The organism is Rhodococcus sp. NPDC019647, assembly GCF_044389235.1.
GTDB classification, from domain to species: Bacteria; Actinomycetota; Actinomycetes; order Mycobacteriales; family Mycobacteriaceae; genus Rhodococcus_F; species Rhodococcus_F oxybenzonivorans.
On record NZ_JBIRXS010000022.1, the window covers coordinates 57672 to 114060 of the forward strand.

The window sequence follows — 56389 nt, forward strand, 5'->3', positions numbered from 1 at the left end:
CTGACCGACACACCTGCCGGACCCGGAATCGGAGCGAGGAAAATCCTTCCGCAGCGCACAATATGTATGTATTGGCGGCGGAAGGGTGTCGATGGCGAACACGGGAACCCGGCAGGTGACGGTCGACGGACATCGGCTGTCACTGACCAACCTGGACAAGGTCCTCTACCCCGAGTCGGGCACCACCAAGCGTGAGGTGATCGAGTACTACACGCGCATCGCGCCCGCGATGATTCCCCACATCCTCGATCGGGCCGCCACCCGTAAACGTTGGCCGAACGGCGTGGAGAGCGACCCGTTCTTCGAGAAGAACCTGGCCGCTTCGGCCCCTGCCTGGCTTGAACGACGGGCCTTGGAACACTCCGACCGTTCCGTGCACTATCCGATTCTCAACTCTGTGGCGGCGCTCGCCTGGGCGGGTCAGCAGGCCGCGCTCGAAATCCACGTGCCGCAGTGGCGATTCGACGGGTCGCGGCGTGGACCGGCCACCCGGATCGTGTTCGACCTCGACCCGGGACCGGGCGTGGGTCTGCCGGAATGCGCCGAGGTTGCCCGCGCCGTCCGGGACCTCGTAGCCGAGCTCGGCTGGACCGCCTTCCCGGTGACGAGCGGCAGCAAGGGCATTCACCTGTATGTGCCCCTCGACCGGAAGTTGGAGGGGTCGGGGGCGTCGACCGTCGCGAAGCAGGTGGCGACGGGCCTGGAGAAGCTGATGCCCGACCTGGTCACCGCCACGATGGCCAAAGCGGTTCGCGCCGGGAAGGTGTTCGTCGACTGGAGTCAGAACAATCCGTCGAAGACGACCATCGCGCCGTACTCGTTGCGGGGACGACCGCAGCCGTTGGTCGCGGCGCCCCGCAGCTGGGACGAACTCGACGATCCGGAGTTACGGCAGTTGAGCTTCACGGAAGTGCTCGCGCGGTGGGAGACCGACGGTGACCTGCTGGCCGATCTCGACCCGCCGTGGGAGAACGAGGCGACGCTGGCTGACTATCGCCGCAAACGCGACCCGAGCCGAACCCCGGAACCGATGCCGGACAAGGTCAACCCCGGTGCGGGCAACAGTTTCGTCATTCAGGAACATCATGCCCGGCGCCTGCACTACGACCTCCGGCTGGAGCGCGACGGAGTGCTGGTGTCGTGGGCGGTGCCGAAGAATGTGCCCACCTCGACTGGTGAGAACCGGTTGGCCGTCCACACCGAGGACCACCCGCTCGAATACCTGACCTTCTCGGGCACCATCCCGAAGGGGGAGTACGGCGGCGGAACAATGACGATCTGGGACACCGGCACATACGACGTCGAGAAGTGGCGCGACGACGAAGTGATCGTGCAGTTGCACGGCGAGCAGGTGGAGGGTCGTTTCGCGCTGATCCGCACGAAAGGTGACCAGTGGTTGATGCATTTGATGAAGGACCAGTCGACGGGTGAGTCGACATCCGCCGAACTGCCACGGGATCTTTCACCGATGCTGGCCACGCCGGGCACCCTCGACGGGCTCGATCCAGCGGAATGGGCTTTCGAGGGTAAATGGGACGGCATCAGAGTGATCGCCGAGATCGGTGGGGGAGACGTGCGTCTGCGCAGCCGGGCAGGTAACGACAAGACCCGCGACTACCCTGGATTGGGTTGGCTTGCAGACGCTCTCGCCGACCACGACGTCGTGCTCGACGGTGAGGTGGTCGCCTTCGATCGGCACGGAATCACCAGTTTCAGCCTGCTCCAACAAGGAAATGAACCCCACTTCCTGGCGTTCGACGTGCTGTACCTGGACGGTGTGTCGTTGCTGCGGAAGAAGTACACGGACCGCCGTCGGGTGCTCGAAGCCCTCGCCGCGAAAGTCGACGACCTCGTGGTGCCGCCGCAGCTGCACGGTACGGCGGAGGAGGCGCTGGAGGAGAGTGGCCGCCGCGGTTGGGAAGGTGTGGTGGCCAAACGTCGTGAGTCCGTGTACTTGCCGGGCAAGCGTGGGTCGAGCTGGATCAAGGTGAAGAACTGGCGGACCCAGGAAGCGGTGATAGGAGGTTGGCGGCGCGGGCAGGGCGGCCGTTCCCGGGGGATCGGTTCCATCCTTCTCGGAATCCCCCAGGACGGCGGACTGCGCTACGTGGGCCGGGTGGGTACCGGATTCACCCAGCGCGACCTGGACGAACTCGCATCCACCCTCGGTCCGCTCGAGACCGAAACCAGCCCCTTCGTCGACGTCCTCCCGACCGCGGACCGTAAAGGTGCGGTGTGGGTGAAACCCACCCTGGTGGGGGAGGTGCGATTCATGGAATGGACCGGCGCCGGACGACTACGGCACCCGAGCTGGCGTGGGTTGCGGGAAGACAAGCGGCCGGCGGATGTGGTGGACGAATCGTAGCGCTCCGATCCACTTACTCGCCGACAGTCGTTCCGCCGACGGACCCGCCCACTCCACCGGGGGCCTGGGGAACGCTCGGCGGCCGGGGCTTCGGTCCGCCACCGGCCGGGAAGGGATCGGTCGCGGGCGAGAGGACTTCGTCGTCGATCTTCCCGGGGAAGGGGAACGGGCGCTTCGGCGGCTTGACCGGATCCACCACGACCGGCGGTTCGACGACGGGCGGTTCGACGACGGGCGGTTCGACGACCGGCGGTTCGACGACGGGCGGTTTGGCGACGGGCGGCTGTGCGATCGGGGGAATCACGATCGGGGGCGCTGCGACCTGGGGTACCCCGACCGGCGGCGCTGCGACCCGTGGTGCCGGCGCGAAGACGATCGGTGGGACGACCTCCGGTCCGGGCGCCGCGACCTCGATATCGGCCGCCGCAGTACCCGGATCCACCGCGACGGCACCGGGCACAGCAGCGATGCCGGGAAGGACTCGCTGCTGCGAGTTGCTCCTGTCGGACGTCGGTGAGGGTGCGCCGTCGATGTGCCCGCCGGCGAGGAGGACGACTGCCGTCCCCACGAACGAGAAGGCAATGGCGGCGGTGGTGCCGAGTGCGATGCGGGTTGCGGTGGTGGTCACGGTGTAGGTCCTCCGGTGGGTAGGGGGTGTGCCGGGCTGATGACTCAAGCGTGCGCTGAAGACGAACGCCGCGACAGCGACCCCAGGGTGACGATCCACCACCCCGTGCGCGGGCAAACCTGCACAGAATCTTCACAGGCTCTGACGGGGATCCGCACGCGCGGGCAATACAGTCGGGGCATGAGCCAACGAAGAGTGCTCGTCGTCGACGACGAGGCGACGATCTGCGAGTCGGTAGCCGCCAGGTTGCGTGCCGAGGGCTTCGACGTCGTCACGGCGTCCGACGGTCCGGGTGCCGTGGCGGAATGCGAGGCCTCCGAACCGGACCTGCTCGTCCTGGATGTGATGCTGCCCGGATTCGACGGGCTCGAGGTCTGCAGGAGGGTGCAGGCCGCACGGCCGGTACCGGTGTTGATGCTCACCGCCCGAGCGGACGAAACAGACATGCTCATCGGACTCGGGGTGGGTGCCGACGACTACCTGAGCAAGCCATTCAGCATGCGGGTGCTCGTGGCCAGGGTGCACGCGCTCGTGCGCCGCGCCGAACGGGCCACCGAGGCCGCCTCCAGCGGACAGGCGGGGATGTCGGTGGGTGATCTCGAGGTGGATCTCGTCGAGCGACGGGTCCGGCGCGGTGACGACGAAATACACCTCACGAGGACGGAGTTCGACCTTCTCGCGCATTTCGCCTCTCGCCCACGGGCCGCCATCTCCCGGGAGTCGCTGCTCGCGGAGGTCTGGGGATGGGGTGACGTGGCCGGCAGCAGGACCGTCGACAGCCACGTCAAGGCCCTGCGCCGGAAACTCGGCGGCGACCTCATCCGCACGGTCCATGGTGTCGGTTACGCGCTGGACGTGCAGAAGTGAGCGCCGGTGACCGGGTCGGTGGCGGACGGATCGTCGACAGGTTGCCTCGACCGCTCGATCCTTTTCGGTCGTTCAAGGTCAAGACCGGGTTACTCGTGGTCGCGGCACTGTTCCTCGCCTCCCTGATGTTCTGGGTGACGGCGCGCTGGCCCTTCCGATACGCGCTCGCCCTGGCGATGCTGGTGTCGTTAGCAGTGACCCAGATCCTCGCGCACGGGATGACCTCGCCCCTGCGAGAGATGACGGCTGCGGCCCGCGCGATGGCGACGGGCGACTACTCCCGCCGGGTCCGGTCGACGTCGAGAGACGAAATCGGTGAACTGGCCCGCGCATTCAACTCCATGGCCGAGGATCTCGAGGCAGCCGACCGCTATCGCCGTGAATTGATCGGCAACGTCTCGCACGAGCTGCGCACACCGATTTCCGCACTGTCGGCACTGCTCGAGAACGTGGTCGACGGTGTAGAAGAACCCGATCCGGCTCGGATGCAGGTGGCACTCGATCAGACCGAGCGGCTTGGCCGGTTGGTCGCCGAACTTCTCGACCTGTCGCGCCTGGAAGAGGGTGCGGTGCAACTCGACCGCGAGCGGTTCCCGGTCCGGGACTTCCTCGGGGATGTGGTTCGTCAGGCGGTGGGACCGGCAGGACCACGGCGGGTGCAAGTGGACGTGCAGCCGTCCGGCCTCTGCGTCGATGCCGATGTCGCGCGACTCCACCAGGCGGTGACGAACCTCGTCGACAACGCTCTTCGGCACGGCTCCGCCCACACCCAGGTCGTAGTGCGCGGCCGCCCCGCTCCGGGTGGCGTGATCATCGAGGTGGAGGACGACGGCCCCGGGATCAGCCCCGGTGAGCGCTCCCGGGTATTCGAGCGTTTCACACGCGGGGGTTCCACGGATGGCGGGACCGGGCTCGGACTCGCGATCGCGCGCTGGGCGGTCGAATTGCACGACGGCCGCATCGAGGTCGTCGACACGGTGCGCGGCTGCTGCATCCGGGTGACCCTGCCCGCCGGTTGACACGAACACACCAGATACGGGACCCGCCGGTCCCGCGATGACGCCTGCCCGAATCCGGGTGATGCAACCAGGGAGGACACATGACAATCGCACCTGCCCAACCAGTTCGGCCACGGCGGACACGATGGTGGCCGGGGGGAGTGTGGCGACGCGACCGCACGTCGATCGCTCCCCGCGCGATCGTCCTCGCCGCCGTCGGAGCCGGCGTGGTCGCTGCTCTCACGCTCCACATCACGGTGGTCGGTCTGGGTTACCTGCTGACCGGTACCGCGATCGCACTGGCGGTCTTCGCGACGCGCAGGGTGAGACCCACAGCTGCGCAGGCAGTTGCAGTAGTCACTGCACTCGCCCTGCTCGCTGTGCTCAGTGTTCGGGGCGCCGGCTGGCTGGCCGCCGTGTGTGTAGCCCTCAGCTGGGTGGTCGGGTCCTTCGCCGTGGTCGGAGGTAGAACCTGGACGGGTCTGGCCGCCGGTTCGTTCGCGCTGTGGTTCACCCCACTGCGGGTGATTCGCTGGACACGACGCGGAGCCTCCCGCTGGAGTTCCGCCGAAAGAGTCTCGCTGCTCCGTGTTTTCGGCGTGGCCGCCGTCAGCGCGGTCCTCCTGCTGGTGTTCGGATCGCTGTTCGCCAGCGCCGATGCGAAGTTCGCCGAACTCCTCGAACAGGCGACACCCTCGGTGGAGGTGTCCAATCCGGTCGGCAGGCTCGTGCTCGGCACGCTCGTGTGCGGTGGGACGCTGGGTGCTGCCTATCTGCTGAGACGCACCCCACGGGTGGACGCACTCGCACCCGGTCCTGGTCGACCCGTTGCCCGCTGGGAGTGGGCTTTTCCACTCGCGCTGCTGAACTTGCTGTTCCTCGGTTTCGTCGCCGTGCAGTTGAGAGTGCTGTTCGGTGGGGACCGGCACGTGTTGACGACGGACGATCTCACGTACGCCGAGTACGCCCGGCAGGGCTTCTGGCAGTTGCTGGCCGTGACGGGGCTGACGCTGCTGGTGATGGCTGTTGCTCTCCGCAAGGCGGCGCGGAGGGAGGCGATCGACCGCACGCTGGTGCGAGTGCTGCTCGGCCTGCTCTGTGTTCTGACGCTCGTCATCGTGGCATCGGCGGTCGCCCGGATGTCGCTGTACGAGAGTCACTACGGGTACACGCAGCTGCGCCTGCTCGTTCTGGTGACCGAACTGTGGCTGGGATTGGTGTTCATACTCATGATCGTTGCGGGGCTGCGGTTGTCGGGGCGGTGGTTGCCTTGTGCGGTTCTGAGTTCGGCAGTGTGCGGGGTGCTCCTCCTCGCTGTGGTCGATCCGGACGCCTATATCGCGCAGAAGAACGTGGAACGCTTCGAGGAGACCGGACGCATCGATGTGAGCTACCTGAGGTCGTTGTCGGTCGATGCGGTTCCCGCTCTGGATCGACTGCCGGAGCCGGAACGCTCGTGTGCCCTGTATCGGCTCCAGCACGAGGTCGATGAAGGAGCCGAGTGGTACGAGTACAACGCAGCGCGGAACAGGGCCCGCGATCTGTTGGCCGCTCACCCTGTCGGGCGCTGTGATCGGGTCGCGTCGTAGATCGCTAGAACGGCGGATCGTCGCGTGCCGGACCTGACACGGGAATATGGGTGAGGTCGGGGACGGCTGGTGCGGATCGTCGTGTTCGGTGAAGTTCTATGAGGTAGTCGAGGTCATGCTCGGCGTGGGAGCGTCGGGTCATCAACGCCAGCGTCCGGTCGTGCCGCGATGTGCGAGCGGTACGGACGAGATGGACTGCGGCACCTTCGGGTTCGGTGCACATGGTTTCACCGTGTGGGGTGGTCCATTCGAGATGTCCGGCGCCGCTCTGTTTCACGGTCCACAGTCCTCGGGTTTTGAGGCGGTGGTGTCGTCGGCAGAGGCAGGCGAGATTCGAGTCGACGGTGAGACCACCATTTTCGGGATCGTCGTGGTCGAACGGAGTCGTATGGTCGAGGTCGCAGTGTCGGGCGGGCACCTGGCAGTTCGGGAAGCGGCACTGTCCGTCGCGGGTACGGATGCGGCGGGACTGCCCGGTGCCGGGTGAGTAAGTGGTGGCGCAGGTGTCGTTACGGATCAGGTCCTTCGGTACGCCCGGGTGTTTCACGATGGCACTGATGCCGAGGATGTGGCTGCCGTCGCCGGGTACGTCGTTCTCGGTGAGGACGTGGACGCGTTGGAAGACCCCGTCTGCGGCGAGAAGGCGGGCGGTGTCGGCGTCGATGGGCCCGTACCCGTCGAGGTAGGCAGGGGTTTCGTCCAACCCGAGCAGTGTTTCGGCGTTGATTACCACCTGGATCAGTGGTGCCCGACGGGTAGGAGAGGGCCTGGTTCGGGTGTGGCAGCCGACGTCCAGGCAGCGGCAGAGGAGTCTGCCGCTGCCGTCTGCGAGTGCGGTCAGGGCGTCGGCACGGCGTTGGGCGAGGGTTCGGGGGTCGCCGGTGCAGACGTCGTGAATGGCCATCTCACGTAGCCGCATCCCAATGGTGTGGGCGTCGGCCGCGGGGAGATGTCCGTCGACGAAGGATATGCCGTTCTCGGCGGGCCGCACCCGGACATCGCGGTCGGCGGCGGCAAGCTTCGTCCGGCGACGGAGACTGCCGGGATCGTGCTTGGCGATCAGCCGGCGGCAGCGGACTCGGAGCGTGGTGGGTGGCACGTTACGGCCCTCCAGCACTGCGGATTCGAGGATGTCGAGGGCGCTGTCGTTCACCCCGGTCAGCATGGCGGAGATGACGCGGGCCTGGGCGAGGTCGATCCGGCCGGTCGCGAACGCCTCGCGCGTACGGTGGAGACGGTGTCGTAATTCCAGTCCCAACTCGATCGACGCGGTGACCGTACCTTCATTCATGCCCAGTGCAGCGGACAGTTCGACTGCGGCGTGCATGCCGGAATGCGCGGGATTGATCCCACGTCGCTCGTCTTCGTTCGAGCACTAGTAGTAGTAGTCGGTGATGGCGTGGACCTGTGTGTACTGCGCCTGCGCGAGTTCGGCCTTCTGCTCTCGTAAGGCGTCGAGCGCCACGATGCCTGGTGGCGTCGCATCTAACTCGTTCTGTACCAACATCACTCACCCCCCGGTTGAATGTTCGTCGATACTACCTCCACCCTCCGACAAGTCCTGTAAGCCCGGGGCGAAGGACGCCAGCACTGTTTTGGTGATGTAGGACGCGGCGTCGCCCGGATCGACCCGTCCGGCACCGACTTCGGTTGCGGCGCAGTGCACGACACTGTGGAGAACGGCGGCCAACCACGACGTGGGCAGGTCGGTGCGGAACACGCCTTCGCTCCGACCGCGCTCGAGGAGCTCCCCCACGGGAACCAGCATCCCGTCGTGGGCGGCACGTATCTGTGCGGCGGGCAGGCTGCGTTCGGCGGCGGCCACCAGTGCACCGGCATCGGCAGTGAGTGACCAGGAACCGGCGACGAGCCGGTGTATGGCCTCCCGTGGATCACCGGTGAGGTCGATGACAGCAAGGGCGTGTTCGGCGGCGGTGAGTGCGCGCGTGACGACTGCGTCGACGAGGTCGGCGCGAGTCGGGAAGTGTCCGTAGAGCGTGACCCGCCCGACGCCGGCGGCTTTCGCGATGTCGCCGATGCTGGCGTCCGGGTCGGAGCTCAGACATGCGTGAGCTGCGTCGAGGATCGCTTCGATGTTGCGTTCCGCGTCCGCGCGGCGTCGGCCGGACTTCCTGGGTACCTCGCTGGTGCTCGTGGCTTCTCTTCCTCTTGTCGAACAGTTGTGTACAGGTTACGCTTCAAATAAGTTGAACATGCATGTTCAACTTGAGGACTTGATCGGCGACACGCGAGGGGAAGTCGATATGAGCACCACAGTCACACGGCACGCTCACCACCCGGACCGTTCCGTCCTGCAACGCTGGCCGACCCTGGCTGCCGTCGTATTCGCGATGTTCGTCATGTTCGATGGCAGCACCGATCTCGCGCCGGTCCTCGCCGCCGCCGCTCTCGTCTATCTAGGTGCCGCACTGCTGGGGCGCAGAAGCTCCGCGTGGCCGCTGTTCTTCGGGACGGTCGTAGTGATCACCGCGGGAAAACTGGCGGAGCGTGCCACGGACCTCGGCGTCGACGTCACGTGGGTGCTGTTGGGGTTCGGCGTCATCGGAATCGGCTACGCCGTGGGCCGAGCGGTCGTGGGGCACACGTTCCGGGTGCAGCCTGCGGTCCTGGCGATGGCCGCCTACGGTGCAGTGGCGGCCACGGCCGTCGTTGTCGCGCCCACGGTGGGGGCCTTCCTCGTCGGCTCCGGTCTGCTCGCTCATGCGGCGTGGGACCTTTACCACTACCGAGCGAATACGGTGGTCGACCGGTCCCTCGCGGAGTTCTGCGGTGTCCTCGACGCACTGCTCGGGCTGGCGGTCATCGGCATCGCATGCGCGGCACTCTGAGATGTGAGTAACTGTGCGTCACAACTAGTTTCGCTCACCGCTCGTTGGGGTCAAATTTCGCGCTCCGGTCCCCGGTGACCGCCGTCGCACTACACTCAGCGGATGAGAAATGCGATCGACGTTGCCCACGACTTGTCGCGGATCGCCGAGCCCTTCCTCGACGCCGGTGCCCGAAATCGGGTCGATGATTTCCTGGACATGGGTGAAGGACGCATCGCTGTCGAGACCATCCTGCGTGCTGCAGTTGCCGGCATGTTCACCATTCCGCGCCCGCTGCTGCACGAAGTGATGTCCTGCTTTCTGGTCGGCACCAACTCCGAGCAGGGCGGGGAGGACCTTCGCTCGCTGGTCGACGCCGCACTGCGACACAACCGAGGAGTCACAACAGATCGAGTCGCAACAGAGACGTCATCGCGCGTCCATTGCGAGCTGAGACTGGGCTGACAGTGCCCTCGGCAGGATTCGAACCTGCGACCTACCCTTTAGGAGAGGGTTGCTCTATCCCCTGAGCTACGAGGGCGCGTGTACACCCGTGGCGTACGCCGTGGTGAGTGTAGCGGGAATTGTGGTGAGCTCGCGATCCGGAGTGCAGAGTCGGCAACAAGATGTCCTGATGGAGCCATGCCCGGCAGTCAGGAGACGGCGTGCCGAGCGCGGGAGGTGGCGTTCCGGTAGTCGAGGCCGCAGACCCGCATGACCTGACCGAGCGTGAGGTACCCGTCCATGGTCGTGGCCTTCGCGAACTTGCCGTCGGCGCGCACGGCGACGGTCACGGTGGAGCGGTCGCAGTCGATGCGGGCGAGTTCGTACTCGTCCACACCGTTGCTCGCACGGGCGGCGGTCCGCACGGCGCCCTGTGCGTACGCGATCTCGATGAGGTCGTCGATCATGAACTCAGCTCCTGCCTCGGTAAGTTCTAGGAAGGTTAGCCTTAGCTGGGTGTGGCCTGTCAACCCCTGCGTCTGAAGACACTGCCCTCGAACGCGGGCCTCGAGGAAATCGCGCGTAACGTGACCCACGCTTTTGTGGGGTGCGTTTCTCGGGCGCCAGACCCCGAGGGCGCGGCACGTACGACGAAAGGGTTGCGGGTTTCCATGGCTGACCGAATCTCCTCGACGGGCGCGATCGGATCGGAATCGGGCGAAACTCCGTCCACCGGATCAGCGGAAGCACCGCATCTGTCGCGGCAGCTGGCCAACCGTCACATCCAGCTGATTGCGATCGGTGGAGCCATCGGCACGGGCCTCTTCATGGGCTCCGGCAAGACGATCTCGCTGGCAGGGCCGTCGGTGATCTTCGTGTACATGATCATCGGCTTCATGCTGTTCTTCGTCATGCGGGCGATGGGTGAACTTCTGCTCTCGAATCTGCAGTACAAGTCCTTCTCCGACTTCGCGGCAGACCTTCTCGGCCCGTGGGCCGGATTCTTCACCGGCTGGACGTACTGGTTCTGCTGGATCGTCACCGGAATCGCCGACATCATCGCCATCTCGGGTTACGTGCAGTACTGGTGGCCGGACCTGCAATTGTGGATTCCAGCGGTCGTCGCCATTGCAGCGTTGCTTCTGCTGAACCTCCCCACTGTGCGGGCGTTCGGCGAGACCGAGTTCTGGTTCGCTCTGATCAAGATCATCGCGATCGTCAGTCTCATCGTGGTCGGTCTCGTCATGGTGTTCGCCCACTTCACCGCCCCGAACGGTGCTCAGGCCGGCTTCGACAATCTGTGGAACGACGGTGGCATGTTCCCCACTGGCGCAATGGGTTTCGTCGCCGGATTCCAGATCGCGGTGTTCGCGTTCGTGGGCATAGAACTGGTCGGCACCACCGCGGCCGAAGCGAAAGATCCGGAGAAGAACCTTCCGAAGGCGATCAACTCCATCCCCATCCGCATTCTGTTGTTCTACGTGGTGTCGCTGATAGTGATCATCTCGGTCACGCCGTGGCGTGAGGTGGTTCCCGGTGAGAGTCCCTTCACGGCGATGTTCTCGCTCGCCGGTCTCGCGATCGCGGCGGGAGTGATCCAGTTCGTGGTGTTGACCTCGGCCGCGTCGTCGGCCAATTCGGGTATCTACTCGACGTCACGGATGGTTTACGGTCTCGCCCGCGAGGGTGACGCACCTGCCCGATTGGGCACGCTCAGCTCGCGCCGCGTGCCGGCCAACGCCTTGATGTTCTCGTGCACGTTCCTGCTGTCGGCCATCGCGCTTCTCTTCTCCGGCGATTCCGTGATCGAAGCTTTCACGACGGTGACGACCATCTCGTCCGTGCTCTTCATGTTCGTGTGGACAATGATTCTGGCCAGTTATCTGGTCTACCGGAAACGTCGGCCGGAACTGCACGAGGCGTCGGCGTTCAAGATGCCCGGCGGTGTGGTGATGTGCTGGGTGGTGCTGGGCTTCTTCGTGTTCCTGCTCTGGGCTCTGACGCAGGAAGAGGACACGCTCGAGGCCCTGCTCGTCACGCCCATCTGGTTCGTCGTGCTGGGTATCGCCTGGGCGGTGGTGCGGACGCGCGCCCCGCACAAGGCCCGCTATGCCGAATTCCGCGCCGAACTCGAACGGCGCAAAGCATAAAGATTCGGTCACGGTGGCGCTGACCTATATCGTTTTGTTACATTCGTCGCCAGACAGAGGAGCCCACCCCACACGGGGCGTGCTGCAATCCGACGACTGACGAGGTATCAACTGTGGGTTCCCACCACCGCTCGAACGGCAATTCGCTCCGATTCGAGATCGATCCGGACGCGGCGCGCGGGCGCCATCGCACTGCGCAGACCGGAGCGGGAGTGGGCGTGAAGGCAGCCACGGTTGCGGCGGCCACCGGCGCCCTCGTCGTCGGCGCAGCCCAGCTCGGAGCGGGCAGCGCGGCCGCTGCCCCGGCCGACTCGCACGCTGTCGAGCCGGCAGCCCCGCACACCGCTCCCGGCCTGCCCTTCGAGATTCCGGCGGGCGTCCTCCCTGCCGGCTTCGAATTGCCCACAGATTTGGGGGCCGCCGTCCAGAACTTCGGCGGACCCGACCTGGGGGCCCAGGCGCAGCAGTGGTTGAGCTCGGTCAACCCCGTCAAGCCGCACGCGGTGCAGCCGGTCTCGGGCACGCTGACCTCCAACTTCGGCTCGCGCTGGGGGGCGCACCACGGCGGCATCGACATCGCCGCTCCCATCGGTACACCCGTCCTTGCGGCCGCCGATGGTCAGGTCATCGACGCCGGCGCTGCGTCCGGTTTCGGCTTGTGGGTGCGGTTGCTTCATGACGACGGCACCGTGACGGTGTACGGGCACGTCAACGACTACACCGTCGCCGTCGGGCAGCGTGTCTCCGCCGGACAGCGGATCGCTCACGTGGGCAACCGTGGTCAGTCCACCGGCCCGCACCTGCATTTCGAGGTCCATGACGCCGCCGGCAACAAGGTCGATCCCGGCCGCTGGTTGAAGGAAAACGGCGTGGCTGTCACGTGGGGCGACGCCGGCGCCAACGCCTGAGTCTCATTCCGGCTCGAGATCCGGGTCGTTACGGAAGACGAGGGGCCCACCGTCGAGGGCTATCGCCCATCGGCGCGACACGGCCCAGTTGCGGCCGTAGGACTCGTCGGTGATGTCCTGGACACCGCCGAACTCGTCGACGATGACGCCCGTCTCGAGTGGCCACTCCTTCTCGGGTAGCTCGGGATCGACCGAATGGCGGGTCTTCACCCGCGTTCCCACGCTGAACTCTGGTTTCTTCCTCGAGTCGGTGTGAGGTGTCATCTCGGATCCTTCCGCTCACCAGCGTCTGGTTCGAGGTTATCCCGCCACCCCGGTCTCGTGCCGACCGAACGGATATGCTCGCGGAACCGAAGTCGCAGAGCAGAGGAGTGGCATGGGCCGCGAGGTCACCTCTCGGACATTCAGCCGAGCGGATCGACGTTTGTTCCGCCAGAAGGTACTGATGTGCGCCGACGCGCTCGAACGCATGCTGAAGGAAGGCGCTTTCCGGGACGACATCGATCCACCACGACCGATGCTGGGCATGGAGATCGAGTTCAATCTCGTGCACGCAGACATGACGCCGGCGATGTCCAACAATGCCGTGCTCGAGTCGATCGGCGACGACGCGGTGTTCCAGACCGAGCTGGGTCAGTTCAACGTGGAGATGAACGTCAAACCGGGGCCCCTTGTCGGTGACGGGACGTTCGAACTCGAGCGCACGCTGCGGGCATCACTGTCCGTCGTCGATGCCCGGATCCACCGCCACGACGCACAACTGGTCATGATCGGGATGCTGCCGACCCTCGAGCTCGAGCACCTGGATCGTGAGTGGATCTCGGCCAACCCTCGGTACGAACTGCTCAACGAGCAGATCTTCGCGGCACGTGGGGAGGACATCGAACTCGACCTCGAGGGTGTCGCTCTCGAAGGCCGTCCGCAGGAGCAACTTCGTGCCGACAGCAACTCTGTGGTTCCCGAGGCAGCGTGCACGTCACTGCAGCTGCATCTGCGAGTCGCACCCGAAGAGTTCGCTGCACACTGGAATGCTGCGCAGTGCCTCGCAGGTGCACAGGTCGCGCTGGCAGCCAACTCGCCGTTTCTCGCGGGGAAGGCGCTGTGGCACGAATCGCGCATACCGATCTTCGAGCAGGCCACCGATACCCGACCCCTCGAGCTCAAGAATCAGGGCGTCCGGCCACGGGTGTGGTTCGGGGAACGGTGGATCTCGTCGGTCTTCGACCTGTTCGAGGAGAACTCCCGGTACTTTCCGGCACTTCTTCCGGAGGTGACGGATGTCGACCCCGCGGCCGAACTGGACGCCGGCCGCATTCCCGACCTGAGTGAACTGCAAATGCACAACGGCACCATCTATCGCTGGAATCGTCCCGTCTACGACTGTGCCGACGGCAAACCGCACCTGCGGATCGAGAACCGGGTGTTGCCTGCCGGCCCCACCGTGCTGGACATCATGGCCAACGCGGCCTTCTACTACGGCGCATTGCGAGGACTGGTCGAAGCCGATCAGCCCGTATGGACGCGGATGTCGTTCGACGCGGCGGAGGAAAACCTACGTGCCGGTGCCCAGCACGGCATGGATGCCCAGATGTACTGGCCGGGCGTCGGCACGCTGGGCGCGGACGAGTTGGTACTGCGGAGGCTGCTGCCGATCGCCGACCAGGGACTGGCAGCCTTCGGCCTGTCACAGAAAGCGCGGGACCGCTACCTCAGCGTCATCGAGGGCCGATGCCTCACCCGGCAGACAGGGGCGGCGTGGCAGCGCGCGCAGGTAGTTCGTCACGAGGACGCCGGGATGAACCGGCGGGACGCCCTCGCCGCCATGATGCGTCAGTACGTCGAGAACATGCGTGACGGGAGCCCTGTCCACACGTGGCGGGTGTGAACCGCGGACGGTGACGGATCTGTCCGTCGACGGCCGTCGCTCGGTGCTTCGGTGCGCTAACCATGGGTGACACCGGCGTGGCGCGGGAGGACGATGAAAACGGACCGGTCTTATTTCATCGGGTCCATTCATCTGCCATCCGTACAAGGAATGATTGCCATGCCGGTTACCGAGCAGTCCGTCGTTATCGCCCGCCCTCCCTCGGAAGTCTGGAACTATCTGACCGTCGCGGAGAATTGGCCCTCGTGGGAAGCGTCGATCGTCGAATGCGAGCAGCTCACCGATGGGGACCCTGGGGTAGGCACCCGCTGGCGCGGAGCAACGCGGATCCTGGGTAAGCGATTCGACTGGGTCAGCGAGTTCGTCGAATATCAGCCGGCGAAAGCCGGTGTGACCAAGTCGGTGGAGGGCCAGATCGGGTTCACAGCATCAACGAGACTCGAAGAGGTCGACGGCGGCACCCTGTTCACCTATCGCGTCGACAGCGAAAGTGGTCTCGGAGGCATCTTCGGCAAGTTGGCAGACCCCATCGTCAACAAGGCGTACTCCCGCACGGTGCGGGCGAGTCTGGACAACCTCGCCGACCTGCTCACCACCGACAGCTGATCTCGGGAACGCGCCCCCAGACGTCGACAAAACATGTTTGCCACCAACCCCTTTGGGGGCGCTGGGGTACCTGGTAATAGTCTGGAGGCATGAGCGCACGGGACCGCAACAGTGTCGTCGTCGGGGTCGACGGGTCGAACAGCTCCAAGGCTGCGGTGCGAATGGCGGCTGAACTGGCCACCGAACGCGGATTGAATCTGAAGATCATCCACGCGCTCGATTTCGCCCCGTACGGTTTCGGTGGGCCCTACATGGACTCGGGGGGCGTGTACGAGTGGGTCGAGGCGAGCGGGAAAACGATCCTCGCCGAAGCGCAGGAACAGGCGTACGTGGTCAACCCCATCATTGACGTCTGCACCGAGCTGTCCATCGGCAGCAGTGCGCAGTGGCTCGTCGAGCTCTCCGAAAGCGCGCGGATGGTGGTGGTCGGCGCGTCGGGGTCGGGGGCTGCGGCCACGGCCCTGCTCGGCAATACCGCGATCAACGTCACCAGTCACGCGCATTGCCCGGTCGTGGTGGTACGCGGTGACGCGCACTCCGGCGGCCCGGTCGTGGTCGGGGTCGACGGGAGTCGCACCAGTGAACGCGCCATCGCCGTGGGCTTTCACGAGGCCTCGTTGCGGAACGCGGCGCTGGTGGCCGTCCACGTCTGGAGCGACCTCGGCCCGATGACCTTCGACGACCCCCGCAACGCCGCGCTGGTGCCCGCCGGCCTCGAGGAGGACGAGCGGGCAGTGCTCGCCGAGCGACTCGCCGGCTGGCAGGAAAAGTACCCTGACGTGCAGGTCTCCCGGAAGGTCTACGTCGACAACCCGCGAGCCCGTCTGCTCGGATGGTCGAAGAAGGCGCAGCTCGTGGTGGTCGGCAGCCGCGGCCGGGGCGGGTTCACCGGGATGCTGCTCGGCTCCACCAGTAACAGCCTGGTGTGCGGCGCCCATTGTCCCGTCGTCGTCGTGAGGCCTGAACGCCCCTGACGCCATCGGCGGCAGTAGTGTGCTGAGTTAGAGAAGAACGCCAGGATTGGGGAGCGACGTGCGCATCGGTATGGGCTTGAACTACAGCGGCGGATTCGCCGAAACGGTCGAAGAGGTCGCAGACCTGGAGAGGGCGGGCCTCGACATCGCGTTCGTGCCCGAGGCCTACTCGTTCGACGCGGTGAGCCAGCTCGGCTACCTGGCCGCCAAGACGTCCACGCTCGAACTGGCCTCGGGGATCTTCCAGATCTACACCCGTACGCCGAGCCTGACCGCCATGACGGCCGCCGGTCTCGACTTTGTATCCAACGGACGCTTCGTGATGGGTCTGGGCGCGTCGGGCCCACAGGTGATCGAGGGTTTCCACGGCGTCAAGTACGACGCACCGCTCGGCCGCACTCGTGAGGTCGTCGAAATCTGTCGTCAGGTGTGGCGTCGTGAGAAGGTTCAGTTCCAGGGCAAGTACTACCAGGTGCCGCTTCCTGCGGATAAGGGCACAGGCCTCGGCAAGCCGCTCAAGATCATCAATCATCCTGTGCGTGAGCGCATTCCGATCATCATCGCCTCGCTCGGCCCCAAGAACGTCGAGCTGACGGCCGAGATCGCGGAGGGCTGGGAGCCGATCTTCTACTACCCGGAGAAGGCGGCGAGTGTATGGGGCGAGCCACTGGCCAAGGGTAAGGCGAAGCGCGACCCCAGCCTGGGTGAACTGCAGGTTTATGCGTCGCCGGCGCTCGCTATCGGTGAAGACGTGGAGCACATGCTCGACTGGGTTCGCCCGAGTCTCGCGCTGTACATCGGCGGCATGGGTGCCAAGGGCAAGAACTTCTACAACGACCTCGCGGTCCGGTACGGCTACGAGAAAGAAGCCGAGACGATCCAGGATCTCTATCTTGCAGGCAAGAAGGACGAGGCCACCGCGGCGGTGCCCGACGAACTCGTCCGGGCCGTCTCGCTGATCGGACCGGAGAGTTACGTGGCGGAGCGCGTCGCGGCGTTCGCCGAGTCCGGCGTCACCACCCTCACCGTGTCGCCGCTGGCCGCCGACCGAGCCGGCCGCGTCGAGTTGGTCGAGAAGCTGCGCAAGATCTGCGGGTAACCGAACCACCGAATTGCCGTGCCTGGTAGCAGGTGTGAAGGAGGGGAAGGCAATCATGACCGGACATAAGCCGATCATCGTGGGTGTCGACGGATCCGAGTCGGCGTCCGCTGCCGTCGTGTGGGCGGCCAGGACTGCAGCTGCGCTGTCCCTGCCACTGCACATCGTGACGGTGGTGCATATCCCCGCCTTCTACTACACCGAGCCCTATCTGGCCGAGAGCTTCAAGGAAGAGCTGGCCGACACTGCCAAGGCCCGCCTCGGCAGTGCCCGCGTGCTGGCCAAGCAGACCGTGGACGGCACCCTCGACATCACCACCGAGCAGCACGAGGGCAAGGTGAGTCAGACGCTGATCGCCCTGTCTGCCGACGCGCACATGGTGGTGCTCGGCTCGCGCGGGCACGGTGAGTTCACCGGGTTGCTGGTCGGTTCCACCACATCCTCGGTGGCGGCCCACGCGCAGTGCCCGCTGGTGGTGGTGCGTGGCCGCACACTCGACGGGCGGCCGCCCACCGAAGGTCCGATCGTTGTCGGCGTCGACGGTTCGGAAAGCAGCAAGGCGGCAGTGGACGTCGCCTTCGCGCAGGCGTCGGCGATGTCGTCGACGTTGGTCGCGGTCAACGTGTGGAGTGACGTCAGCGTTCAGCCTTCGCTCGGTGCAAGCCCGGACGACCCTTTGTGGGGGGGTATTCAAACCGGGGAAGAGGTAGTACTTTCCGAGCGGCTCGCCGGCTTCCAGGAGCGGTATCCCGACGTCACGGTCGAACGCGTCGTCGCGCGGGATCGTCCAGTGCGTGTCCTCAGCGAATTCGCCGAGAAGGCGCAGCTCGTCGTGGTCGGCAGCCGTGGGCGCGGCGGCTTCACGGGTATGCTGCTCGGTTCCACCAGCAATGCCCTGATGCATACCGCCGACTGTCCGGTGATGATCGTGCGGGAACAGTAGCAAGCATGACCACGCGAGTGTTTCTCGTCGACGACCACGAGATCGTTCGCCGGGGCCTTCTCGACCTATTCGGCAGCGTGCCGGATCTGGAAGTGGTCGGGGAGGCGGGTTCGGTAGCGGAGGCTTTGTCCCGGTTGCCCACCAGCGGTGCGGATGTCGCCGTCCTGGACGTCCGGCTGCCGGACGGCAATGGTGTGGAGCTGTGCCGGGACCTTCGAGCCGCCCTGCCCGCGCTCCGCTGCCTCATGCTCACGTCGTACTCGGACGACGAGGCGTTGTTCGACGCGATCATGGGGGGTGCGTCCGGTTTCGTCCTGAAGCAGATTCTCGGCACCGACCTGGTCTCCGCGGTCCGGACGGTGGGACAGGGGGGTTCGCTACTCGACAGCCGTGCCACGTCGGCGCTGATGCAGCGCATACGGTCCGAGCGGAGGGAAGATCCGCTCGCGCAACTGTCGGAACAGGAACGGGCGGTATTCGAGCTGATCGGGGAGGGTCTCACCAACCGGGAGATCGCCGAGCGGCTGTTCCTCGCCGAGAAGACGATCAAGAACTACGTCTCGCGGCTGTTGGCCAAGCTGGGAATGCAAAGGCGAACTCAGGCAGCGGTATTGGCGACCGAGCTGCGGCGCCGGACCTAGGAGATGGGTACTCGCCATGTGACGAGTGTCCCCGAGGGGCCCGTCTCGACGGTGCAGGTGCCGCCGCACAACTCGGCCCGGTGATCGAGATTGGCCAGGCCGCTACGGTCTCCTGGCGTGATGCCGATCCCGTCGTCCTCCACGGTGATGGTGAGTTCGTCTTCGGCCGCGATGCAGATGTCGATCGTGGTCGCGCGAGCATGCCGCAGCGCATTACTCAGGGCTTCACGCAGGACTGCCTCGGCGTGTTGATGGATCCGGTTCGGTACGAGTGTGTCGATGGCACCGGCGAATTGAACGTTGGGGGCGATCGGTGACTGCGCCGTGAGATCACTGACAACGTCGAGGAGACGTCTGCGCAGGCTCGTCGCGGACGCGGCATCGGTGGCCTGAAGATCGAAAATCGTGGTACGGATTTCGCGCACCGTCCGATCGAGTTGCTCGACTGCGGTGGCCACGATGGAACGCACCGCCTCCGGCACATCCCCGTCGGCGTCGGTGCTCTGCAGGCTCATACCCGTGGCGAAGAGACGCTGAATCACGTTGTCGTGCAAGTCCCGGGCTATCCGGTCGCGATCGGCGAGTACCGACAACAGTCGCTGTTTGCGTTGCTGGTCCGCGAACTCGACGGCCACAGCGGCGAGGTCGGCCACCGACTCGAGCCGAGCAACCTCGTCCGGGTCCCACGGCACGTTCCCGCGGGCGGTGACCACCAGGACGCCGCCGACCCCGGATGCCGTCGACAACGGAAGAACGGCGGCGCGACCGGCATCCGGCGAGAACGGTGCCAGACCGGTCAATCCCGTCAGCAGAGCGGGAGTCCGGGAATGCTGGACCTCGGCCAGTGGCTCGGCTTGCGCAGCGATCCGATAGGCGTCGGGGAGGGGACGTGCGGCGGTATCCGCTCCCACCACGGCGCCGTCGCCCTGCGTGACGACGATGAACACCTCGTCGCCGCTCGACAATTCGCGTACCTGCCCGGCGAGGGTGCGTAGGGTCTCGTCGAGTGAGCCACCGACCATCAAGCGCGACGTGATGGAGGCGACCGCCGTCAGCCACCGCTCGCGCGTCCGCGACTCCTCGAACAACCGGGCGTTGTCCACGGCCACCCCGGCCGACGTGGCGAGAGCGAGCAGGATCACCTCGTCCTCTTCCGTGAACTCGGGACCGCTGCGTTTCTCGGTGAGGTAAATGCTGCCGAAAACGGTCCCGCGCATCATGATGGGCGCGCCCAGGAAGCTACTCATCGGTGGGTGGCCGGGCGGAAGGCCTACAGATGCGGGATGGCGGGAGAGGTTCGGCAGACGGACCGGGCGCGGGTCGTTGATCAGTAGGCCGAGCAACCCGCGACCTTCCGGGAAATGGCCCATCCCGGCGCGCTCGTCCGGGGTGATGCCCCGAAACACGAACTCGGCCAGACCGCCATCGGGGGCACGCACACCCAATGCGCCGTAGCGGGCGTCGAGCAGCGACGTGGCCGAATCGACGATGCGCTGCAGGGTCGAATCGAGTTCGAGACCCGACCCCACCACGAGGACCGCCTCGAACAGACGCTGCAAACTCTGACGGGTGGGTACGACCTCGCTGAGGCCTCCGCGAGGCAGTCTGATCCTCATCCCGTGCTGGTCCCGTCCCATGTCAGCAGCATAGGTGTGAGAGGGGGGTAACGCCGGGAACTGGGGTCTCGATAGAGGCGCGAGAGTGTTTACTCATTCGAAGTAACGCTTATCCATGAAGGACGAGGAGAAGAAGAATGAATCGACGGCACTTCGGACGACGGATCGCGGCAGGCCTGACCGCTGCAATGGCAGCGACGATGATGTTTACCGGGGCGGCTTCGGCGCAGCCCACAGATTCAGTTCCGGCTGTCGACCCCACCACGGCGATCGCCAAGCTACGGACCGCTGCAGCGGGTAATCCGGGCGCCGAGGCCGCCATCGAACGGCTGGCACTCTCACCGACCGATGCGGCCGCGATGGACATCGCCCTGCCGGGTCAGATCTTCCAGGTTCCCGCGTACTCCGACACCGGTCAGGGCGGACCCGTCCTCGGCCAGCTGTACGGCGCCGGAGTGGCAACCAACATGAGCAATCAGTTCCGCTTCGGGTTCTTCGGGGGACCGGGAACCATCGCTGCCGACCAGGCGGGTGCCCAGCTCGAGGTCGTATATTACAGCTTCGCCACCGGTGCCAGTGGCGTCGTCAAGCTGGACCAGAACAACGTGGCGGTTCCCACCGTCATCTCCACCCCGCCGGTCGCGGGTCTCGGTGGTGGCCTGGTCGTGGCGGCCGTGTACGGGTCGCTGAATCATCAGGTCGGTCCGAACATCGTCAAGAGCACGATCTGGTGGCCCAGTCTGGGGACCGTGCTCGCCTGACAGTCGAGCCACTAGGTGGCGGGTCCGGCCGGCGGCCGGGCCTGCCACCACTCCGTCCAGCGCTCCTCCAGCTCGCGGAACTCTTCCTCGTCCAGGCCGTACACGGCCAGCAGTATCTGAGCACCACCGTGCGGGCGCGCAGAGTTGACCGGCTGCTCGCCGAACTGCAGCAGTCCAGGGCCGAGATCGTCGACACTGACCGCCGTCTGATGCTCGCCGACGAAGCACACCACGCCGGACAGCAGGTCGCCCGCCGCAGAGACGGCGCTGAAGTGATCGCCCGGCCTCGAGCCGGTGATCTTGTCGAGGCCCAGCAGATGCTGCGCCGAATCTCCCTGCGCGACCGGGCCTTCGAGAAACAGCGTGCGCCGCTCCGCCAATCCGTGCCGCTCGATGCCGAATTTCAGGAACTGCAGAAACGTGGTCCAGCCCTCGGTGACGTCGTCATACCAGTCGGTCGCGTCCGGGCTGCTGTCGCGGGGCGGCCGGGTGATCCGCACGAGGGTAGTGCCCTCGTGTTCGTGGAGTGTGAAGCGGTCACCCCCGGCCAAGGCCAAGCTGTACTCGGCGGGGTCCTCGATCACGTCGCGGAAATAGATTTCCTCGATCTCGGCGTCGAGGCCGTCATAATCCCATCCATGCCAGCGCCGGATCAGCTCCGGATCCCGCAGCGCGGGCCACACCACGGGCGGCGCCGCAGCCACGGACACCTCGATCACCGGTTGCGTGTCGGTCATGTCACATGGCGACGGTGAGCAGGAAAGCCACGTCCTCCAGTGCTTCGACGCTGTGCCGATCACTGGGGAGAACCAGGAAATCGCCCGAGGAGCCTTTCCATGAATCCTCGCCCGACACCAGGGTCAGCTTGCCGCTGAGAATGAACAGAGTGCCTTCGCCCGGGCTCTCGTGCTCCGCCATCTTCTGACCTGCGGTGAGCGCGACAACGGTCTGACGGAGACTGCGCCGGTGGCCGCCGTACACGGTCTGCGAACTGCGACCGCTGGACGTCCCGCCTGCCAACTTCAGTTGCTGACGGGCAAGGGCGGTCAGTGACTTCTTGTCCATGAGTCGAGTATGACCCAACGCGCGCACCGTCACCCGGTGAATGGGGTAACGGTGCGGTCGTGGTGCTGTGGTCAGCGACGGGCGAGTGTCCACCCCTGCAGCGCCGCGAAGGCCCCGACCACAGCGGCCTGCAGTACAGCCCAGGCAGCGCCGGCAGTGGTGAGATGCTGCCATCCCGCGAGTACGAGTGCCAGGCTGGCGACCACCCACGCGGCATTGGCGACGATGACGGCCTCGACGGTCGCGGTTCGCGGGCGGTCGGGCGCACTCACCAACCACACGCCGACGGCGAAGGCGAGGAGAAACACCCCGATGACTCGCAGAAAACCAGTCGTCGGACCGAGAAGGCCGTCGAGGAGTCCGGCGGCAACGAGATAGGCAAGCCCGTTGACGCCCGTGACCACGGCGTCGAGGCGCAATACGAGGCGCAGCGGGGAGAGGGCGGTTCGGGCTTCGAGTGCGGCGATCATGTCGGCGATCCTCACGTGAGACGAGTGAACGGGTATGTCACTCAGACTCGCGCCGGAACCGAATGCTCTCAATTACCTCGCAGGTAATGCCCGGGTGTAGGTAATCCACCGGTACCGGGTGCCGTTCTTCGCCGACGTGAGCCACTCACCGGTGTCCTCGGCGTACCAGGAGTCGTCGATCGGCGGCGCCCAGGCATCGCCGTCGACCGTGACGTCGACTTCGGTGACGAACAACCGTGTGGCGAAAGGCATTGCCACGTTGTAGATTTCGCCGCCGCCGATGATGCAGACGTCCTCGCTCGCCAGTGCCAGCGCCGATGCGAGCCCGGACGCGGTCTCCGCGCCCTCCGCCATCCAGTCCGGCTGCCTGGTGACCACGATGTTGCGCCGCCCCGGTAGTGGCCGGAATTTTGCCGGCAACGAGTCCCAGGTCTTACGGCCCATCACCACGGGGTGTCCCTGCGTGACCTTCTTGAAGTACGCCATGTCCTCGGGCACGTGCCACGGAATGGTGTTGTCGCGGCCGATGACGCCACCGTTCGCCTGCGCCCAGACCAGGCTGACCTGCCGTGCGGCCACTAGACGGCCACCGGGGCCTTGATGGCCGGGTGATGCCGGTAGTCGACGATCTCCACGTCCTCGAAGGTGTAGTCGAAGATCGAATCCCGCTTGTTCAGCTTCAACGTCGGATACGGGAACGCTTCCCGGCTCAGCTGCTCCGTGACCTGGTCAACGTGATTGTCGTAGATGTGGCAGTCGCCGCCCGTCCAGATGAAGTCACCCGGTTGGAGTCCGGCCTGCTGCGCCACCATATGGGTGAGCAGCGCGTAGCTGGCGATGTTGAACGGAACACCCAGGAACATGTCCGCGCTGCGCTGATACAGCTGGCACGACAACCGGCCGTCCGCCACGTAGAACTGGAAGAACGCATGGCACGGCGCCAACGCCATCTGCGGGATGTCGCCGACGTTCCACGCCGACACGATGATGCGCCGCGAGTCCGGATTGGACTTCAGCGTCTCGATGGTCTGGGTGATCTGATCAATGTTCTCACCCGAGGGGGTGGGCCAGCTGCGCCACTGCACGCCGTAGACCGGGCCGAGTTCACCGTCCGCGTCGGCCCACTCGTCCCATATGGTCACGCCGTTGTCCTGAAGCCATTTCACGTTCGAGTCGCCGCGCAGGAACCACAGCAGCTCGTAGACGATCGACTTGAGGTGCACCTTTTTGGTCGTGACCAGAGGAAACCCTTCCGCCAGATTCCACCGCATCTGATGACCGAAGACACTCCTCGTGCCGGTTCCGGTGCGGTCGGCCTTCGGCGTGCCGGTGTCCAGCACGAGTCGGAGGAGGTCTTCGTACGGGGTCGGCACAGTCACGGCGTTCAGTTTAGGCGCTCCGCGCCCGTGCGCCTTTCTGGTAGCTGGAGCAACCAGAAAGGCGCACGGGCGATAGCCTTCGCCCATGCGTGAACTTCTCGTGATCGGCATCGGCGCCGGCGACCCCGACCAGGTGACCGTCCAGGCGATCAAGGCGATGAACAAGGCTGATGTGTTCTTCGTCATCGGCAAGGGTGACGAGAAGCAGGACCTCGTCGATCTCCGCACCACCATTCTCGAGGAACACGTCACCGGTCCGTATCGGGTGGTCGACATCGTCGACCCACCGCGGAACCGCACGCCCGACGACTACGAGGGCGTGGTCGACGACTGGCACGAGCGCCGGGCGGCACTGTTCGAGGAGAAGTTTGCGGCCGAACCGGGAGTCGGGGCGATCCTCGTGTGGGGTGACCCGTCGCTCTACGACAGCACGTTGCGGATCGTCGAGCGAGTACTCGCCCGCGGGAATGTGTCGTTCGACTACTCGGTGATCCCCGGTGTGACCAGTGTGCAGTCGTTGGCGGCGGGACACCGGATGGTGCTCAACCGCATCGGTGAACCCATTCACATCACCACCGGTCGCCGGCTTGCCGAGGGACTCCCCGAGGGCGTCGACAACGCGGTGGTGATGCTCGACGCGAACACGACGTTCACCCATGTACCCGGCGAGGACGTGCAGATCTGGTGGGGCGCCTACCTCGGCACCCCCGACGAGGTCCTCATCTCCGGTCGCCTCCGCGACGTCGAAAGCGAGATCCAGCGGGTGCGGGCCGAACTTCGCGAGCGCAAGGGCTGGATCATGGACACGTACCTGCTGCGGCGGTAGGTCGGTTAGCCTGGTGCCATGCCCGAGCTGCCGGAGGTGGAGGCGTTAGCCGAGTTCCTGCGGAAACACGCCGTGGGGGCGGTGGTCGGACGGGTGGACGTGGCCGCGCTGAGTGTCCTGAAGACGTTCGACCCACCGATCACGGCGTTGCAGGGCCGGGATGTGACGGGTGCTGCGCGTTTCGGTAAGCACCTGGCCCTCGACTGCGACGGGGTGTGGTTGGTCACGCATCTTTCCCGCGGAGGATGGTTGCGCTGGACCGACAACCCGTCGGCCGCCCCGCCGAAGCCGGGGAAGGGTCCGCTCGCGTTGCGGCTCCACTTCTTCACTCCGGAGGGTGCGACACCGGCGTTCGACCTCACCGAGGCGGGAACGAAGAAGCGGCTCGCGGTGTGGGTGGTGCACGACCCGCAGGAAGTGGAGGGGATCGCGCGACTCGGCCCCGACGCCCTGGAGGTCACCGAACCGGAGTTCGCCGCGCTGCTCGAGACCTCCTCGGCGCGGATCAAGAACGCCCTGGTCGATCAGTCTCTGCTGGCCGGCGTGGGCAATGCGTACTCGGACGAAATACTCCACACGGCGAAGATTTCACCGTTCGCGACGGCGAAGACACTGCCGGAGGATTCCGTCCACATTCTGTACGACGCGATGCGCACGGTGCTGATCGACGCCGTCGAACGGTCACTCGGCCAGGATGCCGCGCGGCTCAAGGGGGAGAAGAGATCCGGTATGCGGGTGCACGCGCGCACAGGTCTACCCTGCCCGGTGTGCGGCGACACCGTCCGGGAAGTGTCCTTCGCGGAGAAGTCTTTTCAGTACTGTGCCACCTGTCAGACCGGCGGCAAGGTGCTCGCGGATCGGCGGATGTCCAGGCTGCTGAAGTAGCTCTACGCACGCATATAGTTGTCGCCATGCGGAAACAGGCACCCGAGCGGTTCGGTACACCTCTGACGGCGGGCGCGATACGCGTGATGCTGCTCGGGTCGGGTGAGCTGGGCAAAGAAGTCATCATCGCCCTGCAGAGACTCGGCGTCGAGGTGATCGCGGTCGACCGGTACGACAATGCGCCCGGGCATCAGGTGGCGCACCGCGCGCACACCGTCGACATGAGCGACCCGGAAGCGCTGTTGCGTCTCATCGACGCCGAAAAGCCGCACTTCGTTGTTCCCGAAATCGAGGCCATTGCCACCGACGCGCTGGCCACCGTAGAGGAGTCCGGTGCCGCCGTGGTGATCCCGACGGCGCGCGCGACCGCGCTCACCATGAATCGGGAGGGGATACGCCGTCTCGCGGCCGAGGAACTGGGACTCCCGACGTCGCCGTACGAATTCGCCGACTCGCTGGACGCAGTGCGTTCCGCTGTCGAACGCATCGGTGTGCCGTGTGTGATCAAGCCGGTGATGTCCTCGTCAGGGAAGGGGCAGTCGACCGTCCGCGATCTCGAGGACGTTGACAAGGCCTGGGAATACGCACTTTCCGGGGGCCGGATCAATCACGGACGCGTCATCGTCGAGGGGTTCGTCGACTTCGACTACGAGATCACGCAACTCACCGTCCGGGCCGTCGGAATGGACGGTGAAGTGCACACCGCCTACTGCGAGCCCATCGGTCACCTGCAGGACGCCGGTGACTACGTGGAGTCGTGGCAGCCGCAGGCGATGAGCCCGGTAGCGCTCGCCCGTGCGCGGGAGATAGCGGGGACGGTGACCGCGGCGCTGGGCGGCAGGGGAGTGTTCGGTGTCGAACTGTTCGTCAAGGGTGACGACGTCTATTTCTCGGAGGTCAGCCCCCGTCCACACGACACCGGCTTGGTAACTCTACGCACTCAACGCTTCTCGGAGTTCGAGCTCCACGCGCGCGCCGTACTCGGGCTTCCCGTCGACACCACGCTCACCGCGCCCGGCGCGTCCGCGGTGATCTACGGCGGCAGGGACGCAGTCGGCATCGGTTTCGAGGGCGTTGCCGAAGCGATGGCCGTACCGGAAACCGACCTACGGCTGTTCGGGAAACCCGAAAGTTACGTCCGACGGCGCATGGGAGTGGCCGTGTCCACGGGACCCGACGTCGAGACGGCGCGCAGCAGGGCGCGCGAGGCCGCGTCCCGCGTTCGTCCGGTCGCATGAGCACGGGAGCAGAGGCGCTCGTCGGCCTCGTTATCGTGATCGGGTTGATCGGTGTGGTCATTCCGGTACTTCCCGGAACGATACTGATCTTCGCCGCAATTCTGGTGTGGGCCATCATGTCCGGCACCGCTACCGCGTGGGCCGTGTTCGCCGCTGCCACGCTGTTTCTCGTGGTGAGTGGCGTGGTGAAATACACTTGGCCAGGTAAGCGGATGCGCAGTGCCGGCGTGCCCAACATGTCACTCGTCGCCGGTGGACTGACGGGGATCGTCGGATTCTTCGTCATCCCGGTAGTGGGTTTGTTTCTCGGCTTCATCGCGGGAACGTATGTGGCCGAGCTCTACCGGCTGCGGGCGCACAACCGTGCGTGGGCGTCGACCTGGCACGCGTGCAAGGCGGTCGGGCTGTCGATGCTGATCGAACTGCTCGGCGCCCTGATCGCCTCCGGTGTCTGGCTGGCCGCCGTGGTCGCGACTTAGGGGTATCCAGACGCCGTCGACACCTGCAAGTATGGAATGCGGAACGAGATCTCCCACCTAGCGGAGGAACGCCCGTGCATACCAAGACGACCTGGATACTCGGTCCCCTCACTGTCATCGTCCTGGCCATGAGCGGCTGTGGGGACGACTCGTCAGGCTCGTCGGCGGCGAGCGACACCAGCGCCGCAGCCTCGGCGACCACCACCGCGGCAGCGGCCGCCCTGATGGAGCAGATTCCCTCCCCGTTCGAAGAAGAACCCCAGCTCGAGAGAACCTTCCTCGGCGCGGTGAACGATTCGGACGCCTATGTTGCTGTCGTTACGTCGGGTAGCGACGCCGTCGCATTCCTGTGCGATGGCGACGACATGTGGATGTGGATGTCCGGAACGATGGACGGTGACCGGCTGGCACTGACCGCGCCGGACGGGTCGACGCTCACCGGCACGATGAGCGACGGAAAGGTGTCGGGGACGGTCACCGGTGCGGGCATGACCGACAAGGCGTTCGAGGCCGCACCCGCGGCGGTCGATGAAGGCCTCTACCGCGCCACCACCAACCGCGACGGTGCCGACTACACCCTCGGTTGGATCATGCGCACTGACGGGGTTCGGGGGCTCGAACGGCAGGCCAACGGATCGACCATGGGTGGTATCGCCGTCGACCGGAACGACGACGACATGGACGAACGCAACCGGGAGCGGCGGCAGGAGCGCAGGGACAACGATCAGGCCGCATGCGAGCAGATGGGCGGATACAACGACTGGCTCGCCTCACAACCGCAGACGCCGCCGGTCAGCGAGATGATGTCGATGAACAGCATGCAGATGGAAGGCTGCTAGCAGGGGCCCTGTTCGGAATTGCAGCGGTACCACTCTCGTGCGTTGTCGCCCATGACGGCATCGAAATCGTCTCCGACCGCCTCCGCGACGATGTCGATGTCGCTGTCCTGGAACACTCTTCGTGAACGGCTGCCGGGGAGATCGGTGCCGAACATCAGTGCCCGGGGATTGACGGCATGAATTTGGCGGAGCACTTCGCACACGTCGTCGATGGTCGTTCTACCGAACCCGGTTGCTTTCACGCGTGCGCCGCGGTCGACGAGATCCAGTAGGTAGGGCAGCCCGCGGGTCGACATGCCGAGGTGATCGATACTGACGGCAGGCAGCTTGGCGAACACCGGCTCCAGCGACAACAGGAGGGTGGCGTCGACGTAGAACTCGGCGTGCCAGCCGGCGAGTTCGTACGCGCGCAGTGCCTGCTTGGTGAGGAGCTTCAGGTCGGTCGCGCTGCGGCGGAGGTTGAACCGGACTGCCCGCACGCCGGCAGAATCGAGTCGCAGAATGTCTTCGTCGGTGGCGTCGGGCTCGAGGTGTGTGACGCCGACCCAGCTGGGGCCGAGTTCTTCCAGCGCGGCAATCAGATAGCTCTGGTCGGTGCCCTGGTACGACGCCGTGACCACGGCGCCACCGTCCACGCCGAAACCTTCGGTCCGTGCACGGTAATCGGCAATGGTGAAGGGGTCAGGCAGGTAGCCGTGATTCTCGAACACCGGGAACCGGGGATCGATGATGTGCACGTGGGCATCAAACACGGTTCACATTTTGCCTTGTCGCCGGCGTACCACGCGGGGAGGGACTGCGAAGGGAGCCTCCCGTGGGAGGCTCCCTTCGCGGATGCTCGACGATCAGGCCTTGTCGGGCTCGCTGGCCTTGAGCATGTCTTCGCGTTCGACGACCTTGATGCGCTCGCGGCCCTCGGGCTCACCGAGGCTGCGCTCGTGCGCGTCGAGGCGGTACCAGCCCTGCCAGGTGGTGTACGGAATCTGCTTGCCCTCGAGGTACTCGATGATCGCGTCCTCGGACGGGTTGGCCGGTTCGGCGAAGGTGGGCCGGTCCTCGAGCAGGTTTGCCACGGTCTCGTTGGCGTCGCCCTTGGTGTGCCCGATCAGGCCGACGGGGCCGCGCTTGATCCAGCCGGTGACGTAGGTGGCCGGCATGAACCGGGCGGCACCCTCCGCCGAGTCGTCGGCGATGACGCGTCCGGCCTCGTTGGGGACGGTGCCGGCCTGCTCGTCGAACGGCAGCTTCGCAATGTTCTGCGACAGGTAGCCCACCGCGCGGTACACGGCTTGGACGTCCCAGTCGTTGAACTTGCCGGTGCCCTTGACGTTGCCGGTGCCGTCGAGCTGGGTGCGCTCGGTGCGCAGACCGACGACCTTGCCGTCCTCGCCGAGGACCTCGGTGGGTGATTCGAAGAAGTGCAGGTACAGCCGGTGCGGCCGGTTGCCGACGTCGCGGATGGCCCAGTCCTGCAGGGTGTTGGCCACCATGTCGACCTGCTTGGAGTTGCGGCGTGCCTGCTCCGAGCCCTCGTCGTAGTCGATGTCCTCGGGGTCGACGATGACCTCGATGGTCGGGGAGTGATCGAGTTCGCGCAGCTCGAGAGGCGTGAACTTGGCCTGCGCCGGTCCGCGGCGGCCGAAGACGTGGACCTCGACGGCCTTGTTGGCCTTGAGCCCCTCGTAGACGTTGGCGGGGATCTCGGTCGGCAGCAGCTCGTCGCCGGTCTTCGCGAGGACGCGGGCGATGTCGAGGGCGACGTTGCCGACACCGAGGACGGCGACCTTCTCCGCGTCGAGCGGCCAGGTGCGCGGCACATCGGGGTGACCGTCGTACCAGGAGACGAAGTCGGCGGCGCCGTAGCTGCCGTCGAGGTCGATGCCCGGGATGTTCAGGTCGCGGTCGGCGTTGGCGCCGGTGGAGAAGATCACCGCGTCGTAGAAGTTGTGCAGGTCTTCGAGGGTGATGTCGGTGCCGTAGTCGATGTTGCCGAGCAGGCGCACCGACGGCTTGTCGAGCACCTTGTGCAGGGCGGTGATGATGCCCTTGATGCGCGGGTGGTCGGGGGCGACGCCGTAGCGGATCAGACCGAACGGTGCCGGCATCCGCTCGAACAGGTCGATGCTGATCCCGCCGTCCGAGGCGGCATCAGATTTCATGAGTGCATCGGCAGCGTAGATACCGGCGGGGCCGGCACCGACGATCGCTACGCGCAACGGACGTGTCTGATCAGTCATCTGGAGCGAACTACCTTCTGATGGGCGGACAACGAATTTTCAGCTTAAGTTAAGCCCAGCCTAATCGGGTGGCCGAGGTGTGGCGTCACGCCCCTGCCCGGCCGGGCCCGCACTCGGTGGCGCCGGTGAGAGCTGGGCGGCTCCCATTGTCTGGGCTTGCGAATGTCGAGGGTAGTCGTCTCCCGGTTGGGGGGTCACAAATCAGATTTGTACCAGCTGCTCTATACACTGCTGACCACGCCGAAAATGAAGGGAAGTCATGTCCGATCCGAGCGAATCGCCGCACAACGCCGCGGGGGACGACCCGGAGGATCCCCGGCGTACCACTGCCACACCGTTCATCGCCGCCGTCGCCCTCGTCGTGATCATCCTGGTCGCGATCGTCGTCGGCAGTATTCTCTCGCCCGCCGACGAGAACGTCACCGAGGCGGACCGCATCAACCGCTCGGTGGCCGATTACATCCAGGCCCGCAATCATGACGACGCCGACCTGCAGAAGTCGTTGGTGTGTTCTACCTGGTCGGACGACCGTTCACCGCTCGCGGGGCGCGAAGGGGAGGTCACCCTGCAGGGTGTCGACTCCTCCGAGGTGAACGGCGACCGCGCCCGGGCAGAGGTGCGGATCACGGCCGAGGACGGTCGTGGTGAGACGACGGACACCTGGCAGCTGGCCCGCTCCGGCGACACGTGGGTCGTGTGCAATTGATGCGTGCCCAGAAGAGGCCGCTTGCCCGGGAGGGCATCGAAAAGAGGGTTGTGAAAAGCTGACATGGTGAGTTACGCAGGCGACATAACGCCGGAGCATGCCTGGGAGCTGCTTCGCGACAATCCCGACGCTGTGCTGGTCGACGTACGAACAGATGCCGAATGGAAATATGTCGGTGTTCCCGATACGTCCTCACTGGGCAAGCAGCCGGTGCTGATCGAGTGGGTGAGCTATCCCCACGGTGCGCGCAACGACAATTTCGTGGATCAGTTGAAGGAAGCCGGGATCACCGGGGGCGAGGACGCACCCGTCATCTTCCTGTGTCGATCCGGTCAGCGTTCCATCGGTGCGGCGGAGGCCGCGACAGCGGTGGGCATCGGCCCGTCGTACAACGTGCTCGACGGTTTCGAAGGCGCCTTGGACGCCGACGGTCATCGTGGGGCGGTCGGCTGGCGGGCGCTGGGCCTGCCGTGGAGGCAGTGGTGAGTGCAATTCCTCAGGGCGGCGCGTTTCAGAAGGCGCTGCCGGACGGCATCGGTCAGGGCACGATCAGTGTGCGCGGCGGAACCCTTCGATCAGGCTTCGAGGAAACGTCCGAAGCGATCTTCCTGAATTCGGGCTTCGTGTTCGAGAGCGCGGGAGCGGCCGAGGCGTCGTTCACCGGCGATATCGACCACTTCGTCTATTCGCGTTACGGCAACCCGACCGTGAAGATGTTCGAGGAGCGGCTCCGTCTCATCGAGGGTGCGGAAGCGTGCTTCGCCACCGCGAGCGGGATGTCGGCGGTGTTCACCGCCCTGGGCGCCCTGCTGAAGGCCGGAGACCGCCTGGTGGCGGCGCGCAGCCTGTTCGGGTCCTGCTTCGTGGTGTGCAACGAGATCCTGCCGCGCTGGGGTGTCGAGACCGTGTTCGTCGACGGCGAAGACCTCGACCAGTGGGAGGAGGCCCTCTCGACGCCCACCACGGCAGTGTTCTTCGAGACGCCTTCCAATCCGATGCAAACGCTCGTGGACGTGCCGCGCGTGGTGGAGCTGGCGCATGCGGCAGGTGCCAAGGTGGTGCTGGACAACGTGTTTGCTACACCGCTGCTGCAACGCAGCCTCGATCTGGGAGCTGACGTCGTCGTCTACTCCGGGACGAAGCACATCGACGGTCAGGGGCGCGTGCTCGGTGGTGCGATCCTCGGATCACAGGAGTACATCGACGGTCCGGTCCAGAACTTGATGCGTCACACAGGTCCGGCACTCAGTCCGTTCAACGCCTGGACGCTACTCAAGGGCCTGGAGACGATGCCGATTCGCGTGCGGCACTCGGTCGGTTCCGCTTTGCAGATCGCGCGGTTCCTCGAATCGAATGCCTCGGTCGAATGGGTCAAGTACCCGTACCTCGAGTCCCATCCCCAGCACGAGCTCGCCAAGCGCCAGATGAGCGGCGGCGGCACGGTGGTCACCTTCGCGCTCGCTGCCGCCGAGAACGAGGCCAAGAAGCGTGCGTTCGAAGTACTCGACGCGCTGCGGCTGGTCAACATTTCGAACAATCTCGGTGACTCCAAGTCGCTCATCACCCACCCCGCCACCACGACCCACCGGGCAATGGGACCCGAAGGGCGTGCGGCAGTGGGAATTACGGACGGCGTCGTCCGGCTCTCCGTCGGACTCGAAGACACCGAGGACCTACTGTCCGATCTCGAGCACGCGCTGAGCTGACTACACCTCGGACCGTCCGAAGTCAGACCGAGGTTTCGGCCCGATCGAACGGATCCGAGGTGCGCCCGACGAGATCGGCCACGGACTTGAGGACTGCCGTGGGGCGGTACGGGAAGAGCTCGACCGAATCGCGCGTCGAGATACCGGTCAGCACCAGAATGGTCTGCAGCCCGGCTTCGAGCCCGCACACGATGTCGGTGTCCATGCGATCGCCGATCATCAGGGTGTTCGCGGAGTGCGCCCCGATGGCCCGGAGGGCCGAGCGCATCATCAGGGCGTTCGGCTTGCCCACGTAGTAGGGGTCGCGGCCGGTGGCCTTGCTGATCAATGCGGCAACGGACCCGGTGGCGGGTAACGATCCCTCCCGGGACGGTCCGGTGGGATCGGGGTTGGTGGCGATGAAGCGAGCACCTCTCTCCACCAGGCGGATTGCGGTGGTGATCGCCTCGAAGGAGTACGTGCGGGTCTCGCCGAGCACCACATAGTCGGGATCGTTCTCGGTGAGGACGTAACCGATGTCGTGCAATGCGGTGGTGAGACCGGACTCACCCACCACATAGGCGCTGCCGTTCGGGCGCTGGCTCGCCAGGAACGTTGCGGTCGCCAACGCGGACGTCCAGATGGATTCCTCGGGAATGTCGAGTCCCGTGCGGAGAAGCCGGGCGCGGAGGTCGCGGGGTGTCCTGATGGAGTTGTTGGTGAGCACGATGAATGGGATCTCGGCTTCGCGGAGCTCGGCCAGGAAGAGGTCTGCCCCCGGGACCAGGTGTTCTTCGTGAACGAGAACTCCGTCCATGTCCATCAGGTACGTCCAGCCGGGGTTCTCTACATCTGTTGTGCTCACCGACCCAGTATGAGGCAGCACCAGGCGGCATGCGCGACTACGCCAGGAGCCGGCCCAGCCCGATCAGGCCGACCACCACGATGGTCACCCGGAGTGCGGTGGGGGACAGGCGACGGCCGTAGCGGGCCCCGAGCACTCCGCCGAGGAGCGAACCGACCGCGATGAGGCCCGCGGCGGCCCAGCTGATCCGGTCGAAGGCGACGAGCGTGTACGCGAGCGCGGCGACGATGTTGACGAGCAGGGAGAGCAGGTTCTTCGCGCCGTTCATCCGCTGCAGACTCTCGGGGAGGATCGCCCCCATCACACCCATCAGAAGGATGCCCTGCGCTGCGGTGAAATACCCGCCGTACACCCCGACCGCGAACGTGCCGGCCGTCAGCAACAGCAGACGCGGCCGGCTGAGGCCGGCTTCGTGGCTACCGCGCTCCTTCGCCCACGCCTGGATCCGCGGCTGCAACACCACGAGCACGAGCGCCAGGACCAACAACACAGGGACGATGAACTCGAACACCGATTCGGGCAGGTGCAGCAACAACCAAGCGCCGAGAATTGCACCGCACAGTGACGCCGGGATCTGCCAGCGCAGCCGGGACCCCTGCCCGGCCAACTCTCGCCGGTAACCCCAGGTGCCGGAGACGCCGCCGGCGACCAACCCCACCGCATTCGACATCGTGGCGGTCACGGGTGGAAACCCGAACGCCACCAGGGTCGGGAAGGTGATGAGCGTGCCGCTGCCGACGACCGCGTTGATCGCACCTGCGCCGATGCCGGCAACGAGGATCGCAATGGCTTCGAGTGGAGTCACCGGGGCGACGTTACAAGGGACGTCTGGCACCCCGCGCCCGGGTTCCGGAGACGCGGCCCCGTAGAGAGGTGCCCACCCCATCCAACCTCATGGCGCGGCCGGTGTCAGCAATTGCACGCAGCCTGATCCGATTGCGTGGGTTCTTCGGGTTTCCCCTGTGTGGCAGGGGAATTCACGTGTTGACGAGGTGGCGTGATGCGGATAGTGTTCGCGTCAACCATCCAGAGCGACCGAGAGACCTGGCTCGTCGACGTCGCAGCAACCCTTCCGACATTGTTTCGGGTGTGGGTGCTACCGCCAGGATCGATGGAAGGCATCACATGACTCACCCCGCACGCAGCACCTGGCGCAGACGGCACATCGATCTGTGCCGCACCAAGTCTTGCGGTTGTTGACGTAGGCCCACCTCTCAGCTCACCGGGCGCAGCGCTCGGTGAGTCTCTCGCGCGTGTCCACGGGGAGCGTGGAAGTGCGCTTCCCTCTCGATCCTCGCCTCGATGAAAGGCCGTGTAGTGATGTCTGTCATAAGTGCGCCCCGACCCGTGGAGGACAGCCTCGACGACGGTGCACTCGGGGTGCACGCCTTCGAGAAGGCTGTGCCCGCTCCCTCGTCGGCGTCGAGGAAGTTCCAGTCGGCATGAAGTTTCTCCTGATGACTCTCGTCACGCATCAGCCCGACCCGGTAACCGGCGAGAAAGTCGACACTGCGACGCGATTGCGGGAAGTAGTCGATTCGGCGGTCCTCGCCGAACAACTCGGGTACGACGGGTTCGCTGTCGGTGAGCGGCACGAACATCCGTTCCTGTCTTCGGCACCGCCCGTCGTGCTCAGCGCGATCGCGGCGCGTACCACCACATTGCAGTTGTGGACAGCCGTGACCACGCTCAGCCTGCTCGACCCGGTCCGGGCCTTCGAGGACTATTCGACGCTGGACAACCTGTCGGGCGGCCGCCTGCAGCTGATCATCGGCAAGGGAAACGGCACGGCCCAGGCCGAACTGTTCTCCGTGACCCCCGACGACCAGTGGGATCGCAATCGCGAGGGGTACGAACTGTTCCGGCAACTGTGGGAGAGCGAGGACGTGACGTGGGAAGGCAGCTTCCGTCCGCGTCTCGAACACGCTGTCGCGCTTCCGCGACCACTCCAGCCCCGGATCCGGATCTGGCACGGCAGTGCCACGAGTGAGGAGTCGGTCGACTTGGCCGCTCGCTACGGTGATCCACTCTTTTCCGCCAACGTCACCAACCCTGTCGAGCCGTATGCCGAACTCATTCGCCACTATCGCGAGCGGTGGATCGACTACGGCCGCGACCCCGCTGACGCTCTGGTCGGCGCCGGGACTGCGGGCTTCTATGTGACGCCGAAGTCGCAGGACGCCGTCGACACCTGGCGGCCGATCCATGCCGCAAGGATCGAGTTCGCGCGCAGGACCGGACTGCCCGTGGTGTTCGACACGGTCGAAGACTTCGTGGAGCGAAGCTCGGCGCTCATCGGCAGTCCGGAGCAGGTGATCGACAAGGTCGCGCGGTACCACGAGCAGTTCGGCCACGAAGTGATCCACCTCGGGGCCGATCGAGTGGGGACAAGCGACAAGCAGCACCGCGAAAGTCTCGAGCTCTTCCAGGCAGACGTGGCGCCCGCGTTGCGCGCGACCATTCCGAGCCGATCCCTCGCAACCCTTCCGTGCACGTGAGCGTCCCCGAATCCCGGGTGTCATTCGTGCCTGTCGTCGAAATTACGGAGCTATCGGTGTCCTCAGTGCTTGTGTCCTTGTCCCCGACCTTCCGCGGAAAAGCCCGCATCGCAGCAGGTATCGGCGTCGCCGCCGTGCTGGCCACGGCGCTCACCGCCTGCGGTGGCGGTTCCAGCAGTTCCTCCGCGGATGCGGGTCCCGCGCAACCGGGCGGCACACTCCGCTACGGCCTGTCCCAGGCGCCCACATGCGCCGACCCCGCACAGTCCGGCACGAACCAGACGATCTACGTGACTCGCCAGGTGGTCGATTCGCTCACTGATCAGGATCCCCGAACAGGTGAACTGACGCCGTGGCTCGCGGAGACCTGGGAACTGAACGCCGACGCCTCCGCCTTCACCTTTCGCCTGAAGGAGGGCGTCACCTTCAGCGACGGAACGCCCCTCACTGCTGAGTCGGTGAAGAAGAATTTCGACGCGCTCGTCAACACCCTCACCGGGGCCAAGGCGCCACTGGCCGCCAGCTACCTGACCGGATACATCGGGACCACCGTGATCGATGCGCGCACCGCGCAGGTCAACTTCTCGGCACCCAACGCCCAGTTCCTGCAGGCATCGTCCACCCCGCAGCTGGGCATTCTGTCGGATGCGTCCGTCGCCAAGCCGGCGGAGGAGCGCTGCACCGGCAACATCTCGGGAACCGGGCCGTTCACGTACGCCGACTACCAGCAGGACAAGTCGGTGACCCTCGCCAAGCGGGCCGGATACAGCTGGGGCTCAGACGTGTTCGGTCACGCCGGCGAGGCCTACCTCGACACCATCGAGTTCAGCGTGGTGCCCGAATCCGGTGTCCGTACGGGCAGCCTGTCCTCGGGACAGCTGGACGCGATCAGCGATGCGCTGCCGCAGGATGCCCCGCAGATCGAAGGCGCCGGTGGGCAGGTGCTCACCACATCGAACCCGGGTACGCCATTCGGATTCCAGCCCAACGTGACTCGCGGACCGCTCGTGGATCCCGTCGTGCGCAGTGCGCTGGTCTCGGCGATCAACCGGCAGGAACTGGTCGACACCGTGCTCGGCCCCAACTTCACGCCCGCCACCAGCACGCTGGCCAGCCGCACCCCCGGCTACGTGGCGCTGCCGGACGTGACGTACGACCCGGAGAAGGCCAAGTCCATCCTGGATCAGGCGGGTTGGGTTCCCGGTGCCGACGGCATCCGGGAGAAGAGCGGTCAGAGGCTGAGCTTCCCCGTTCTGTTCAGCTCCGTGTTTGCCGGCAACCAGGCAATCCTCGAACTGGTGCAGCAGCAGCTCACAGCGGTGGGAGTAGATCTGCAGCTGAATCTCGTGGCCACTCCGGAGGCCACCGCTCGCCAGAATGCCAAGGACTTCGACGCCACCTATTACAACAGCACCCGCGCCGACGGTGACATTCTGCGTACCCAGTTCGGACTCGACGGCCGCAACCTCAACAGCCGTGGCCCGATTCCCGCGCTCGACGACGTGCTTGCAAAGCAACTCGCCACCACCGACACCACCGAGCGGAACGCACTTCTCGCCGACGCCCAGCAGCAGGTGCTCGACAACGGCCTGTGGATTCCCACCGTGGAGCTGTCGCAGGCGATCGGCGCAGGACCGGACGTGCAGGATCTGAAGTTCGAGGCCTCGGCCAGGCTCCAGTTCTTCGATACCTGGATCAGTGGACGCTAGAAGATGACTCGATACCTCGGATCCCGTGTCCTGCAGGCGTTGGGCGTGCTGTGGGCAACATTCACCGTGTCGTTCGCAGTCCTGTTCCTACTGCCTTCGGACCCCGTGAGCATCGCGGTCGATTCCGCAACAGCGGGGACGACGGTCGATGCGGCGGCCGTTGCGGAGTTGCAGGCGCGGTACGGCCTGGACCAGCCGGTATGGGTGCAGTACTGGAACTCCCTGAGCCACTCCGTTCGCGGTGACTTCGGATACTCGATCGCCACCGGGCAGTCGGTGACCGAGGCCATCGGGAACGCGGTGCCCAGCACCCTCGCGCTCGCGTCCGTGGCGCTCGTTCTCGCCGTGGTGTTCGGGACCGCGGTAGCGTTCGTCGCCACGTACACCAGGGTGCGCGGGGTACGGAATCTGTTGTTCTCGCTGCCCCCGCTCGGTGTCGCGGTGCCGACGTTCTGGGTAGGTCTTATTCTGCTGCAGCTGTTCTCGTTTCGATTGAAAGCCTTTCCGGCGTTCGGCGACCAGGGAATCGCGACCCTGGTGCTTCCCGCGGTCACTCTCGCGCTGCCGACCGGCGCCGTGATCGCCCAGGTGCTCGCCGCGAGTCTGCAGACCACGTGGCGGCAGCCGTTCATCGACACCGCCCGGGCGAAAGGAGCCTCCCGGTGGAGGATCCAGACCCGGCACGCGCTGCGGTTGTCGAGCATCCCCGCCTTCACCATCGCCGGAGTATTGGTGGGCACGCTGCTGGCCGGGTCCGTGGTCGTCGAAACGGTGTTTTCACGAGCCGGAGTCGGGCGGCTCACGCAGACTTCCGTGATGGCGCAGGATATTCCGGTGGTCCAGGGAATCGTGGTACTGAGCTCGCTTGCCTACGTCCTCGTCAACCTCGCCGTGGATCTGCTCTACCCGCTGATCGATCCGCGAATCGTCGAGGGCAGGAAGCGGGCGAGCACGGAGCACACGAAAAAGGAGGAGATCGTTCATGTCTGACATCCTCACCAGGGAGGTGACGGGCGAGGTCGTCGATGTCGGCGCGTCTCCGCGCATAGTCACACCCGTGGCCGGGTTCTTCCCTGTTACCCGCCGGCGCAGTGTCACGGCCTGGTTGCGTCGCAATCTCGTGCTCGTGACTTCCGCCGTCGTGCTCCTGCTTGCTGTCGGGTGTGCGGTGGCGCCCTCCGTATTCGCGGGCGGCAACCCACTCACCGGCGTGCCCGCGCAGAAGCTGCAGGCCCCGAGCGCCGCGCACTGGTTCGGGACCGACAACATCGGCCGGGACGTGTACACCCGAGTCGTTCACGGTGCCGGACTCTCGCTCACCGCAACCCTACTGGCGGTGGGTATCGCCCTGGTTGTCGGTTCGCTGATCGGTCTGCTGTCCGGTGCGGCCGGGGGAGCGGTCGATGCGGTGTTGATGAGACTCGTCGATGTGTTGCTGTCCATTCCGGCATTGCTGCTCTCCCTCGCACTGGTCACGGCCCTGGGATTCGGCACCGTCAACGTCGCTGTGGCCGTGGGTGTTTCCCTGATCGCGAACTTCGCCCGTGTGATGCGGTCAGAGGTGCTGCGAGTGCGCCGGTCACTCTACGTCGAGGCCGCGTTCGCGTCGGGAGTCCGGTGGCACACGGTGCTCCACCGGCACATCCTGCGGAACTCCTACGCACCCGTCGTCGCCCTCGCCGCCGTGGAGTTCGGCATGGCGGTCCTCGCGGTGTCGTCGTTGAGCTTCCTCGGATTCGGGGCGGTACCACCGACACCCGAGTGGGGTTCGCTGATCTCCGAGGGCCGCAACTACCTCGCGACGGCGTGGTGGATGACCACCTTGCCCGGCCTGGTGATCGTGGCCGTCGTGCTGTCGGCACACCGCCTCGGGCATGCACTCGAACAGAGAGAGTCGCGATGAGCACGAACGACACCCCGCTGCTGCAGGTCTCCGGACTGCGGGTGGCGTACGGGAGCGTGAGCGATCCAGTTCTGGCCGTGACGGGCGTCGACCTTACGGTCTCGCGCGGGGAAGTGGTGGCCGTGGTGGGCGAGTCCGGCTCCGGTAAGTCGACCACCGCGCACGCGATTCTCGGGCTACTGGCGGGGAGCGGACGCGCGATCGGCGGCACCGTCACCTTCGACGGCGAGCGCCTCGACACCCTGCCCGAGCGCGCACTGGGGCGCATCCGCGGCGCCAGGATCGGGGTGGTGCCACAGGACCCGACGACCTCGCTCAACCCGGTGATCAGGGTGGGGGTTCAGGTCGCCGAGGTGCTGCGGGTGCACGGTCTCGCCGACCGGCGGACGGCCGGAATCGAGGCGGTGCGCATTCTCGCCGAGGCCGGGATCGACAAGCCCGAGGTGCGTGCCCGGCAGTATCCGCAGGACCTGTCGGGCGGCCAGCGGCAGCGCGTCCTGATCGGAATCGCGTTGGCCTGCAACCCCGAACTGGTGATCGCGGACGAGCCCACCAGCGCACTCGACGTCACGGTTCAACGCCGGATCCTCGATCACCTGGCTGCGCGTACCGCCGAGTCGGGGACCGCAGTCCTGTTGATCACGCACGACCTGGGTGTCGCGGCCGACCGCGCCGACCGGATCATCGTGATGAACCGCGGCGAGGTGGTGGAGTCGGGGCCCACCCGGGAGATCCTGACGCAGCCGCAGCATGCGTACACGCGCGCACTACTGGCAGCCGCGCCCAGCCTGTCCGCGGCACCCCGGCGCACAGACCACTCGTCCACCGTGGCCGACCCGCTCCTGCGCGTCTCGGGGGTGTCGAAAACATTCCGGATCGACCGGAAGACAGCGATCGAGGCCGTCGAGGACGTGTCCTTCGAGGTTCCGCGCGGTCGCACGCTGTCCCTGGTCGGCGAGTCGGGATCCGGCAAGTCGACGGTGGCCCGCATCGCGATCCGACTGGAGACGCCGTCTCGTGGCAGCATCGAGTTCGACGGAGCGGACATCACGACGCTGCGGGGTGGCGCCCTGCGTGCCCTCCGCCGGCGAGTTCAACTCGTCTACCAGAATCCGTACGCCTCGCTCGATCCCAAACTCGCCGTCGCCGACATCGTGGCCGAACCGCTCGGCGCCTTCGGGATCGGGAGCAAGGCCGAACGAGCGGAGCGGGTCGCCGAACTCCTCGAACAGGTGGCGCTGCCGCGCAGCTACCTCGCACGGAAACCCGCAGAACTGTCCGGCGGCCAGCGTCAACGGGTCGCCATTGCCCGGGCGCTGTCACTGCACCCGGAACTTCTCGTGCTCGACGAGCCGGTGTCCGCTCTGGACGTTTCGGTGCAGGCGCAGATACTCGATCTACTGGAGACCCTCCAGCGCGAACTCGGCCTCAGCTACCTGTTCATCTCGCACGATCTCGCGGTGGTCCGGCAGATCAGTGACACGGTCGCCGTGATGCGGTCCGGTCGCATCCTCGAATTCGGCACCACCGCCGAGATATTCGAAACACCACGTCACGACTACACCCGGGAGCTGCTCGACGCGATCCCCGGGCGGTCCATCGCTCGCCCACCGTCAGCACAGCTGGAGGAAGCCATTCATGCCTGAACTTCGTCACCACCCCCTCATCGCCGTCGACCTGCACGGCGCCGGTCTGCACCCGCAGGCGTGGCGTCGCCCCGACTCGCGCGCAGAAGATCTCTTCACGGCCGGTTACTGGACCGGGCTCCTGGGAGTTGCCGACAGGGCCGGCATCGACCTCGCCTTCCTCGGTGACTCCTTCGCCCTCGCCTCGACGGGTCACGCCGAACAGCGGGGGCAACTCGACGCTGTCGCGATCGCGTCACGGGCTGTGACGAGCACCCGGACCATAGGTCTGGTCCCGACGGTGACCGTGACCCACACCGAGCCGTTCCACGTCTCGAAAGCCATCGCGAGTCTCGACCATGCCTCACTGGGTCGCGCGGGGTGGCAGGTCGACGTGTCGGCCGGTCGAGCCCAGGCCCAGCTGTTCGGCCGTAAGGAACCCCAGGACGACGAAGATTTGTGGTCGGAGGCGAGCGAGGCCATCGAAGCCGTGCGTCTGTTGTGGGACAGCTGGGAGGACGACGCCGAGATCCGCGACGTCGCCACCGGCCGATTCGTCGACCGGGACAAACTGCACTACATCGACTTCGAGGGAACCCACTTCTCCGTGAAGGGGCCGTCGATTACACCGCGCTCACCACAAGGCCAGTCGCTGGTCGTGCTCGGTGTGCACGACGAACATTCCCGCCGGGTGGCCGTATCGCACGCCGACGTGATCCGCATCAGCGGCCTCACCGTCGACGCGGCCGGGCGGGCTGCGGCGGACATTTCCCGCGACGTGGTCGAGGCGGGCCGCGACAGGAGCGCGGTCCGCATACTTCTCGACGTGGAGGTGCTGCTCGCCGCCGACCACAGTGGCGCCGCCCGGGACCTCGCCCAGCTCGAGAACTGGGCCGGGACCGGGTACGAACCACGATCGCTCCTCTACCGGGGGGATGCGGCGGGACTGGCCGATCTCGTCGCGAACGTGGCGCGGGCGGGCGAGGTGGACGGCGTGACTTTCCGCCCGCTCGCGCTTCCCTCCGGACTGGACACCCTCGCCGAGGCGGTACTGCCGCTACTGCGACCTGACGGAGGCGACGTGCGTTTACTGCGGGAACGCCTCGGCTTCGACCGTCCCACCAATCACTTCACCCGAACAGGACTTTCGGCATGACGACATCGCGACCGGTGCCCCGCAAGCAGATACACCTCGCAGCGCACTTCCCGGGGGTGAACAACACCACGGTGTGGAGCGACCCCGAGTCGAAGAGCCAGATAGATTTCGACTCGTTCGTGCACCTGGCGAAAACAGCGGAACGCGGGTTGTTCGACTTCTTCTTCCTCGCCGAGGGCCTGCGGTTGCGTGAGCACCGCGGACGGATCCACGACCTGGACGTCGTCGGCCGGCCAGACACCCTGACCGTGCTCGGTGCGCTGGCCGGGGCGACGACCCACCTCGGCCTGGCCGGAACGATCAACACCACCTTCAACGAACCGTACGAATTGGCGCGGCAATTCGCGTCACTCGATCATTTGTCGGACGGCCGGGCTGCGTGGAACATGGTCACCTCCTCGGACGCTTTCACCGGCGAAAACTTCCGGCGCGGGGGATATCTCGACCGCAGAGACCGCTACGTCCGCGCAAGTGAAGTGATCGAGGGCGCGCGGAAGTTCTGGGACAGCTGGGATCAGGACGCGCTCGTGATCGACCGGGAGCACGGGGTTTTCGCGCACGAGTCGTCGATCCGTGAGGTCGCCTTTTCGGGTTCGCAGTTCGATGTGCGGGGACGGTTCACGGTACCCCGCAGCCCCCAGGGTCATCCGGTGCTGCTGCAGGCGGGGGATTCTGAGGAGGGCCGCGAGTTCGGGGCGGCTCAGGCCGACGCCATCTTCACCGTGCACGGCACACTCGAGGACGGCCGCACGTTCTATTCCGACGTCAAGGGCAGACTGGCGAAGTACGGGCGCAGAGCCGAGGACCTCAAGGTGCTCCCCGCGGCCACCTTCGTTCTGGGTGATACGGCGGCGGATGCCGCCGAACGGGCCGATCACATCCGGCACCAGCAGGTAGGTCCCCAGACAGCCATCGCATTCCTCGAGCAGGTGTGGGGACGTGACCTTTCCGGATACGACCCGGACGGTCCCCTTCCGGACGTCGAACCCGCCGACAATCCGGACATCACCCGCGGCCGTGTCCGGCACGTGAAGGATCCGCGGGAGATCGCCTCGGCATGGCGGGCGAAAGCCGAGGCGGAGAAGCTCAGCATCCGTGAGCTGATCATCGCGGTCACCGCCCGGCAGCAGTTCGTGGGCACCCCGGCCCAGGTGGCCGAGGACATCGACCACTATGTGCAGTCGGACGCCTGCGACGGTTTCATCCTCGTGCCGCACCTCACACCGGCCGGGCTCGACGAGTTCGTCGAGAAGGTGGTGCCGCTCCTGCAGGACCGTGGCAGTTTCCGCACCGAATACTCGGGCACCACCCTGCGCAGCCATCTCGGGCTGAGCCATCCGCACCACCAGAACGAAGGAGTACGAGCATCATGACCGCAGCGTCGGAAGCCACTGGATTCGAACAGGACCGGCAGTAGATGGTCACCCCGTTGTCCGTCCTCGACCTGTCGCCCGTCAGCGAGGGATCCACCGCCCGAGCCGCGCTGCGCAACACCGTGGACCTCGCCCAGCACGCAGAGCTGTGGGGCTACAAGCGGTACTGGGTTGCCGAGCATCACTTCGTCGGCGTCGCAAGTTCGTCACCCGCCGTGCTGGTCGGCATTCTCGCTGCGGCGACGAGCACATTGCGTGTCGGCGCCGCTGCCGTCCAGCTGGGGCACACCACGGCAGCAGCAGTGGTGGAAGCGTTCGGAACTGTTGATGCCCTGTACCCGGGGCGCGTGGACCTCGGCCTGGGGCGGTCGGGTCAACGCAGGGCGCAGGCACTGCAGGCGGTCGGCGAACGCCGACACCAGTCTTCGTTGCCGCGGCGTCCGACCGAGATTCGGGACGGCGTCGTGATTCCGGCGCCGTTCGACCCGTCCGAACTGCTGTTGTCACCGCGGCTCACGGCGTCGATGTCGGTGCTACAGCAGCCGGGGGCACGGTCACCCGAGTTCGAAGACCAGGTGGACGACATCCTCGCGTTACTCGAGGGCGCGTACCGCACCGAGGACGGCATCGACCTCCACGCGAGTCCGGGGGAGGGCGCCGACGTCGAGCTGTGGGTGTTCGGGAGCAGCGCGGGCCCGAGCGCAGAACTCGCCGGGCGGCTCGGGCTGCCCTTCGGGGCCAACTACCACGTGAGTCCGGCGACGACGATCGACGCCGTCGAGGCATACAGGGCCGCCTTCCGGCCGTCACGGGTACTGCGGGAACCGTACGTCGTCGTCTCCGCGGACGCCGTGGTGGCGGAGGACGACGCGGCAGCCCGGGAGTTGGCATCGACCTTCGGACATTGGACCCACAGCATCCGAAGCGGGCACGGTGCGATCCCGTATCCGGATCCCCGCCGTACCCCGCCGCTGGGTGAGACCGAACGCGCAGCGGTGGAGGACCGGCTGATCACGCAGTTCGTCGGGGCACCCGCCACCGTTGCCGACCGGCTCGACAGCCTGCGGAAAGTCACCGCCGCCGACGAACTGGTGGTCACCAGCGTCACCCACGACCACGCGGACCGATTGCGTTCCTACGAGCTGCTTGCGCGGGAATGGGGGCTGCCCCGACTACTCGCTGCCTGACACCGCGATGGTTGAACGCTGGTCCAAGTGGGCATCCCCCGCTCATGGACACAGCACACGCCCCTGTGCCCGAGCCTTCTGACGGGTTGGTCGAGCAGCTACGGCAGTACCTCAGTTCGATCACGTCGACGGATCTCGGACCCGACGACGACTACTTCACGCTGGGCCTGGTGAGTTCTCTGCGGGCCCTGGAGATCGTCACCTACATCGAGGGCTCCCACGACGTCGTGGTCGAGGTTGAGGACCTCGACCTCGACAACTTTCGCACCGCTGCCCGTGTCGCCGAGTTCATCCGGAGGAAGCGGGGCGAGCAGGTTCGGGCCACGGACGGGGCGTCGCCGTGATCGGGATCGACACTCTCGTCGCGGCAGCGGAGACGGATGCGGTTTCATGGGACGAGTCGGGGCTTCCTACCGAGGTGATCGACGCCGCCGCCCGGGCAGGTGTCCTGGGTCTGGACCGGACCCCCGCCTGCAAAGGCCTCGGCCTGAGCGCAGCCGAACTGGGCTCGGTGGCAGAACGACTCGGAGCTGTCTGCACGTCGCTGCGGTCGCTCCTCACGGTGCAGGGAATGGTGAATGCCGCCCTCGACCGGTGGGGAAGTGCCGAACAACGGGAGCAGTGGCTGCCGGTGCTGACCACCGGGGAGCTCCTCGCCGGGTTCGCGGCGACCGAGGCCGGTGCCGGAACCGAACTCTCCTGCGTGGCCACCACCTTCGACCCCGCCGGTTCCGATTACCGGGTGTCGGGCAGGAAGCTGTGGGTCACCTACGGCCAGGTCGCGGACGTACTCCTGGTCCTCGGACAGACGTCCGGCGGCCTCACGACCGCACTCGTCGAAACGAGTTCGCCGGGGGTCACCGTGGAACCGGTACAGGGGCAGCTCGGCATGCGAGGTACACGGGTGGCGCACATCGAACTCGACAACGTGTCCATACCCGCGACCCACGTCATAGCGCCGCCCGGTTTCGGTCTGTCCCACGTCACCGGCACAGCCCTCGACCACGGCCGGTACACCATCGCGTGGGGGTGCGCGGGGATGGCCCGGGCCTGCCTCGCCGATGCGGTGGCTCATGCCTCGACCCGGGTGCAGGGCACGGCCGTGTTGTCCGAGCAGGACGCGGTGCGGTCGATGATCGGCCGCGGTTGGGTCGAGGTCGCCGGTGCGCGGGCCCTCTGTGAACGCGCCGCACAGGAACGCGACGCACGCGAGCACACCGCCCTCTTCACCACCGTTGCCGCCAAGTACGCCGCTGCGCGCGCAGCCGTGACGCTGAGCCAGCAGGGAGTCCAGATCCTCGGCGCCACCGGATGCGCCGGAGACAGCAGGGTCGGCCGATTCTTCCGGGACGCGAAGGTCATGCAGATCATCGAGGGCGCCACCGAGGTCGCCGAATTGCAGATCGGTGAGTACGTGCTGGCCGGCGGTGTTCGATGACCGCCCCCGTCGCCCTGCACTCGATCGCGCTGTGGTTCCCGGACGACGAGGTCACCGTGGCGGGTCTGCCGGAACTCGATCAGCTTCCTGTGGCGCAGCGCGAGCATGCCCTGTCCCTCGGCATCGACACCGTTCGGATCGGCATCGGCCAGTCCGAGTCGGACATGGCTCACGCCGCCGCCACCGCGTTGCTGGGCGCAGCGGACATCGACCCGACCCAGCTCGATGCCCTCCTGCTCGTGCAAGGGAGGGTTCCGCAATATCTGCTCGCCTCCGAGGCCACCCGGCTGCAACACCGGCTCGGCGCGACTCAGGCCTTCACTACCGGCGTCGGTGACCTGGGCTGCGTTTCCATCTCCGCGGGATTCGCACTGGCGTCAGCATTACTTCGGGGAGACCCCCACTGCCACAACGTTCTGGTCGTCGCTGCGGCGAAGACGCCCACGCGAGCCCGCTACCGCTCACCGATGACACTGCTCGGGGACGGTGCGGCCGCGGTGCTGCTGACGACGTCGGGGACTGGGCGATACGAACTCGTCGACCAGATCGTCCGCAGCGACGGGAAGTACTCCGACCTGTTCCGCATCGACTACCGGAACGTGCGCGAGGCCGACTGGACCGAGGAATGCACGGACGAGCCGACGTACTCGTTCCGGCTGGCCGTCGAGAGCCGGAAACGCTTCACCGACATCAATGGTGCGCTTCTCGGACGCAACGGTGTGGAACACGACAGGGTAGGGACTTATCTGATGCAGAACCTTTCGGCCGGTGCGTTCGCGTTCTGGCAGGAAGCCCTCGATGTGCCCATCGACCCGGTGTGCCGCGCGAACCTGGCCCGGTTCGGCCACCTCGGATCCGTCGACGTCGCACTCAACCTGGAAACCGCGGCTACGTCGCAGCGGCCGGGGGACTATGCCGTACTCATGAACAGCAGTCCTGTCGCGGCGTGGAGTAGCGCACTCCTGCGGCGACTGCCGGATCCGACCGGGAACGGGAAGTAAGCGCAATGGAGCAGGCCGTCAAATGCGTGGTCTGGGACCTCGACGACACCATCTGGGACGGGGTGGTGCTCGAGCAGGATGTCCCGGTGCCGAAGGCCGAAGTGCTGCGCACGATCGACGTGCTCGACCGCCGCGGCATTCTGCACGCCATCGCGAGCCGCGGAGAGTTCGAACCCGCTGTCGCTCATCTGCGCGCCCATGGCCTCGAGGAACTGTTCTGCGCAGTCGACGTCAGCTGGGGGCCGAAATCCGGTGCAGTCCGGCGGATAGCGGACACGCTGAATATCGGCCTCGACACGGTGGCCTTCGTCGACAACGATCCGGTCGAGCGCGCCGAAGTCGCCGGGGCGTTGCCGTCGGTGCGGTGTTATCCGGCCGAGAGTATCGCTTCCTTCCCCGATCTGCCCGAGCTGACTCCGGAGTCGATCACGGCCGAGGCAGCGGGGCGCCGCGCGCTGTACCGCGCCGAGCGGATCCGGCAGAGCAGTGAGGAGGTTTTCGCGGGGTCGAGCGCCGAGTTCCTCGCCTCGCTGGGTTTGGTGATGACCGTGCACACGGCAGAGGACGAGGACCTGGCACGGGCACACGAACTGACCGTGCGTTCACATCAACTCAACACCACCGGTCGCACCTTCGGCATCGACGAACTCCGCCGACTGTGCCGTTCGGATCGCCACGAGGTGCTCGTGGCTGCCCTGGCGGACCGTTTCGGTGAATACGGAACCATCGGACTCGCGGTGTCGGAGTTTCGTGGAGACGACTCGGTGCTCCAGTTGCTGTTGATGTCGTGCCGCGTGATGTCCCGCGGAGTGGGCGCGGCCCTGATTCAGCATGTCGTCGACCGGGCGCGGGCGCGCGGACAGCAGCCCTGTGCGGAATTCGTGGCCACCGAGGTCAACCGCGTGATGCTTGTGACCCTGCGTTTCGGTGGGTTCGAGGTCGCCGCGACGGACCACGATCGGTTGCTGTTGCGGCACAACGGCATTGCTCACGGTGGACCGCACACCGATCACGTCCGCATCGTGAGCGCGGTGCCATGAGCGCTTGGTGTCCGGGTGACGAGGTGATCGCGGGGATCCTCGAGCAATGCTCACGGGTTCCCGGGCGGATCGCGATAGCGGTGGGGGAGCGAGCCCTGACCTATGCCGAGCTCGATTCGGCGAGTGCGGAACTCGCCGCCGAGCTGGTGTCGACCGGCGTGCGGCCGGGCCGGGTGGTTCTGATCTACCGGAAACAGAGCACCGACACGATGGTGGCGATGATCGCCGCCCTGCGGGCGGGCGCCGCCTGGTGCGTCATAGAACCTGGCCACCCGGCGATGCAACTTCGCGCCTTGCTGTCGGACGTCGACTGCGGGGCCATCGTGTTCGACTCCTCGGACCCGGCCACCTCCACGGAGGGTGTCGGTGCCCTCGCCCGTGAAGCCGGTGCCGGCGTGCCTGCATTGATCGACCGGCACGGGGAATTACCGCCGCGGTCACGTGCGATCGGCCTTCCCGAACGCGTCCCCGCAGGCGCACCCGCCTATGTGATCACTACCTCGGGAACGACCGGTGTTCCCAAAGCCGTCGTGGTCACCCGTGCCAATCTGGCGAGCATGGTCGCGGGGCGGAACTACGACTACGACGAGTCCGATCTGGTCACGTTCTCCGCGTTTCGTCTGACGTGGGACGGCGCCCTGCTGAAGACCATCTGGGCGCTCTGCACCGGCGGCACCAGCGTGCTCCCCGACGCGGGCGGTATGCGCAATGCCGAGGCCGTCGCAGCGCTCGCAGGGAAGTGGCGGGCCACCCATCTGGCCGCGACACCGTCGTTCTACCGCCTGTTGCTGCCGCACCTCGCTCCGCTGCGCTCGCACCTGCAGTGGGTGACCCTGGCCGGCGAGGCGCTTCCCACGACACTCGTCGAACGGCACCGCGCCGTGCTGCCTGGCGTGCCGCTGGGCAACGAGTACGGGCCCACCGAGACCACCGTCAGCTGCATCGCGCACCGGGTGCGTGAGCTGCCCGCGTCGATCGCCCCGATCGGCAGGCCGCTGGGTGCGACGACGGCGCACATCCTCGACGCGAAGCTCGTTCCTGTGCCGCCGGGAACGGTGGGGGATCTCTACCTCGGTGGTCCCCAGATCGCGGCGGGATACGCGCATCGCCCGGCGGGCACCGCAGCCAGATTCGTGGCCGACCCGTTCGCCACAAATCCAGGTTCCCGGATGTACCACGCGGGTGACCTCGCACGCGTCGATGTCCACGGCGACATCGAATTCTGCGGACGGGTCGACGGTCAGGTGAAGGTGCGGGGAGCGAGGGTCGAGCGGCACGCGGTGGAGTCGGTGCTCGAGAGTCACCCGGCGATCCGTCAGGCGGTGGTGCTCGCGACCGTGGACGAGTACGGCGACACCGCCCTCACCGCCTTCTGGGTTCCTGCCCCGGCGGCGACGATCCTGCCCACCACCCGCGACCTGATCGCGCATTGCACCGAGCGTCTCGTCGCGCAGGCGGTGCCCGCCCATTTCGTGGCGCTCGGCGCCCTTCCCCTCGCGGCGAGCAGCAAGGTCGACGAAGCGGCGCTGCGGACATTGCTGGAAAGCCCGAGATGAACGGCGGTGGCGGCGGTTGACAGTGTGCTGGATTGGAGGCAGTCTCGATCTTCTCGGGGATTTCGTTGCGTGGTCAGGGTGAGGGCAGGTAGTCCGTCACCGTGGTTGGTTGCTCCCGGATGCGAAGGCGATGGGAGCCTTGGCTGGGATGCGATTGCGATGGAGCGACGAGCAGCGAGGGGGTCGGCCGGCGAACCCGCTTGTGTCGCCGACACTCCCGCCCGTTTCCCCGCTTCACCAGCCTCACCGTTTCCACTGTCCGCCGCGCAGTACGAGGCCTGGCTGGCGCAGCAGCTCGCACCGGACGTGCCGTTGTGCATCGCGCAGTATGTGGAGTTGCACGGAACGCTGGACGTCGATCTTCTCATGTCTGCCACGGTGGCCGCCGCCGACGAGTTCGGGTCGCCGTTCCTGCGTCTGATCGAAGTCGAGGGCCGCCCGTTCCAGCTGGTCGACCCTTCGACGGACCGATCCATCGGGCTGGTCGACTTCCGCGGAGAGGTCGACCCGGAAGACGCGGCTCGCCGGTGGATGCGGGCGGACTGCGCCACGCCGATCGACCTGACCCACGACCGCCTCGTCGAATCCTCGATTCTGCGGGTCGGCGACGAGCACTACCTGTGGTACAGCAAGATTCATCACGTGGCGCTGGACGGCTACGGCGCAATGACGATGCTCAACCGGATCGCGGTCCGATACAGTGCCGCGACTGCGAACCGGGAGCCGCCACCGAATGAGGCTGTCGATCCCCGGTACCTCCTCGACGTGGACGAGCAGTACCGATCATCGAGCCGCTTCGCCGCGGACCGCCAGTTCTGGGCCGAGCGGATCGCCGGGCTCGGTCCTGCACCGAGCCTGGCTCGCAGGGCCGCACCCGCGGTGGTCGACAGCACCGACATCGCGGGACCGCTGCCCGAGGCGGCCGAGCGTGCGCTGCGCGAGACCGGGCAGCACGGCACGGCGAAAATCATCGCCGGGTTCGCCTGCTACCTCGCACGCATGACAGGACGCCGGAACGTGCTGGTCACTATCCCGGTGTCGGCGCGAACGACAGCGGTTCTGCGACGTTCGGGCGGCATGGTGGCCGGTATCGTGCCGCTGCCGGTGGAGATCCGGCCCGAAGACACGGTGGGCGAGCTGGTCGAACGAGTCCGGCTCGACTTGCTCGGTGCCCTGCGACACCAGCGTTTCGGGCTCGGGGACATTCGCCGCGACGCCGGGGCGGGCGCCGCCGACACGCTGTCCGGGCCGATGGTCAACGTGATGCTCTTCCACCAGGAGCTGAGGCTCGGCTCCCTCGTGGGCGGATACCACATCGTCACGTCCGGGCCGGTGGATGATCTGCTCGTCGACGTATACCAGAGCGGTGCGCCGGTGAAGACCTTCGTCCACTTCCTGGCGAACCCGAACCGGTACGACGCCGAGGAGGTCGGTGCCCACCACCGCCGGTTCGTGGAACTGCTCGACGAGTTCCTCCGGGCGGACGCGGACGCCGCGATCAGCACCGTCCACGAAGACACAGCCAGATTGGATTTCTGGACGCGGACGCTGGCGGATGCGCCGCCGCTGATCGAGCTGCCTGCCGACCGGCCCCGGCCACCCCGGACGTCCGGGCGCAGCGCCGCCGTGGAGGTGGCGATCGGCGCAGCTCTGCAGCATCGGCTGACGACGTTCGCGGCCGAGTACCGCACCGACGTGTTCACGGTGGTCCACGCTGCGCTCGCACTGCTGCTGTCGCGGGTAGCGCGGACCGCGGACGTGGTCGTCGGAACGGCGGTGGACGCGGAGGTACTGGTGTCGCGGACCCGGCTGCGCGGCAGCGAACCGTTCACGGAGGTGGTCGAGAGGGTGCGGGACGCGGCACGAGAGGCGGCCGCTCACCGCGGCGTGTCGTGGGAGCAGATCGTGGACGCGCTCGACCCGCCGCGGTCCCGAGCGCATGCGCCACTGTTCCAAGTGCTGCTCGACTACGGAGACCGAGGCCGGGACCTCGGCGATCTCGACCTGGTGGTGACCGTGGACCACGAACAGGTTCGGTTCACCTATGCCGCAGATCTTTTCGACGACGGCACAGTCTCGGGCTTCGGTCATCGGCTGCTCCGAGTCGCGGAGGCCGCCCTCGACGACCCGTCCGTCCCGGTCGGCGACATCGATCTGCTCGCGCCGGCCGAGCACACGCTTCTCCTCGAGTGGTCGACGCGCCCCACGTCGCCCCCACGTCGGACGCTGACCGAGCTGTTCGCAGTGCGGGCCGCAGGCACACCTGATGCCACCGCGGTCGTGGCGGGCGGCGAACGGCTCACGTACGGCCGGTTGGACGCCCGGTCCAATCGTCTTGCGCGGCAGCTTCTGTCGCGGGGGGCGGGTCCGCAATCCCTGGTCGCGGTCGCGGCACCGCGGTCGGCCGCGCTGGTGGTCGCGCTGGTCGCCGTCGTCAAGGCCGGTGCGGCGTATCTCCCGATCGACGTCGATCACCCCGGTGAGCGGTCGGCGCTCGTGCTCGACGACGCCCGACCGGTGTGTCTTCTCGCCACCCAGGACACCGCAGCGGCACTGGCGCCGTCGAATATCCCTGTCTTCCTGCTCGATTCGGAGGAAGGCGAGCTCGACGCCGTTTCAGCGCTGCCGGTGACGGACGCCGAGCGGGCGCCGATCAACCCGGATTCGCTGGCGTACGTGGTCTACACGTCGGGATCGACGGGGAGGCCGAAGGGCGTGGCAGTGACGCACGGAAACGTGGTGGCCCTCTTCGCGAGCGCCGAGCAGCTGTTTCGGTTCGACGACACCGACGTCTGGACGATGTTCCACTCACCGGCGTTCGACTTCTCCGTCTGGGAGCTGTGGGGCGCTCTGCTCCACGGGGCGACGCTCGTGGTCGCCGACTTCGACGCCACCCGTTCGCCGGCACAGTTCCTCGAAGTGCTGCGCCGAGAACGGGTGACGGTGCTGAGCCAGACGCCCACAGCGTTCGCCCAGCTGATCGAGGCGGAAGCCACGAACGAAGACGCCGAACCACTCCCGCTGCGATACGTCGTGCTCGGCGGTGAAGCTCTCGACCTCGGGCAGCTCGCGCGCTGGTACTCGCGGCACGACGACAACGCGCCCGTACTCGTCAACATGTACGGCATCACCGAGACGACGGTGCATGTCAGTCACCTTGCCCTCGACCCGGAGTTCGCAGCCGCCGCATGGACGAGTGTGATCGGGCGGGCCATTCCGGGTTTCCGCGTATCGGTGCTCGACCCACGACTCCATCCTGTGCCGGTGGGCGTAGCCGGCGAACTGTACGTTTCGGGACCGCAAGTGGCGCGCGGCTATCTGGGCCGCGCCGGGCTCACGGCATCCCGATTCGTCGCGGACACGTCCGGGTCGCGCATGTACCGGACCGGTGACGTGGTGCGGTGGCGCCGGGACGGACATCTCGAGTACCTCGGGCGTGACGATCAGCAGGTCGAGATCCGCGGATTCCGTGTGGAGCTCGGCGAGGTGGAGTCGGTGCTGGGCCGCTGCGACGGGGTGGCGCAGGCGGTGGTGACGCTGCTCCGGAACGAGGTGACCGGCCCGACCCTTGCCGCATACGTGGTACCCGGACCAGGGGCGCTCATCGACCCGGGGGCCGTCCGCGAGGCAGCGGGATCCGCTCTTCCCTCGTACATGGTTCCCGGGTCGGTGACCGTTCTCACCCAACTGCCGCTCACCGTCAACGGCAAGGTCGACCGGGCGGCCCTCCCGTCTCCGATAGCGCAGGCCCGTGCCGACTTCGTCGCACCGGGCTCTGCCGTCGAGGAGGCGCTGGCGGCTGTCTTCGCGGAGTTGCTGAACGTGCCGTCCGTCGGTGTCGACGACGACTTCTTCGGACTGGGCGGCAACTCGCTGATCGCCGCCAGGGCCGCGGCCCGAATCCAGACCGAGCTCGGTGCGGGTGTGGGCGTGCGCGACCTCTTCGAGGCCCCGACGATCCGGTTGCTGGCCACTCGTGTGGGTGAGGCCGCGACGACGACGCGGCCACCGCTGGTCCCGACGGATCGCTCCTCACCGGTGCCGGTGTCCCTCGCGCAAACGCGGATGTGGTTTCTCGACCAGTTCGACACGACGTCGCCCGCCTACAACATTGCGGCGGCCTTCCGATTGCGCGGGCCTCTCGACGCCGCCGCGCTGGAGGCTGCAGTGACCGATGTGGTGGACCGTCACGAAATTCTCCGGACCGTGTTCCCACTGGCCGGAGACACCCCCGTGCAGTCGGTGCTCCCGGTGAGGGACGCCCTGCGGGAACTCCGCGCGGTGGCGGTGACAGGAGAAAGCGAACTGCGCCAAAGAATCTCGTCGGCCTTGGCGGCAGGCTTCGATCTCACGACGCAGGTGCCCTTGCGGGCGGAACTGTTCGAAGTCGGGCCCAGCGAGCACGTCTTCGCTCTCGTGGTGCACCACATCGCGGCGGACGCGCTGTCCCTGGGCCCACTCGCCCGGGATGTGACGGCGGCCTACGCGGCTCGGGTGGCCGGCCACGCGCCGCGGTGGGAACCGCTGCCCGTGCATTACGGCGACTACAGCAGGTGGCAACGGGCGCTGCTCGGATCGGAGGACGACCCCGACTCCCTGATGTCCCGGCAACTCGCATACTGGCGTTCCATGCTCGCCGATGCGCCGATCGTGGCGGACCTGCCGCTCGATCGTCCTCGTCCGGAAGTGCGGTCACTCGCCGGGGCGGGCGTGTCGTTCACCGTCGACGCACACCCGCACGAGCGGCTGCGGGACCTCGCGCGAGAACACGAGGTGACGGTGTTCATGGTGTCGCACGCGGTGTTCGCGGTACTACTCGGGAACCTGACCGGCACGAGTGACGTGGTGATCGGGTCGCCGGTCGCCGGTCGCAGCGAAACGGTCCTCGACGACCTGGTCGGGATGTTCGTCAACACTCTCGCGCTCCGGACCCCGGTTCCCGGCTCCGGCTCCTTCGCGGACCTGCTCCACACCGTCCGGGACCGTGATCTGGAGGCGTTCGCGCACGCCGACGTGCCCTTCGAGCGGGTGGTCGAGGCGCTCGACCTACCGCGCACCACGTCACACGCGCCGTTGTTCCAGGTGTTGTTCGAGTTCCAGGACGTCGAACGGCCGACGCCGGCCCTACCGGGTCTCACGGTGGAAGAGATCGATCTCGGCGTGTCCGTGTCGACCTTCGACCTGCAACTGACGTTGATCGAACAGTTCGCCGAGGACGGCTCCCCGGCGGGAATGAGTGGTGGCTTCACCTACGCCACGGATATCTTCGACGCTGCGACCGTGCACGCGTTCGCCGAACGGTTCGTGCGTCTGCTCGACGCGATCGTGGCATCGCCCGACGTTCTCCTGGCGCGCATCGATGTGCTCACACCCGACGAGCGGGGGGCGCTGGTTCCGGTCGGCGGACACCCTGCCGAAGCGCCCCGGTTGCTGCCGGACATTCTCTCTGCTGCGGCGCAACGCGATCCGCATGCCGTCGCGTTGTCCTACGGCAACGCGGTGATGTCGTATCGCGAACTCGACGACTGGTCGAACCGGCTGGCCTGGGTGCTGATCGATCGCGGAATCGGCCCGGAAGACCAGGTCGCGATCGGCCTCGTCCGGTCGGTGGAGTTGGTGGTGTCGGTGTGGGCGGTGGCGAAGTCGGGGGCATCCTTCGTACCGGTCGATCCGAGTCTGCCGCAGGCGAGGATCGCCGACATCCTCGCCGATTCCGGCGCGGTCGTCGGTTTGACGGTCGCCGAACAGCGCGACCGGATGCCCGACGGTGTGGAGTGGCTACACCTCGACTACCCCGGTCCGTCGCGGCGGTGGCGGTCCCATCCCATCACCGACGGCGACCGGGTCACCGCGCTGCGACCGGAACATCCCGCCTATCTGATGTACACGTCCGGGTCGACCGGAACGCCCAAGGGTGTGGTGATCAC

General features: G+C 66.4%; 54 protein-coding genes, 1 tRNA gene, 1 pseudogene and 1 riboswitch (2 of these 57 only partly in view). Of the genes and pseudogenes, 38 read left to right on the plus strand and 18 right to left on the minus strand.

Features of this window, described 5'->3' with window-relative positions; genetic code table 11:
• Together ACH49N_RS28365 and ACH49N_RS28370 are read left to right on the plus strand one after the other, a co-directional pair.
• On the plus strand, window positions 1-4 hold the 3' portion of the coding sequence (locus tag ACH49N_RS28365) for an SRPBCC family protein (protein WP_159919961.1). 428 nt of this gene lie to the left of the window's left edge; the window shows 4 of its 432 coding nt (coding positions 429-432); the start codon falls outside the window, past its left edge; its stop codon occupies window positions 2-4.
• A gap of 87 nt (window positions 5-91) precedes the next feature.
• Window positions 92-2365 (plus strand): ATP-dependent DNA ligase, encoded by a 2274-nt coding sequence (locus ACH49N_RS28370; protein ID WP_358270840.1) that lies wholly within the window; start codon window positions 92-94, stop codon window positions 2363-2365.
• 13 nt (window positions 2366-2378) lie between these two features.
• Here ACH49N_RS28370 and ACH49N_RS28375 read toward each other — a convergent pair whose 3' ends face one another.
• Window positions 2379-2993, minus strand: coding sequence for a hypothetical protein (locus ACH49N_RS28375; RefSeq protein WP_358270838.1), 615 nt, complete (start codon window positions 2991-2993; stop codon window positions 2379-2381).
• Window positions 2994-3173: 180 nt separating this feature from the next.
• Here ACH49N_RS28375 and ACH49N_RS28380 point away from each other — a divergent pair, with 180 nt between their 5' ends.
• The 3 genes from ACH49N_RS28380 to ACH49N_RS28390 all read left to right on the plus strand — a co-directional run bounded on the left by ACH49N_RS28380 (window position 3174) and on the right by ACH49N_RS28390 (window position 6447).
• The gene (locus ACH49N_RS28380) at window positions 3174-3860 is read left to right on the plus strand and encodes a response regulator transcription factor (protein ID WP_109327526.1); all 687 of its coding nucleotides are present in this window, start codon (window positions 3174-3176) and stop codon (window positions 3858-3860) included.
• The gene (locus ACH49N_RS28385) at window positions 3857-4879 is read left to right on the plus strand and encodes a HAMP domain-containing sensor histidine kinase (protein WP_358270837.1); all 1023 of its coding nucleotides are present in this window, start codon (window positions 3857-3859) and stop codon (window positions 4877-4879) included. Before ACH49N_RS28380 ends, ACH49N_RS28385 begins: the two co-directional genes overlap by 4 nt.
• 80 nt (window positions 4880-4959) lie before the next feature.
• Window positions 4960-6447 (plus strand): DUF4173 domain-containing protein, encoded by a 1488-nt coding sequence (locus tag ACH49N_RS28390; RefSeq protein WP_358270836.1) that lies wholly within the window; start codon window positions 4960-4962, stop codon window positions 6445-6447.
• A gap of 4 nt (window positions 6448-6451) precedes the next feature.
• Here the strand turns inward: ACH49N_RS28390 and ACH49N_RS28395 are convergent, their stop codons facing one another.
• The 4 genes and pseudogenes from ACH49N_RS28395 to ACH49N_RS28410 all read right to left on the minus strand — a co-directional run.
• Entirely contained in the window at window positions 6452-7774 is a 1323-nt protein-coding gene (locus ACH49N_RS28395; RefSeq protein WP_358270834.1) for a DUF222 domain-containing protein, read from the minus strand.
• Window positions 7775-7822: 48 nt separating this feature from the next.
• The gene (locus ACH49N_RS28400) at window positions 7823-7954 is read right to left on the minus strand and encodes a hypothetical protein (RefSeq protein ID WP_358270832.1); all 132 of its coding nucleotides are present in this window, start codon (window positions 7952-7954) and stop codon (window positions 7823-7825) included.
• Between the two features lie 3 nt (window positions 7955-7957).
• Window positions 7958-8272, minus strand: a complete 315-nt coding sequence (locus tag ACH49N_RS28405) for a hypothetical protein (protein WP_236603394.1) — start codon at window positions 8270-8272, stop codon at window positions 7958-7960.
• Window positions 8273-8410: 138 nt separating this feature from the next.
• Window positions 8411-8542: pseudogene (locus ACH49N_RS28410) on the minus strand (TetR/AcrR family transcriptional regulator); the annotation flags it as partial.
• Window positions 8543-8711: 169 nt separating this feature from the next.
• On the opposite strand from ACH49N_RS28410, the gene ACH49N_RS28415 reads away from it, so the two are divergent.
• Window positions 8712-9296: a hypothetical protein gene (locus ACH49N_RS28415; protein ID WP_358270830.1), complete on the plus strand. Its 585-nt coding sequence runs from the start codon at window positions 8712-8714 to the stop codon at window positions 9294-9296.
• A gap of 102 nt (window positions 9297-9398) precedes the next feature.
• On the plus strand, window positions 9399-9740 hold the full coding sequence (locus ACH49N_RS28420; RefSeq protein ID WP_358270828.1) for a hypothetical protein: 342 nt from the start codon (window positions 9399-9401) through the stop codon (window positions 9738-9740).
• A gap of 3 nt (window positions 9741-9743) precedes the next feature.
• Here the strand turns inward: ACH49N_RS28420 and ACH49N_RS28425 are convergent.
• Both ACH49N_RS28425 and ACH49N_RS28430 read right to left on the minus strand, forming a co-directional pair.
• Window positions 9744-9816: transfer RNA gene (locus ACH49N_RS28425), tRNA-Arg, on the minus strand.
• A 112-nt stretch (window positions 9817-9928) separates the two neighbouring features.
• Entirely contained in the window at window positions 9929-10186 is a 258-nt protein-coding gene (locus ACH49N_RS28430) for a hypothetical protein (RefSeq protein WP_213573257.1), read from the minus strand.
• A 204-nt stretch (window positions 10187-10390) separates the two neighbouring features.
• On the opposite strand from ACH49N_RS28430, the gene cycA reads away from it, so the two are divergent.
• Entirely contained in the window at window positions 10391-11869 is a 1479-nt protein-coding gene (gene cycA, locus ACH49N_RS28435; RefSeq protein WP_358270826.1) for a D-serine/D-alanine/glycine transporter, read from the plus strand.
• 113 nt (window positions 11870-11982) lie between these two features.
• On the plus strand, window positions 11983-12777 hold the full coding sequence (locus tag ACH49N_RS28440; RefSeq protein ID WP_358270824.1) for a M23 family metallopeptidase: 795 nt from the start codon (window positions 11983-11985) through the stop codon (window positions 12775-12777).
• A 3-nt stretch (window positions 12778-12780) separates the two neighbouring features.
• Here ACH49N_RS28440 and ACH49N_RS28445 read toward each other — a convergent pair whose 3' ends face one another.
• Window positions 12781-13041, minus strand: coding sequence for a hypothetical protein (locus ACH49N_RS28445; protein ID WP_159919981.1), 261 nt, complete (start codon window positions 13039-13041; stop codon window positions 12781-12783).
• A gap of 112 nt (window positions 13042-13153) precedes the next feature.
• On the opposite strand from ACH49N_RS28445, the gene ACH49N_RS28450 reads away from it, so the two are divergent.
• The 6 genes from ACH49N_RS28450 to ACH49N_RS28475 all read left to right on the plus strand — a co-directional run bounded on the left by ACH49N_RS28450 (window position 13154) and on the right by ACH49N_RS28475 (window position 18925).
• Window positions 13154-14662 carry a glutamate-cysteine ligase family protein gene (locus ACH49N_RS28450; protein ID WP_358270822.1) on the plus strand — a complete coding sequence of 503 codons (1509 nt, stop codon included), beginning with the start codon at window positions 13154-13156 and terminating at the stop codon, window positions 14660-14662.
• Window positions 14663-14812: 150 nt separating this feature from the next.
• The gene (locus ACH49N_RS28455) at window positions 14813-15268 is read left to right on the plus strand and encodes an SRPBCC family protein (RefSeq protein ID WP_358270820.1); all 456 of its coding nucleotides are present in this window, start codon (window positions 14813-14815) and stop codon (window positions 15266-15268) included.
• An 89-nt stretch (window positions 15269-15357) separates the two neighbouring features.
• Entirely contained in the window at window positions 15358-16242 is an 885-nt protein-coding gene (locus ACH49N_RS28460) for a universal stress protein (protein WP_358270818.1), read from the plus strand.
• Window positions 16243-16300: 58 nt separating this feature from the next.
• Complete coding sequence (locus ACH49N_RS28465; RefSeq protein WP_109327549.1) at window positions 16301-17341, plus strand: LLM class F420-dependent oxidoreductase; 1041 nt, start codon at window positions 16301-16303, stop codon at window positions 17339-17341.
• Window positions 17342-17396: 55 nt separating this feature from the next.
• Window positions 17397-18284 carry a universal stress protein gene (locus ACH49N_RS28470; protein WP_250774904.1) on the plus strand — a complete coding sequence of 296 codons (888 nt, stop codon included), beginning with the start codon at window positions 17397-17399 and terminating at the stop codon, window positions 18282-18284.
• A 5-nt stretch (window positions 18285-18289) separates the two neighbouring features.
• Complete coding sequence (locus ACH49N_RS28475; RefSeq protein WP_358270816.1) at window positions 18290-18925, plus strand: response regulator transcription factor; 636 nt, start codon at window positions 18290-18292, stop codon at window positions 18923-18925.
• On the opposite strand, the gene ACH49N_RS28480 is transcribed toward ACH49N_RS28475, so the two are convergent.
• Window positions 18922-20562, minus strand: a complete 1641-nt coding sequence (locus ACH49N_RS28480; protein WP_358270814.1) for a GAF domain-containing protein — start codon at window positions 20560-20562, stop codon at window positions 18922-18924. The two genes, ACH49N_RS28475 and ACH49N_RS28480, sit on opposite strands and share 4 nt — an antisense overlap.
• 116 nt (window positions 20563-20678) lie before the next feature.
• Here ACH49N_RS28480 and ACH49N_RS28485 point away from each other — a divergent pair, with 116 nt between their 5' ends.
• Window positions 20679-21302: a Tat pathway signal protein gene (locus ACH49N_RS28485; RefSeq protein WP_358270812.1), complete on the plus strand. Its 624-nt coding sequence runs from the start codon at window positions 20679-20681 to the stop codon at window positions 21300-21302.
• 11 nt (window positions 21303-21313) lie between these two features.
• On the opposite strand, the gene ACH49N_RS28490 is transcribed toward ACH49N_RS28485, so the two are convergent.
• From ACH49N_RS28490 to ACH49N_RS28510, 5 genes are all read right to left on the minus strand, one after another.
• Entirely contained in the window at window positions 21314-22039 is a 726-nt protein-coding gene (locus ACH49N_RS28490) for a hypothetical protein (protein ID WP_358270811.1), read from the minus strand.
• A gap of 1 nt (window position 22040) precedes the next feature.
• Complete coding sequence (locus ACH49N_RS28495) at window positions 22041-22367, minus strand: cupin domain-containing protein (protein ID WP_159919999.1); 327 nt, start codon at window positions 22365-22367, stop codon at window positions 22041-22043.
• A gap of 71 nt (window positions 22368-22438) precedes the next feature.
• Complete coding sequence (locus tag ACH49N_RS28500; protein ID WP_358270809.1) at window positions 22439-22837, minus strand: hypothetical protein; 399 nt, start codon at window positions 22835-22837, stop codon at window positions 22439-22441.
• Window positions 22838-22909: 72 nt separating this feature from the next.
• A complete protein-coding gene (locus tag ACH49N_RS28505) occupies window positions 22910-23416 on the minus strand; it encodes a dihydrofolate reductase (protein ID WP_358270807.1) in 507 nt (168 codons plus the stop codon).
• Complete coding sequence (locus ACH49N_RS28510; protein ID WP_317768576.1) at window positions 23416-24216, minus strand: thymidylate synthase; 801 nt, start codon at window positions 24214-24216, stop codon at window positions 23416-23418. The genes ACH49N_RS28505 and ACH49N_RS28510 overlap by 1 nt, the downstream gene beginning before the upstream one ends.
• Before the next feature lie 85 nt (window positions 24217-24301).
• Between ACH49N_RS28510 and cobF the strand changes: the two genes are divergently transcribed.
• The 5 genes from cobF (at window position 24302) to ACH49N_RS28535 (ending at window position 28483) form a co-directional block, all read left to right on the plus strand.
• Window positions 24302-25042 (plus strand): precorrin-6A synthase (deacetylating), encoded by a 741-nt coding sequence (gene cobF / locus ACH49N_RS28515; RefSeq protein ID WP_159920007.1) that lies wholly within the window; start codon window positions 24302-24304, stop codon window positions 25040-25042.
• Window positions 25043-25060: 18 nt separating this feature from the next.
• Window positions 25061-25927 (plus strand): Fpg/Nei family DNA glycosylase, encoded by an 867-nt coding sequence (locus ACH49N_RS28520; protein WP_159920009.1) that lies wholly within the window; start codon window positions 25061-25063, stop codon window positions 25925-25927.
• A 26-nt stretch (window positions 25928-25953) separates the two neighbouring features.
• A complete protein-coding gene (purT, locus tag ACH49N_RS28525; protein WP_358270805.1) occupies window positions 25954-27165 on the plus strand; it encodes a formate-dependent phosphoribosylglycinamide formyltransferase in 1212 nt (403 codons plus the stop codon).
• The gene (locus ACH49N_RS28530) at window positions 27162-27644 is read left to right on the plus strand and encodes a DUF456 domain-containing protein (protein WP_159920013.1); all 483 of its coding nucleotides are present in this window, start codon (window positions 27162-27164) and stop codon (window positions 27642-27644) included. Before purT ends, ACH49N_RS28530 begins: the two co-directional genes overlap by 4 nt.
• 74 nt (window positions 27645-27718) lie before the next feature.
• The gene (locus ACH49N_RS28535) at window positions 27719-28483 is read left to right on the plus strand and encodes a hypothetical protein (RefSeq protein WP_250774917.1); all 765 of its coding nucleotides are present in this window, start codon (window positions 27719-27721) and stop codon (window positions 28481-28483) included.
• Here ACH49N_RS28535 and ACH49N_RS28540 read toward each other — a convergent pair.
• Together ACH49N_RS28540 and ACH49N_RS28545 are read right to left on the minus strand one after the other, a co-directional pair.
• Entirely contained in the window at window positions 28480-29235 is a 756-nt protein-coding gene (locus ACH49N_RS28540) for an amidohydrolase (protein ID WP_250774919.1), read from the minus strand. The two genes, ACH49N_RS28535 and ACH49N_RS28540, sit on opposite strands and share 4 nt — an antisense overlap.
• 93 nt (window positions 29236-29328) lie before the next feature.
• A complete protein-coding gene (locus ACH49N_RS28545; protein ID WP_109327579.1) occupies window positions 29329-30720 on the minus strand; it encodes an FAD-dependent oxidoreductase in 1392 nt (463 codons plus the stop codon).
• A gap of 259 nt (window positions 30721-30979) precedes the next feature.
• Between ACH49N_RS28545 and ACH49N_RS28550 the strand changes: the two genes are divergently transcribed.
• The 3 genes from ACH49N_RS28550 to ACH49N_RS28560 all read left to right on the plus strand — a co-directional run bounded on the left by ACH49N_RS28550 (window position 30980) and on the right by ACH49N_RS28560 (window position 33132).
• Window positions 30980-31426: a hypothetical protein gene (locus tag ACH49N_RS28550; RefSeq protein ID WP_358270802.1), complete on the plus strand. Its 447-nt coding sequence runs from the start codon at window positions 30980-30982 to the stop codon at window positions 31424-31426.
• Between the two features lie 66 nt (window positions 31427-31492).
• Window positions 31493-31912 carry a rhodanese-like domain-containing protein gene (locus ACH49N_RS28555; protein ID WP_358271397.1) on the plus strand — a complete coding sequence of 140 codons (420 nt, stop codon included), beginning with the start codon at window positions 31493-31495 and terminating at the stop codon, window positions 31910-31912.
• Window positions 31909-33132 (plus strand): O-succinylhomoserine sulfhydrylase, encoded by a 1224-nt coding sequence (locus tag ACH49N_RS28560; protein ID WP_159920021.1) that lies wholly within the window; start codon window positions 31909-31911, stop codon window positions 33130-33132. Before ACH49N_RS28555 ends, ACH49N_RS28560 begins: the two co-directional genes overlap by 4 nt.
• Before the next feature lie 22 nt (window positions 33133-33154).
• Here ACH49N_RS28560 and ACH49N_RS28565 read toward each other — a convergent pair whose 3' ends face one another.
• Window positions 33155-33934, minus strand: a complete 780-nt coding sequence (locus ACH49N_RS28565; protein WP_109327585.1) for an HAD-IIA family hydrolase — start codon at window positions 33932-33934, stop codon at window positions 33155-33157.
• A 79-nt stretch (window positions 33935-34013) separates the two neighbouring features.
• Window positions 34014-34781: a sulfite exporter TauE/SafE family protein gene (locus ACH49N_RS28570; RefSeq protein WP_250774921.1), complete on the minus strand. Its 768-nt coding sequence runs from the start codon at window positions 34779-34781 to the stop codon at window positions 34014-34016.
• A 214-nt stretch (window positions 34782-34995) separates the two neighbouring features.
• Window positions 34996-35094, plus strand: a riboswitch (SAM riboswitch).
• Window positions 35095-35418: 324 nt separating this feature from the next.
• On the opposite strand from ACH49N_RS28570, the gene ACH49N_RS28575 reads away from it, so the two are divergent.
• The 14 genes from ACH49N_RS28575 to ACH49N_RS28640 form a co-directional block, all read left to right on the plus strand.
• The gene (locus ACH49N_RS28575; protein WP_358270800.1) at window positions 35419-36474 is read left to right on the plus strand and encodes an LLM class flavin-dependent oxidoreductase; all 1056 of its coding nucleotides are present in this window, start codon (window positions 35419-35421) and stop codon (window positions 36472-36474) included.
• A 77-nt stretch (window positions 36475-36551) separates the two neighbouring features.
• Entirely contained in the window at window positions 36552-38183 is a 1632-nt protein-coding gene (locus tag ACH49N_RS28580) for an ABC transporter substrate-binding protein (protein WP_358271394.1), read from the plus strand.
• 3 nt (window positions 38184-38186) lie between these two features.
• Entirely contained in the window at window positions 38187-39173 is a 987-nt protein-coding gene (locus ACH49N_RS28585) for an ABC transporter permease (protein ID WP_358270798.1), read from the plus strand.
• The gene (locus tag ACH49N_RS28590; protein ID WP_358270797.1) at window positions 39166-40086 is read left to right on the plus strand and encodes an ABC transporter permease; all 921 of its coding nucleotides are present in this window, start codon (window positions 39166-39168) and stop codon (window positions 40084-40086) included. The genes ACH49N_RS28585 and ACH49N_RS28590 overlap by 8 nt, the downstream gene beginning before the upstream one ends.
• Complete coding sequence (locus ACH49N_RS28595) at window positions 40083-41732, plus strand: ABC transporter ATP-binding protein (protein ID WP_250774926.1); 1650 nt, start codon at window positions 40083-40085, stop codon at window positions 41730-41732. The genes ACH49N_RS28590 and ACH49N_RS28595 overlap by 4 nt, the downstream gene beginning before the upstream one ends.
• The gene (locus ACH49N_RS28600) at window positions 41725-42867 is read left to right on the plus strand and encodes an LLM class flavin-dependent oxidoreductase (protein WP_250774928.1); all 1143 of its coding nucleotides are present in this window, start codon (window positions 41725-41727) and stop codon (window positions 42865-42867) included. Before ACH49N_RS28595 ends, ACH49N_RS28600 begins: the two co-directional genes overlap by 8 nt.
• Window positions 42864-44240: an NtaA/DmoA family FMN-dependent monooxygenase gene (locus ACH49N_RS28605; protein ID WP_250774932.1), complete on the plus strand. Its 1377-nt coding sequence runs from the start codon at window positions 42864-42866 to the stop codon at window positions 44238-44240. The genes ACH49N_RS28600 and ACH49N_RS28605 overlap by 4 nt, the downstream gene beginning before the upstream one ends.
• 44 nt (window positions 44241-44284) lie before the next feature.
• On the plus strand, window positions 44285-45427 hold the full coding sequence (locus tag ACH49N_RS28610; protein ID WP_358270794.1) for an LLM class flavin-dependent oxidoreductase: 1143 nt from the start codon (window positions 44285-44287) through the stop codon (window positions 45425-45427).
• 44 nt (window positions 45428-45471) lie between these two features.
• The gene (locus ACH49N_RS28615; protein WP_159920038.1) at window positions 45472-45771 is read left to right on the plus strand and encodes an acyl carrier protein; all 300 of its coding nucleotides are present in this window, start codon (window positions 45472-45474) and stop codon (window positions 45769-45771) included.
• Window positions 45768-46865, plus strand: coding sequence for an acyl-CoA dehydrogenase family protein (locus tag ACH49N_RS28620; protein WP_358270792.1), 1098 nt, complete (start codon window positions 45768-45770; stop codon window positions 46863-46865). Before ACH49N_RS28615 ends, ACH49N_RS28620 begins: the two co-directional genes overlap by 4 nt.
• Window positions 46862-47866: a 3-oxoacyl-ACP synthase gene (locus tag ACH49N_RS28625; protein ID WP_358270791.1), complete on the plus strand. Its 1005-nt coding sequence runs from the start codon at window positions 46862-46864 to the stop codon at window positions 47864-47866. Before ACH49N_RS28620 ends, ACH49N_RS28625 begins: the two co-directional genes overlap by 4 nt.
• Window positions 47867-47871: 5 nt before the next feature.
• Window positions 47872-48906 carry an HAD-IIIC family phosphatase gene (locus ACH49N_RS28630; RefSeq protein ID WP_358270789.1) on the plus strand — a complete coding sequence of 345 codons (1035 nt, stop codon included), beginning with the start codon at window positions 47872-47874 and terminating at the stop codon, window positions 48904-48906.
• Entirely contained in the window at window positions 48903-50462 is a 1560-nt protein-coding gene (locus ACH49N_RS28635) for an amino acid adenylation domain-containing protein (RefSeq protein WP_358270787.1), read from the plus strand. Before ACH49N_RS28630 ends, ACH49N_RS28635 begins: the two co-directional genes overlap by 4 nt.
• A gap of 159 nt (window positions 50463-50621) precedes the next feature.
• Window positions 50622-56389, plus strand: the 5' portion of a protein-coding gene (locus tag ACH49N_RS28640) for an amino acid adenylation domain-containing protein (protein ID WP_358270785.1). The gene runs 3394 nt beyond the window's last position; 5768 of the gene's 9162 nt are visible here — the first part of the coding sequence; it begins with the start codon at window positions 50622-50624; the stop codon falls past the right edge of the window.

What these genes read in the sequence shown, in the direction of transcription:
- ACH49N_RS28635 (WP_358270787.1), top strand. Translation starts at nt 48,903, where the DNA reads ATGAGCGCTTGGTGTCCGGGTGACGAGGTGATCGCGGGGATCCTCGAG.
- ACH49N_RS28480 (WP_358270814.1), bottom strand. Translation starts at nt 20,562, where the DNA reads ATGGGACGGGACCAGCACGGGATGAGGATCAGACTGCCTCGCGGAGGC.
- ACH49N_RS28520 (WP_159920009.1), top strand. Translation starts at nt 25,061, where the DNA reads ATGCCCGAGCTGCCGGAGGTGGAGGCGTTAGCCGAGTTCCTGCGGAAA.
- ACH49N_RS28565 (WP_109327585.1), bottom strand. Translation starts at nt 33,934, where the DNA reads ATGGACATGGACGGAGTTCTCGTTCACGAAGAACACCTGGTCCCGGGG.
- ACH49N_RS28610 (WP_358270794.1), top strand. Translation starts at nt 44,285, where the DNA reads ATGGTCACCCCGTTGTCCGTCCTCGACCTGTCGCCCGTCAGCGAGGGA.
- ACH49N_RS28475 (WP_358270816.1), top strand. Translation starts at nt 18,290, where the DNA reads ATGACCACGCGAGTGTTTCTCGTCGACGACCACGAGATCGTTCGCCGG.
- ACH49N_RS28575 (WP_358270800.1), top strand. Translation starts at nt 35,419, where the DNA reads ATGAAGTTTCTCCTGATGACTCTCGTCACGCATCAGCCCGACCCGGTA.
- ACH49N_RS28400 (WP_358270832.1), bottom strand. Translation starts at nt 7,954, where the DNA reads ATGTTGGTACAGAACGAGTTAGATGCGACGCCACCAGGCATCGTGGCG.
- ACH49N_RS28495 (WP_159919999.1), bottom strand. Translation starts at nt 22,367, where the DNA reads ATGGACAAGAAGTCACTGACCGCCCTTGCCCGTCAGCAACTGAAGTTG.
- cycA (WP_358270826.1), top strand. Translation starts at nt 10,391, where the DNA reads ATGGCTGACCGAATCTCCTCGACGGGCGCGATCGGATCGGAATCGGGC.
- ACH49N_RS28370 (WP_358270840.1), top strand. Translation starts at nt 92, where the DNA reads ATGGCGAACACGGGAACCCGGCAGGTGACGGTCGACGGACATCGGCTG.
- ACH49N_RS28625 (WP_358270791.1), top strand. Translation starts at nt 46,862, where the DNA reads ATGACCGCCCCCGTCGCCCTGCACTCGATCGCGCTGTGGTTCCCGGAC.
- ACH49N_RS28395 (WP_358270834.1), bottom strand. Translation starts at nt 7,774, where the DNA reads ATGCACGCCGCAGTCGAACTGTCCGCTGCACTGGGCATGAATGAAGGT.
- ACH49N_RS28545 (WP_109327579.1), bottom strand. Translation starts at nt 30,720, where the DNA reads ATGACTGATCAGACACGTCCGTTGCGCGTAGCGATCGTCGGTGCCGGC.
- ACH49N_RS28380 (WP_109327526.1), top strand. Translation starts at nt 3,174, where the DNA reads ATGAGCCAACGAAGAGTGCTCGTCGTCGACGACGAGGCGACGATCTGC.
- ACH49N_RS28490 (WP_358270811.1), bottom strand. Translation starts at nt 22,039, where the DNA reads ATGACCGACACGCAACCGGTGATCGAGGTGTCCGTGGCTGCGGCGCCG.
- ACH49N_RS28460 (WP_358270818.1), top strand. Translation starts at nt 15,358, where the DNA reads ATGAGCGCACGGGACCGCAACAGTGTCGTCGTCGGGGTCGACGGGTCG.
- ACH49N_RS28600 (WP_250774928.1), top strand. Translation starts at nt 41,725, where the DNA reads ATGCCTGAACTTCGTCACCACCCCCTCATCGCCGTCGACCTGCACGGC.
- purT (WP_358270805.1), top strand. Translation starts at nt 25,954, where the DNA reads ATGCGGAAACAGGCACCCGAGCGGTTCGGTACACCTCTGACGGCGGGC.
- ACH49N_RS28470 (WP_250774904.1), top strand. Translation starts at nt 17,397, where the DNA reads ATGACCGGACATAAGCCGATCATCGTGGGTGTCGACGGATCCGAGTCG.
- ACH49N_RS28550 (WP_358270802.1), top strand. Translation starts at nt 30,980, where the DNA reads ATGTCCGATCCGAGCGAATCGCCGCACAACGCCGCGGGGGACGACCCG.
- ACH49N_RS28615 (WP_159920038.1), top strand. Translation starts at nt 45,472, where the DNA reads ATGGACACAGCACACGCCCCTGTGCCCGAGCCTTCTGACGGGTTGGTC.
- ACH49N_RS28445 (WP_159919981.1), bottom strand. Translation starts at nt 13,041, where the DNA reads ATGACACCTCACACCGACTCGAGGAAGAAACCAGAGTTCAGCGTGGGA.
- ACH49N_RS28450 (WP_358270822.1), top strand. Translation starts at nt 13,154, where the DNA reads ATGGGCCGCGAGGTCACCTCTCGGACATTCAGCCGAGCGGATCGACGT.
- cobF (WP_159920007.1), top strand. Translation starts at nt 24,302, where the DNA reads ATGCGTGAACTTCTCGTGATCGGCATCGGCGCCGGCGACCCCGACCAG.
- ACH49N_RS28455 (WP_358270820.1), top strand. Translation starts at nt 14,813, where the DNA reads ATGATTGCCATGCCGGTTACCGAGCAGTCCGTCGTTATCGCCCGCCCT.
- ACH49N_RS28500 (WP_358270809.1), bottom strand. Translation starts at nt 22,837, where the DNA reads ATGATCGCCGCACTCGAAGCCCGAACCGCCCTCTCCCCGCTGCGCCTC.
- ACH49N_RS28390 (WP_358270836.1), top strand. Translation starts at nt 4,960, where the DNA reads ATGACAATCGCACCTGCCCAACCAGTTCGGCCACGGCGGACACGATGG.
- ACH49N_RS28630 (WP_358270789.1), top strand. Translation starts at nt 47,872, where the DNA reads ATGGAGCAGGCCGTCAAATGCGTGGTCTGGGACCTCGACGACACCATC.
- ACH49N_RS28590 (WP_358270797.1), top strand. Translation starts at nt 39,166, where the DNA reads ATGTCTGACATCCTCACCAGGGAGGTGACGGGCGAGGTCGTCGATGTC.
- ACH49N_RS28595 (WP_250774926.1), top strand. Translation starts at nt 40,083, where the DNA reads ATGAGCACGAACGACACCCCGCTGCTGCAGGTCTCCGGACTGCGGGTG.
- ACH49N_RS28415 (WP_358270830.1), top strand. Translation starts at nt 8,712, where the DNA reads ATGAGCACCACAGTCACACGGCACGCTCACCACCCGGACCGTTCCGTC.
- ACH49N_RS28420 (WP_358270828.1), top strand. Translation starts at nt 9,399, where the DNA reads ATGAGAAATGCGATCGACGTTGCCCACGACTTGTCGCGGATCGCCGAG.
- ACH49N_RS28605 (WP_250774932.1), top strand. Translation starts at nt 42,864, where the DNA reads ATGACGACATCGCGACCGGTGCCCCGCAAGCAGATACACCTCGCAGCG.
- ACH49N_RS28430 (WP_213573257.1), bottom strand. Translation starts at nt 10,186, where the DNA reads ATGATCGACGACCTCATCGAGATCGCGTACGCACAGGGCGCCGTGCGG.
- ACH49N_RS28585 (WP_358270798.1), top strand. Translation starts at nt 38,187, where the DNA reads ATGACTCGATACCTCGGATCCCGTGTCCTGCAGGCGTTGGGCGTGCTG.
- ACH49N_RS28530 (WP_159920013.1), top strand. Translation starts at nt 27,162, where the DNA reads ATGAGCACGGGAGCAGAGGCGCTCGTCGGCCTCGTTATCGTGATCGGG.
- ACH49N_RS28485 (WP_358270812.1), top strand. Translation starts at nt 20,679, where the DNA reads ATGAATCGACGGCACTTCGGACGACGGATCGCGGCAGGCCTGACCGCT.